49 protein-coding genes, 1 tRNA gene and 1 pseudogene (2 of these 51 running past the window's edge) are annotated in these 57,083 nt (G+C 71.1%); 19 read left to right on the top strand and 32 right to left on the bottom strand.

Going from position 1 to position 57,083, the window contains the following annotated elements:
- On the bottom strand, positions 1-976 hold the 5' portion of the coding sequence (locus tag AC0OLQ_RS13135) for a TldD/PmbA family protein (protein WP_484531528.1). The gene continues 512 nt to the left of window position 1, outside the view; the window shows 976 of its 1,488 coding nt (coding positions 1-976); it begins with the start codon at positions 974-976; its stop codon lies off the left edge, out of view.
- A 443-nt stretch (positions 977-1,419) separates the two neighbouring features.
- Between AC0OLQ_RS13135 and AC0OLQ_RS13130 the strand changes: the two genes are divergently transcribed.
- Positions 1,420-3,906, top strand: coding sequence for a M14 family zinc carboxypeptidase (locus AC0OLQ_RS13130; RefSeq protein ID WP_484531527.1), 2,487 nt, complete (start codon positions 1,420-1,422; stop codon positions 3,904-3,906).
- A 160-nt stretch (positions 3,907-4,066) separates the two neighbouring features.
- Here AC0OLQ_RS13130 and AC0OLQ_RS13125 read toward each other — a convergent pair whose 3' ends face one another.
- The 7 genes from AC0OLQ_RS13125 to AC0OLQ_RS13095 all read right to left on the bottom strand — a co-directional run bounded on the left by AC0OLQ_RS13125 (position 4,067) and on the right by AC0OLQ_RS13095 (position 10,501).
- The gene (locus AC0OLQ_RS13125) at positions 4,067-4,786 is read right to left on the bottom strand and encodes a GntR family transcriptional regulator (protein WP_484531526.1); all 720 of its coding nucleotides are present in this window, start codon (positions 4,784-4,786) and stop codon (positions 4,067-4,069) included.
- The gene (locus AC0OLQ_RS13120; RefSeq protein WP_484531525.1) at positions 4,783-5,793 is read right to left on the bottom strand and encodes a proline racemase family protein; all 1,011 of its coding nucleotides are present in this window, start codon (positions 5,791-5,793) and stop codon (positions 4,783-4,785) included. The genes AC0OLQ_RS13125 and AC0OLQ_RS13120 overlap by 4 nt, the downstream gene beginning before the upstream one ends.
- A 4-nt stretch (positions 5,794-5,797) precedes the next feature.
- On the bottom strand, positions 5,798-6,526 hold the full coding sequence (locus tag AC0OLQ_RS13115) for an ABC transporter ATP-binding protein (protein WP_357340915.1): 729 nt from the start codon (positions 6,524-6,526) through the stop codon (positions 5,798-5,800).
- Positions 6,519-7,337: an ABC transporter ATP-binding protein gene (locus AC0OLQ_RS13110; RefSeq protein WP_484531524.1), complete on the bottom strand. Its 819-nt coding sequence runs from the start codon at positions 7,335-7,337 to the stop codon at positions 6,519-6,521. Before AC0OLQ_RS13110 ends, AC0OLQ_RS13115 begins: the two co-directional genes overlap by 8 nt.
- The gene (locus AC0OLQ_RS13105) at positions 7,334-8,371 is read right to left on the bottom strand and encodes a branched-chain amino acid ABC transporter permease (protein ID WP_484531523.1); all 1,038 of its coding nucleotides are present in this window, start codon (positions 8,369-8,371) and stop codon (positions 7,334-7,336) included. Before AC0OLQ_RS13105 ends, AC0OLQ_RS13110 begins: the two co-directional genes overlap by 4 nt.
- Positions 8,371-9,264, bottom strand: coding sequence for a branched-chain amino acid ABC transporter permease (locus tag AC0OLQ_RS13100; RefSeq protein ID WP_484531522.1), 894 nt, complete (start codon positions 9,262-9,264; stop codon positions 8,371-8,373). The genes AC0OLQ_RS13105 and AC0OLQ_RS13100 overlap by 1 nt, the downstream gene beginning before the upstream one ends.
- Positions 9,265-9,328: 64 nt before the next feature.
- Positions 9,329-10,501, bottom strand: a complete 1,173-nt coding sequence (locus AC0OLQ_RS13095; RefSeq protein ID WP_484531521.1) for a branched-chain amino acid ABC transporter substrate-binding protein — start codon at positions 10,499-10,501, stop codon at positions 9,329-9,331.
- A gap of 202 nt (positions 10,502-10,703) precedes the next feature.
- Between AC0OLQ_RS13095 and AC0OLQ_RS13090 the strand changes: the two genes are divergently transcribed.
- From AC0OLQ_RS13090 to AC0OLQ_RS13050, 9 genes are read left to right on the top strand one after another with little or no spacing between them, the layout of a single operon-like run.
- Entirely contained in the window at positions 10,704-11,612 is a 909-nt protein-coding gene (locus tag AC0OLQ_RS13090) for a dihydrodipicolinate synthase family protein (RefSeq protein WP_484531520.1), read from the top strand.
- Positions 11,613-11,615: 3 nt separating this feature from the next.
- Positions 11,616-12,620 carry a proline racemase family protein gene (locus AC0OLQ_RS13085; RefSeq protein ID WP_484531519.1) on the top strand — a complete coding sequence of 335 codons (1,005 nt, stop codon included), beginning with the start codon at positions 11,616-11,618 and terminating at the stop codon, positions 12,618-12,620.
- Positions 12,621-12,669: 49 nt separating this feature from the next.
- Complete coding sequence (locus AC0OLQ_RS13080) at positions 12,670-14,043, top strand: aldehyde dehydrogenase family protein (RefSeq protein WP_484531518.1); 1,374 nt, start codon at positions 12,670-12,672, stop codon at positions 14,041-14,043.
- Positions 14,043-15,329: an aconitase X gene (locus AC0OLQ_RS13075; protein ID WP_484531517.1), complete on the top strand. Its 1,287-nt coding sequence runs from the start codon at positions 14,043-14,045 to the stop codon at positions 15,327-15,329. The genes AC0OLQ_RS13080 and AC0OLQ_RS13075 overlap by 1 nt, the downstream gene beginning before the upstream one ends.
- On the top strand, positions 15,310-15,762 hold the full coding sequence (locus AC0OLQ_RS13070) for an aconitase X swivel domain-containing protein (RefSeq protein WP_484531516.1): 453 nt from the start codon (positions 15,310-15,312) through the stop codon (positions 15,760-15,762). The genes AC0OLQ_RS13075 and AC0OLQ_RS13070 overlap by 20 nt, the downstream gene beginning before the upstream one ends.
- Positions 15,759-16,694 carry an ornithine cyclodeaminase family protein gene (locus AC0OLQ_RS13065; protein WP_484531515.1) on the top strand — a complete coding sequence of 312 codons (936 nt, stop codon included), beginning with the start codon at positions 15,759-15,761 and terminating at the stop codon, positions 16,692-16,694. Before AC0OLQ_RS13070 ends, AC0OLQ_RS13065 begins: the two co-directional genes overlap by 4 nt.
- Positions 16,687-17,838: an NAD(P)/FAD-dependent oxidoreductase gene (locus tag AC0OLQ_RS13060; RefSeq protein ID WP_484531514.1), complete on the top strand. Its 1,152-nt coding sequence runs from the start codon at positions 16,687-16,689 to the stop codon at positions 17,836-17,838. The genes AC0OLQ_RS13065 and AC0OLQ_RS13060 overlap by 8 nt, the downstream gene beginning before the upstream one ends.
- Positions 17,835-18,110: a (2Fe-2S)-binding protein gene (locus tag AC0OLQ_RS13055; RefSeq protein ID WP_484531513.1), complete on the top strand. Its 276-nt coding sequence runs from the start codon at positions 17,835-17,837 to the stop codon at positions 18,108-18,110. The genes AC0OLQ_RS13060 and AC0OLQ_RS13055 overlap by 4 nt, the downstream gene beginning before the upstream one ends.
- Positions 18,094-19,518: an FAD-dependent oxidoreductase gene (locus tag AC0OLQ_RS13050; RefSeq protein WP_484531512.1), complete on the top strand. Its 1,425-nt coding sequence runs from the start codon at positions 18,094-18,096 to the stop codon at positions 19,516-19,518. The genes AC0OLQ_RS13055 and AC0OLQ_RS13050 overlap by 17 nt, the downstream gene beginning before the upstream one ends.
- A gap of 77 nt (positions 19,519-19,595) precedes the next feature.
- Here the strand turns inward: AC0OLQ_RS13050 and AC0OLQ_RS13045 are convergent, their stop codons facing one another.
- The 6 genes from AC0OLQ_RS13045 to AC0OLQ_RS13020 all read right to left on the bottom strand — a co-directional run bounded on the left by AC0OLQ_RS13045 (position 19,596) and on the right by AC0OLQ_RS13020 (position 29,253).
- Positions 19,596-20,369, bottom strand: coding sequence for a hypothetical protein (locus AC0OLQ_RS13045; RefSeq protein ID WP_484531511.1), 774 nt, complete (start codon positions 20,367-20,369; stop codon positions 19,596-19,598).
- A gap of 131 nt (positions 20,370-20,500) precedes the next feature.
- On the bottom strand, positions 20,501-22,192 hold the full coding sequence (locus AC0OLQ_RS13040) for a family 43 glycosylhydrolase (RefSeq protein ID WP_484531510.1): 1,692 nt from the start codon (positions 22,190-22,192) through the stop codon (positions 20,501-20,503).
- 101 nt (positions 22,193-22,293) lie between these two features.
- On the bottom strand, positions 22,294-23,295 hold the full coding sequence (locus AC0OLQ_RS13035) for a substrate-binding domain-containing protein (protein WP_484531509.1): 1,002 nt from the start codon (positions 23,293-23,295) through the stop codon (positions 22,294-22,296).
- 23 nt (positions 23,296-23,318) lie between these two features.
- Positions 23,319-24,383, bottom strand: coding sequence for an ABC transporter permease (locus AC0OLQ_RS13030; RefSeq protein ID WP_357340850.1), 1,065 nt, complete (start codon positions 24,381-24,383; stop codon positions 23,319-23,321).
- Positions 24,380-25,918 (bottom strand): sugar ABC transporter ATP-binding protein, encoded by a 1,539-nt coding sequence (locus AC0OLQ_RS13025; protein ID WP_357340847.1) that lies wholly within the window; start codon positions 25,916-25,918, stop codon positions 24,380-24,382. The genes AC0OLQ_RS13030 and AC0OLQ_RS13025 overlap by 4 nt, the downstream gene beginning before the upstream one ends.
- An 83-nt stretch (positions 25,919-26,001) precedes the next feature.
- Positions 26,002-29,253, bottom strand: coding sequence for a DUF2961 domain-containing protein (locus AC0OLQ_RS13020; protein ID WP_484531508.1), 3,252 nt, complete (start codon positions 29,251-29,253; stop codon positions 26,002-26,004).
- Between the two features lie 257 nt (positions 29,254-29,510).
- On the opposite strand from AC0OLQ_RS13020, the gene AC0OLQ_RS13015 reads away from it, so the two are divergent.
- The 3 genes from AC0OLQ_RS13015 to AC0OLQ_RS13005 all read left to right on the top strand — a co-directional run bounded on the left by AC0OLQ_RS13015 (position 29,511) and on the right by AC0OLQ_RS13005 (position 35,455).
- The gene (locus AC0OLQ_RS13015) at positions 29,511-30,593 is read left to right on the top strand and encodes a GTP-binding protein (RefSeq protein ID WP_484531507.1); all 1,083 of its coding nucleotides are present in this window, start codon (positions 29,511-29,513) and stop codon (positions 30,591-30,593) included.
- A 15-nt stretch (positions 30,594-30,608) separates the two neighbouring features.
- Complete coding sequence (locus AC0OLQ_RS13010; protein WP_484531506.1) at positions 30,609-34,289, top strand: GH116 family glycosyl hydrolase; 3,681 nt, start codon at positions 30,609-30,611, stop codon at positions 34,287-34,289.
- 167 nt (positions 34,290-34,456) lie between these two features.
- Positions 34,457-35,455, top strand: a complete 999-nt coding sequence (locus tag AC0OLQ_RS13005) for a LacI family DNA-binding transcriptional regulator (protein WP_357340838.1) — start codon at positions 34,457-34,459, stop codon at positions 35,453-35,455.
- 160 nt (positions 35,456-35,615) lie between these two features.
- On the opposite strand, the gene AC0OLQ_RS13000 is transcribed toward AC0OLQ_RS13005, so the two are convergent.
- From AC0OLQ_RS13000 to AC0OLQ_RS12990, 3 genes are all read right to left on the bottom strand, one after another.
- On the bottom strand, positions 35,616-37,250 hold the full coding sequence (locus AC0OLQ_RS13000; protein WP_484531505.1) for a fucose isomerase: 1,635 nt from the start codon (positions 37,248-37,250) through the stop codon (positions 35,616-35,618).
- The gene (locus tag AC0OLQ_RS12995) at positions 37,247-38,785 is read right to left on the bottom strand and encodes an FGGY-family carbohydrate kinase (RefSeq protein ID WP_484531504.1); all 1,539 of its coding nucleotides are present in this window, start codon (positions 38,783-38,785) and stop codon (positions 37,247-37,249) included. Before AC0OLQ_RS12995 ends, AC0OLQ_RS13000 begins: the two co-directional genes overlap by 4 nt.
- Positions 38,786-39,222: 437 nt before the next feature.
- Positions 39,223-40,266, bottom strand: coding sequence for a fatty acid desaturase family protein (locus AC0OLQ_RS12990; RefSeq protein WP_357340827.1), 1,044 nt, complete (start codon positions 40,264-40,266; stop codon positions 39,223-39,225).
- A gap of 385 nt (positions 40,267-40,651) precedes the next feature.
- On the opposite strand from AC0OLQ_RS12990, the gene AC0OLQ_RS12985 reads away from it, so the two are divergent.
- The 3 genes from AC0OLQ_RS12985 (at position 40,652) to AC0OLQ_RS12975 (ending at position 41,943) form a co-directional block, all read left to right on the top strand.
- Positions 40,652-40,948 carry a hypothetical protein gene (locus AC0OLQ_RS12985; RefSeq protein WP_484531503.1) on the top strand — a complete coding sequence of 99 codons (297 nt, stop codon included), beginning with the start codon at positions 40,652-40,654 and terminating at the stop codon, positions 40,946-40,948.
- 90 nt (positions 40,949-41,038) lie between these two features.
- A complete protein-coding gene (locus AC0OLQ_RS12980) occupies positions 41,039-41,470 on the top strand; it encodes a phage holin family protein (RefSeq protein ID WP_357340825.1) in 432 nt (143 codons plus the stop codon).
- Complete coding sequence (locus AC0OLQ_RS12975; protein WP_484531502.1) at positions 41,467-41,943, top strand: DUF3618 domain-containing protein; 477 nt, start codon at positions 41,467-41,469, stop codon at positions 41,941-41,943. The genes AC0OLQ_RS12980 and AC0OLQ_RS12975 overlap by 4 nt, the downstream gene beginning before the upstream one ends.
- Positions 41,944-42,139: 196 nt before the next feature.
- On the opposite strand, the gene AC0OLQ_RS12970 is transcribed toward AC0OLQ_RS12975, so the two are convergent.
- Entirely contained in the window at positions 42,140-42,670 is a 531-nt protein-coding gene (locus AC0OLQ_RS12970; RefSeq protein WP_484531501.1) for a YybH family protein, read from the bottom strand.
- A 691-nt stretch (positions 42,671-43,361) separates the two neighbouring features.
- On the opposite strand from AC0OLQ_RS12970, the gene AC0OLQ_RS12965 reads away from it, so the two are divergent.
- Positions 43,362-44,135, top strand: coding sequence for a maleylpyruvate isomerase N-terminal domain-containing protein (locus tag AC0OLQ_RS12965; protein WP_357340810.1), 774 nt, complete (start codon positions 43,362-43,364; stop codon positions 44,133-44,135).
- 63 nt (positions 44,136-44,198) lie between these two features.
- Here the strand turns inward: AC0OLQ_RS12965 and AC0OLQ_RS12960 are convergent, their stop codons facing one another.
- On the bottom strand, positions 44,199-44,360 hold the full coding sequence (locus AC0OLQ_RS12960) for a hypothetical protein (protein WP_484532341.1): 162 nt from the start codon (positions 44,358-44,360) through the stop codon (positions 44,199-44,201).
- Entirely contained in the window at positions 44,347-44,622 is a 276-nt protein-coding gene (locus AC0OLQ_RS12955) for a helix-turn-helix domain-containing protein (RefSeq protein ID WP_484531500.1), read from the bottom strand. Before AC0OLQ_RS12955 ends, AC0OLQ_RS12960 begins: the two co-directional genes overlap by 14 nt.
- A gap of 50 nt (positions 44,623-44,672) precedes the next feature.
- Between AC0OLQ_RS12955 and AC0OLQ_RS12950 the strand changes: the two are divergent.
- Positions 44,673-44,831: pseudogene (locus tag AC0OLQ_RS12950) on the top strand (site-specific integrase); the annotation flags it as partial.
- A 75-nt stretch (positions 44,832-44,906) separates the two neighbouring features.
- On the opposite strand, the gene AC0OLQ_RS12945 reads toward AC0OLQ_RS12950, so the two are convergent.
- From AC0OLQ_RS12945 to ald, 9 genes are all read right to left on the bottom strand, one after another.
- Positions 44,907-44,980: transfer RNA gene (locus AC0OLQ_RS12945), tRNA-Pro, on the bottom strand.
- 159 nt (positions 44,981-45,139) lie between these two features.
- Complete coding sequence (gene der / locus AC0OLQ_RS12940; protein WP_357340805.1) at positions 45,140-46,546, bottom strand: ribosome biogenesis GTPase Der; 1,407 nt, start codon at positions 46,544-46,546, stop codon at positions 45,140-45,142.
- A complete protein-coding gene (gene cmk, locus AC0OLQ_RS12935) occupies positions 46,543-47,223 on the bottom strand; it encodes a (d)CMP kinase (RefSeq protein WP_357340801.1) in 681 nt (226 codons plus the stop codon). The genes der and cmk overlap by 4 nt, the downstream gene beginning before the upstream one ends.
- Before the next feature lie 192 nt (positions 47,224-47,415).
- Positions 47,416-48,186, bottom strand: a complete 771-nt coding sequence (locus tag AC0OLQ_RS12930; RefSeq protein WP_357340798.1) for a pseudouridine synthase — start codon at positions 48,184-48,186, stop codon at positions 47,416-47,418.
- Entirely contained in the window at positions 48,173-49,006 is an 834-nt protein-coding gene (scpB, locus tag AC0OLQ_RS12925) for an SMC-Scp complex subunit ScpB (RefSeq protein ID WP_484532340.1), read from the bottom strand. The genes AC0OLQ_RS12930 and scpB overlap by 14 nt, the downstream gene beginning before the upstream one ends.
- A 268-nt stretch (positions 49,007-49,274) precedes the next feature.
- Positions 49,275-50,306, bottom strand: coding sequence for a segregation and condensation protein A (locus AC0OLQ_RS12920; protein WP_484532339.1), 1,032 nt, complete (start codon positions 50,304-50,306; stop codon positions 49,275-49,277).
- Positions 50,307-50,407: 101 nt separating this feature from the next.
- Positions 50,408-51,331: a ParA family protein gene (locus tag AC0OLQ_RS12915; RefSeq protein ID WP_107078593.1), complete on the bottom strand. Its 924-nt coding sequence runs from the start codon at positions 51,329-51,331 to the stop codon at positions 50,408-50,410.
- A 231-nt stretch (positions 51,332-51,562) separates the two neighbouring features.
- On the bottom strand, positions 51,563-52,555 hold the full coding sequence (locus AC0OLQ_RS12910; protein ID WP_484532338.1) for a site-specific tyrosine recombinase XerD: 993 nt from the start codon (positions 52,553-52,555) through the stop codon (positions 51,563-51,565).
- Positions 52,556-52,581: 26 nt separating this feature from the next.
- The gene (gene ald, locus AC0OLQ_RS12905) at positions 52,582-53,697 is read right to left on the bottom strand and encodes an alanine dehydrogenase (protein WP_357340785.1); all 1,116 of its coding nucleotides are present in this window, start codon (positions 53,695-53,697) and stop codon (positions 52,582-52,584) included.
- 228 nt (positions 53,698-53,925) lie between these two features.
- Between ald and AC0OLQ_RS12900 the strand changes: the two genes are divergently transcribed.
- Entirely contained in the window at positions 53,926-54,243 is a 318-nt protein-coding gene (locus tag AC0OLQ_RS12900; RefSeq protein WP_357341173.1) for a TM2 domain-containing protein, read from the top strand.
- A gap of 68 nt (positions 54,244-54,311) precedes the next feature.
- On the opposite strand, the gene AC0OLQ_RS12895 is transcribed toward AC0OLQ_RS12900, so the two are convergent.
- The 3 genes from AC0OLQ_RS12895 to AC0OLQ_RS12885 all read right to left on the bottom strand — a co-directional run.
- A complete protein-coding gene (locus AC0OLQ_RS12895) occupies positions 54,312-54,917 on the bottom strand; it encodes an NUDIX domain-containing protein (protein ID WP_484531499.1) in 606 nt (201 codons plus the stop codon).
- Between the two features lie 76 nt (positions 54,918-54,993).
- On the bottom strand, positions 54,994-56,748 hold the full coding sequence (gene pyrG / locus AC0OLQ_RS12890; protein ID WP_357340781.1) for a CTP synthase: 1,755 nt from the start codon (positions 56,746-56,748) through the stop codon (positions 54,994-54,996).
- A 150-nt stretch (positions 56,749-56,898) separates the two neighbouring features.
- On the bottom strand, positions 56,899-57,083 hold the 3' portion of the coding sequence (locus AC0OLQ_RS12885; RefSeq protein WP_484531498.1) for a hypothetical protein. It continues 2,170 nt past the right edge of the window; 185 of the gene's 2,355 nt are visible here — the last part of the coding sequence; its start codon lies beyond the right edge, outside the window — the gene reads right to left on this strand; the stop codon is at positions 56,899-56,901.

Raw genomic sequence — 57,083 nt, 5'->3', positions numbered from 1 at the left:
CGTCGTCGTATCCGTACGAGCCGAGTGCCCCGGGGATCGTCGCGTCGGCGTAGACGGAGACGATCGGCGCACCGAACTGGAAGCTGCCCAGGCGCTCCGGGGATGCGTACGTGCCGCCGGCCAGGCTGGCCTCGGTGCCCAGCGCCCGATCGGCCTCCATCGGGTGCCCCGCACATTCGTGCAGCAGCAGGGCGAGCTGCGAACCGGAGACGACGAGCGTGGTGGTCTCGTCCGGGCACTCGGGTGCGGTCAGCAGCGCCACCGCCTCGGACGCCACCCGAGCCGCCTCGTCGGGCAACCGCAGCGTCGGGATGTGTTCGTAGCCCGCCGTGGCGAAGTCACCCCGCTGGCCACGGATGTTGCGCGGCACCGCCTGCGGGTAGGACCGTCGCTGCACGTCGTCGCCGTTGCTGGCGTACACCACGAGGCCGGCGCCGCTCTCCGTCACGGACTGTTCGATCAGCGCGCCCTCGGTGTTGGCGAACACCTTCTCATCGCGGAAGAAGTCCATCGACGCCTCGATCCGCTGGACCTGCGGACCCGCTGTCCGCGCCTCGTCGACCACCGACGACAACAGATCGAGCTTGTCCGACAGCGGCGCCCGGAACGGGTCCTGGATCATCGGCGAGGCCCACCGGGTGCGCGTGGTCACCGGTTCACCGAGCCGAACCGGTGGTCCGCTCCCCGCCGCCCGGGCTTGGCCGACGGCCTGACGCACCGCCTCCGAGAGGCCGTGCGAGTCCAACCGGTGGGTGGCGGCGAAGCCCCACTGGCCATCGACCAGCACCCGGACACCCAGGCCGACCGACTCCTCGTAAACCACGTCACCCGGGCCGGCGAGTTCGACCAACACCAGTTCGTGGGTCCGGTTCACGACCCGTACGTCTGCGTACTCGACCTCCGCCGGCAGCAACCCCAGCACGTGTAAGGCGGGGTCGCGCAGCGCCGGGCTGCCTCCGTAGGAATCGGCAGGCAAAGTCAACCTCCCAAGGTCCGCGCGGTAGTAACCACTGACGCCAATGTAGTAGACGCTACATGTACGGTCAACATCTGTCGTGGATCCTTCAGGCGGGAGTGCTCCATTGCCGACCGGGTCCGGCGCGGTGGTCGCGTCGCGCGGAGTGCAGCGAGGGGCTGCTCGTCCTCGCCGCCGAGGCAAGGCGACGTCATGCTCACCGTCGCGCGACGCCTCAAGTAATTCTCAAATCCAGGTCGGCCGATCCTTCGAAGCGAAGACCCTGCATACGCTCGACGCACCCAGCTCTCTCACGGTCCTCCCCGACTCCGTCACGACGGCGACCACCGTCGCGCACGGGCCGACCCTGCGCGAGCTCGGCATGACCGTCGCGGTGGTTCGACCCGCCCGCAGCCGGGCCGGCCACCACGTCAACCACATGTCGCAAGCAGAAGGAGGGGAGAATGCGGCGCATACAACGACGCATCGCGCTTCTCGCGCTGCCCACCCTGGTGGGAAGTGTCCTCATGGCAACCGGCCCCGCGGGTGCGGATCCCGCCGGATCGGCGGCCACGGCGGGCTCAGGACGATCCAGCCTCGAGGTTCCGGAGGCCGCACGCCTCGTACGCATCCACCTGACCGGCGCCGACATGCTGGACAAGGTGGTCGCCGCCGGCTTCGATCTCGAACACGGTCTCCGGCGCGTGCCGACCGGCATCGAAGGCGAGGCGGTGGCGACCGCCGAGCAGGTCGCCGAACTCGAGGCGCTGGGCGTCGAGATCCTCGCCGACGGCGAGGGCTTCGCCTGGAGCGAGGAGGCCGACGGCGGCCTCCAGGCCCAGGCCCTCCGCGCGGAGGCTGTGCAGCCGCTCGCTCACCAGGAGACGGTACGGATCGCCCGTGCCGACTGGTTCACGACGAAGGGCCAGGGCTTCCTCTACGTCGAGGCGCGGACCACCGAAGGGGCGCAGACGGACCCGATCGTCACGATGCAGCTCGAGAACGACTCGGGCCCGGACACCTCGTTCGGCTCCGCCCGGACAATGAGCCGGTTCGTCGATTCCGGGCAGTACATGTTCCACCGGAACCTGTTCAAGCTCGACGCCCGCCCGAGCCAGATCCGGGTCACCAGCTCGACGGGGGGCGTCGCCACCGGCTACGTCTCCAACTGGCTCGAGGACGGCGCGCCTCCGCTGACGGCGAACCCCTCCTACAAGTGGGACTTCGTCGACGGTTACCGGCACCCGCAGCAGCTCTTCAGCCGCGCCGAGGAGATCGCCCGCCAGTACCCGGACATCGCCGAGATCGTCTACCTGCCGAACAAGACGAACGGCTACCAGCGGAAGGCGCAGGCCACGATCGGCGGCACCGGGCAGAGCGCTGTCGTCGTCAGCTCGGCCGCATGGGGCCACGAGGGCGGCAACGACATCACCGTCGAGTTCGTGAACCGGCCGGGGGCGAACCTCCCGCTCGGGGTCGAGGTTGCGGGCAAGGCGATCCGCGTCCTCCTGGCGAAGGACGCCTCCGGTGGGCCGGCGAGTACGGCCGCACAGGTGGCGGCGGCGCTGGAGAGCCAGTCCCAGGGCCTGGTCGACCGGGCGCACCCGTATCGCACCAACGCGGGCACCGGCATCGTCGCGGCGACCTCCGGCCCGGTCGCGCTGACCGACTTCCTCGACCAGAAGCGCGTCGGCGCGCCGGAGGGCGAGGTGCCGCGCGGCCCCGCCACGATCCCCGTCCTGCGGATCGGCAAGCACCGCGACGGCAGGAACCCGGGTGTGCTGATCCAGGCGCAGGACCACGCCCGCGAATGGGTGCCCGCGACGACCAGCCTGGAGGCGGCCGAGCGTCTGGTGCACAACTACAAGGCCGACTGGGAGACGAAGAAGATCGTCGACAACACCGACATCTTCCTCATCCTGTCCAACAACCCCGACGGGGCGAACTACAGCTTCTACAACTTCGCCTCACAGCGTCGGAACATGACGAACCACTGCGCGGACGACAACGCCGATCCGGCCCGGCGCAACTCCTGGGGCGTCGACCTGAACCGGAACTACCGGGTCGGGTCGGCTCAGGACGGCTACTCGGGCGGGTCGAACAGCTGCGTCGGCGACACCTACCAGGGACCGGAGAAGCTGTCCGAGCCCGAGTCGAAGAACATCATCTGGCTGGTCGAGAAGTACTCGAACATCAAGTTCATGATGTCGGTGCACTCCAACGGCGGCCAGCTGTTCTGGCAGCCGGGCGCCTACATCGCGGACGGGCGGATCACCACGCCGCGTCCGCCGCTGGGTGACGAGGCGTTCTACTGGCAGTCGGCCGCCAGGATCCTGTCGCAGGTCAAGGCGAACCGGCAGACCGTCGTCACGCCGGAGAACGTCGGCGGCTCGTCGGACGTCCTCTACTCCTCCGCGGGCAACGTGCGCGAGGACCTCTACCACACCTACGGGATCTACGCCTTCGGCTGGGAGGTCGGCGGCTCGGTCTACAACCCGGCCACCGGCAACTGGCAGGGCGGTTCGTTCCAGCCGGCGTGGGTGGGAAACCCGGACCTCGTCAGCGGCCACTCCGAGACGATGGAGTACGCCAACGGCATCATGGAGATGTTCCGGATCGCGGCGGAGTGGGGCAAGGACAACCAGAAGCCGACGTCCCGGCTCGTTCCCGGCGACGGGACGTACTCCGGGCCCGTCGACGTGCGCTTCGAGACGAGCGAGCCGGCCACCATCTACTACACGACGGACGGCAGCCGGCCCACCCTCGAGTCGCCGCGCTACGCAGCGACCGAGTTCCGTGAGCCGGGGCAGGTGTTCCACGTGACCGAGACCACCACGTTCCGCTGGTTCTCGGTCGACAGCGCCGGCAACATCGAGCAGAACTACGACCCGTCGAACAACGACAAGCGCGACAACTACCGCACGGCGACGATCACGGTCGTCGAGCAGTAGTCAGGCGCCGCGACGCCCTCCCGTGATCATTGCCTCGTCAGTGCGGTTCCGCCCTCGCTGACGAGGCAATGGTCGCGTGCACGCCTTGCTGGTCCCAGCGACGATTCATGTGGCATCCCGCCGTTCGCCCGGTGGACCGGGCTTCGCGTGGTGCTGCCGGTCAGGGCTCGTGGTAGCCGGCCCAGGAGCCGCGAACGTGGCCGATGTGGCGTCGCATCAGCTCCGCCACCCCCTGCGCGTCCCCGGCCACCACCAGATCGACGATCTGCTCGTGCTCGGCGGCCGAACGCCCCAGCTCGCCGCGCTCGGCGAGCCCCTGCAGGCCGTACAGGCGGCTGCGGGCCCGGAGGTTCGCCACCACGTCGATGAGATGGCGGTTGCCGGCGAGGGCGAGCAACGACAGATGGAAACGCCGGTCGACCTCGACATAGCCGATGAGGTCGCCGGTTTCGGCGAGCCGCTCCACCTCCTTCGCCAGCGGACGCAGCTCCTCAACCGCCGCCCTGGTGGGCTCGTTGATGGCCCGGGCGATCTCGGCCACGGTGGGCACCTCGATCAGTGCGCGCAGCGACGTGATCTCGTCCAGGTCCCGGTCACTGAGCTCCTTGATCCGGAAGCCCTTGTTTCGAACGATCGTGACCAGTTCCTCGTTGGCGAGGTCGAGCATCGCTTCGCGCACCGGCGTGGCGGAGACACCGAACTGCTCGGCGAGGGTCGGCGCGGAGTAGAGCACGCCGGGTCGCATCTGTCCCGTGATGACCGCGCCCCGCAGGATGTGGGCGATCTCCTGCCGAAGGTTGGGCCGGCCGCCGAACTGAGGCAGAGAGAGGGCGTCCGGGGCCAGGCGCCCGGTCGCGGTGTCACCCCTTGTCTCCTTCATCGCAGCGCAAATCCCAGTCCGACGGGGTCGTTGGCCTCAAGAACGAAATGATGTTCACCAGTTCGGTAGGCCATCCCCCGCACCTCCGAAACGTAGGCCGGGCGGCCTTCTGCTTCCAACTCCTGCACGACGCGGCCCAGGAACCGTGTTCCGACCACCGAGTCGTGCGTTAGCACCTGGTCAGGGGCAAGTTGCCCCGATGATGCTAGCAGCGCGACCCGCGCCGAGGTGCCGGACCCACACGGCGACCGGTCCACTTCACCGTCGGCGAAGACGGTGATGTTGCGCTGGTGCGGGCCGTCGGACCGTCGGCCGAGATCCTCGAACAGAATGGTGCCGTAGATACCGTCGAGCCGCGGTTCGCTCGGATGCCGGGCCCATTCGGTGCCGTTGAGTTTCCATTTGATTTCGCGGCCGAGCGCCAGCAGATCACCGTAATGCTCGGGGTTGACCGACAGCCCGAGGACCGAGGCGTCGACGGAGGCGTAGATCGCTCCCCCGTAGCTGATGTCCGCGCGTACCGGGCCCCGGCTGGTGTTCACGGCGATGCCCTGACCGAGAACGTACGCGGGCACGTTGCGGAAGCTGACCTCCTGGACCTCGCCGGCCACGCAGGAGACCGTGGCCGTGACGCGGCCTGACGGTACGTCGATCACGACGTCGGTCTCCCCGTCCGGGGCGGCGTCCACGAGCCCGCTCCGGACGGCCCACGTACCCAGCGCGATGGTGCCGTGTCCGCACGCTGTGGAGTAGCCGTCCTTGTGCCAGAACAGCACCCCGAAGTGTGCTCCCTCGTCGTCGGGTGGCACGACGAAGCAGCCGTACATGTCGGCGTGGCCACGAGGTTCGTTGACCAGGAGCCGGCGCACCGCGTCGACCTGTTCATCGCGCTGGGCGTGTTCGCGCCGTTCCAGCACGGTGGCGCCGGGAATCTCCGGGACGCCTTCGGTGACGATGCGGAACGGCTCTCCCGCAGTGTGGTAGTCGGTGGCACGAATGTCCTGCATCGCCTCAGGCCCCCAGGTACGCCTCGACCACGCGGGAGTCGCGCGCGAGCTCGCGGGCCGCTCCCTGCAGGGTGATCACACCGTTCTCCACCACGTACGCGCGGTGGGCGATCTTGAGCGCGGCACGGGCGTTCTGCTCGACGAGCAACACCGAGGTGCCGTCGGCGTTGATGCGGCGGATCAGATCCATGATCTGGGCCACCACGAGTGGTGCGAGCCCCATCGAGGGCTCGTCCAGCATCAGCAGTTTGGGCCCGGCGACCAGCGCGCGACCGACGGCGAGCATCTGCTGCTCGCCGCCGGACAGGTTCCCGCCCTGCTGGCTGCGCCGCTCGGCGAGCCGGGGCAGCAAAGAGTAGACCTCGTCGATCCGGCGGCTGACCGCGGCCTTGTCGTTCACCAGGTAGCCGCCGAGTTGGAGGTTCTCGTGAACGGTCAGCCGGGAGAAGATGCGGCGCCCCTCCGGCACGTGCACCACCCCGGCGCCGACGATCTCCCAGGGCTTGGCCCGGGTGATGTCCGTGCCGAACGCACGCACGGTGCCGCCGGTGGACCGCACCACCCCGGAAACGGTGGCGAGGGTACTGGTCTTGCCCGCGCCGTTGTTGCCGAGCAGAGTGATGATCTCGCCCTCGCCGACGGTCAGGGTCAGGCCCCGGAGGGCGTGGACGCGGCCATAGTGGACGTCGAGGGCGTCGATTTCGAGTGCACAGCGGCCGGCGGCGTCACTCATGGCTCATCATCTCCTCGCTCGTGGCTTCCTCCTCGTCGTCCTTGCCGAGGTACGCCTCGATCACGGCCGGGTCGCGGCGTACCTCCTCGGGCGTGCCGTCGGCGATCTCCCGGCCGAAGTTCAGCACGACGATTCGGCGCGACACCTGCATGACGAGATCCATGTCGTGCTCGATGAGCACGATGGCGGTGCCCAGCCCACTGATGCGGTGCAGCAGATCGAGCAGCTCGCTCTTCTCTCCGTAGTTGAGGCCCGCGGCGGGCTCGTCCAGCAGGAGCACCTTGGGCTCGCGGGCGAGGGCGCGGGCGATCTCGACGCGCCGCTGCTCGCCGTACGGAAGGTTCCGCGCCAGGCCACCACGGTCACCGCGCAGGCCCACGAAGTCGAGCCAACGGTTCGCCTCGTCGGTCGCCTCCTGTTCCGAGCGCCGGAACCGCGGCGTGTGCAGAAGCGCGTCGAGGGCGTTCTGCCGCAGCCGGAGGTGCATCCCGGCGCGGACGTTGTCGAGCACCGTCAGCTCACCGAACAGGCGCAGGTTCTGGAACGTGCGCGACATCCCCCGGGCCGCGATCGCGGACGGCCGCAGGCCGGTGATGTCCGCGTCGTGCAGCGTGATCGAGCCGCCGGTGGGCTTGTAGAAGCCCGTGACGCAGTTGAACGCGCTGGTCTTGCCGGCGCCGTTGGGCCCGACGAGTGAGAGGAGGTCGCCTTCGTTGACCTGGAAGGTCAGCCCGTCGACGGCCTTCACGCCGCCGAAGTCCAGGTGCAGATCCTGCACCCGCAGGAGCGGTACGGTTCCTCGGGTGCTCACGGCACTACCTCCTTGGCCTTGCGCACGTCATGCTTCTCGGCCTTGCGCAGGTCACGCCGGGACTGCCGTTCCACGGCCCGCGCCGGCCACAGTCCCTGCCGACGGAAGATCATCACTACGATGAGCAGGATCCCGAACACGAAGTACCGGTAGTCCGCGGCCTCCCGGAGAAGCTCGGGCAGCACGCTGATGAAGATGGCGCCGAGCACGACCCCGGGCGTCGAGCCCATGCCACCGAGCACGACGGCCATCAGGATGAGGGCCGACCACAGGAAGGTGAAGCTCGGTGGGGAGATGGCGGACAGTTGGGCGCCGAAGAGGATGCCGGCGAGGCCACCCCAGATGGCGCCGCCGATGTAGGCGGCGAGCTTCACCCGGTACGTGTTGATGCCCATCGCCTCGGCGGCGTCCTCGTCCTCGCGGATGAACCGCCAGGCGCGTCCGAGCCGGCTGCGTCCGAGCCGCGCCGCGCCGAGGACGGCCAGGGCGACGACGACCACACAGGTGTAGTAGAGGCCGACCGGGCCGCTCAGGTCGATCCCGAGCAGCATGATGCCGGGGATCCCGTAGATGCCCGACGGCCCACCGGTGATGGTGAGGTTGTTCGCCGTGATCCGGATGATCTCCCCGAAGCCGAGCGTCACGATCGCCAGGTAGTCGCTGCGCAGCCGCAGGGTGGGCCCACCGATCACGATGCCCGCGACCACCGCCGCGACGATGACGACGGGCACCGTGGCCAGCAGCGGCCAGCCGTAGCGGGTGGCGAGGACTCCGCTGACGTAGGCGCCGATGGCGAAGAACGCGGCGTAACCGAGGTCGAGCAGGCCGCAGTAGCCGACGACGATGTTGAGGCCGACCGCGAGCATCACGAAGAGCAGCGCGGAGGTCATGACCGACAGGGCGTAGTTGGTCGCGGTGATGAACGGCGCCAACACCGCGACGGCCAGTCCGATCAGGCCGAGGTAGCGGTTCTGCTGGATTCGGTCGAAGAGCGCACTGGCGCGCGTGGGTGACGTGGCGGGGTTGGTGGTCATCAGACACGCTCCGTAACGCGCTCGCCGAGGATGCCGGTCGGGCGGAGCGTGAGGAAGATGATGAGGAAGCTGAAGGCGAAGACATCGCGCCACTGCCCGCCGATCCAGGCGGTGCCGATCGACTCGAGCAGGCCGAGCGCCAGGCCGCCGAGCATCGCGCCCTTGATGTTGCCGATGCCGCCGATGACGGCCGCGGTGAACGCCTTGAGGCCGATGATGAACCCCATCAGGAAGTCGATCTTCCCGTAGTAACCGCCGGCCATCACGCCAGCGGCGCCGGCGAGGGCGGAGCCGATGAAGAAGGTGCGCGCGATGACGGCGTCGACGTTGATGCCCATGTACAGGGCCGCCGTCGGGTCCTGGGCGATGGCGCGCATGGCCCGTCCGGTCCCGGTCCCCATGACGAGCCACTGGAGACCGGCCATCAGCAGGACCGCGATCAGGATGAGACTGGCCTGCTGGATGGTGATGCGGGCGCCGAGCAGATTGAGCGAGTCGCCCGCCAGCCGGACCGGGTAGACCTCCGGGTTGGGCCCGGCCACCAGGCGCATCCCGTACTCGATCGCGAACGAGGCGCCCACCGCGGTGATCAGTACGGAGAGCCGGGGCGCGCTGCGCAGGGGACGGTAGGCGATCCGCTCGAGCAGCAGGCCGGCCGTCCCGGTCACCAGCATCGCGATGATCAGGACGATGAGCAGCGCCACGAAGCCGAGGCCGGTCACCAGCCCGCCGGCGACGCTCAAGACGCCGAAACCGACGAACGCACCGAGCATGTACAGGTCGCCGTGGGCGAAATTGAGGAGCCTGATGATGCCGTACACCATGGTGTAGCCCAGGGCGACCAGGGCGTAGAACGATCCGACGAAGAGACCGTTCCAGAGGAGTTGGGTCATGGGAGCCCTCCGGGGAACGCCCCGGCGGCGCGCTCCTGGGAGGGCGCCGCCAGGAGCAGGCGATCTACTGCAGGGTGTCCTTGAGGACGATCTTGCCCTTCTCCACCGTGAGGATCTGGAAGCCACCGCTGGACAGCGTGTGGTCGGGCGTGAACTTCAGCGGCCCGGAGAACAGCTGGAAACCGTCGATCCCCTCGAGTGCCTTGATGACGGCGCTGCCGTCGGTCGAGCCGGCCTGCTTGACCGCCTCGGCGGCCACCCGGACGGCGTCGTAGGCCTGGGTGGAGTACGGACCGGGGGCGGCGCCGAACTTGCTCTTGTAGTCCGCGATCCACTTGTCGGCGCCCTGGATCGTCTCCGGGGTCTGCGTCATGGTGGCGAAGACGCCTTCGGCGGCCTCGGAGCCGGCGATGTCCACCAGCTTCTGGTCGACCGACCCGTCGGCCACCATGACCTTGCCGGTGTAGCCGGCCTGCCGCAGCTGACGGATGATGAGGCCACCCTCCTGGTAGTAGCCGGTCCAGTAGATGAAGTCCGGCCGGCCCTTCAGGATGGCGTTGACGTTGGCGCTGTAGTCGCTCTCACCCGCGGTGACCGACTCGCGTCCGGCGAGCGCCGGTGAGCCGGTCAGCAGCTTGGCGGTGGTGTCGGCGATGTCCTTGGAGTAGCTGGTGTTGTCGTCCATGAGGGCGACCTTGGTGGCACCCACCTTCTTCATGAACTTGAGCGCCGCATCGGACTGCTGTGCGCCGGTGCCGTTGATCAGGAAGACGTTCTTCTTGTTCTGCTTGACCAGTTCGTTGGAGTTGGCGGCCGGAATGAGCATGGGTACGTCGGCCTTCTCGAAGATCGGCAACGTCGGGAGCGTCGCACCCGAGCAGTAGCCGCCGACCGAGATCTTCACCCCCGCGGTGACCAGCTTGTTGGCGCCCGCCGTGGCGCTCTTGGCGTCGCAGGCCTCGTCCTCGACCTTGAGCTCGAGCTTGCGCCCGTTGACGCCGCCCTTGCCGTTGATCTCGTCGACGGCGAGTTGCGCCCCGTTCTTCATGTAGGGGCCTATGGCAGAGCTGCTGCCGGACAGCGGCGTCAGCATGCCGAGGACGATCGGCCCGTTGTCCGACTTCTCTCCCCCTCCGGAGGCGAGCCCGTTGCCGCAGGCGGAGAGCATCATGGCCGCCACCGCCGCGCCGCCCACGAGGGCGACTCGCGACAGCCGGCGGGTCAGGTGTGCCGTCATGTCCAAACCCACTTCCCTCAAGGACCGACACGTGGACGGCCCAAGTAGCGACAGGTAGCACTGCTGTGTGACGTAGCACTGCACTATGGCACAGGACACATCGTCGCTCTAGAGGCGCTCGTCAGGGTGTTACCGACGCGTGACTTGAGCCCATCGGACTGCTGTGTGATATTTTACTGACCGTCACGAAAGGGCTTCCGACATGACTGCTTCCCCCGCTGCCCGTACCCGCCCTTGGCAAGGTGTGCTCGTCGCGACCGCCCTGCCCTACCGCGACGACCTGTCCGTGGACTTCGACGCCTACGCCGACCACGTGCGGTGGCTGGCCGACAACGGCGCCCACGGCGTGACCCCGAACGGGTCCCTGGGCGAGTACCAGGTGCTGACCAAGGAGGAGCGCGCGAAGGTCGTCGAGGTGGCGGTCCAGGCCGCACCCGAGGGCTTCGTCGTCATGCCGGGCGTCGGCGCCTACGGCGCCCTCGAGTCGCGGCGCTGGGCCGAGCAGGCGGCCGAGGCCGGTGCGCAGGCCGTCATGGCGCTCCCCCCGAACGCGTACCGCACGGACGAGCGGGCCGTCCTGGAGCACTACCGCGAGATCGCCAAGGCCGGCCTGCCGGTGACGGCGTACAACAACCCGATCGACACCAAGACCGACCTGACGCCTCGGATCCTCGCCACGTTGCACAACGAGGGCCTCATCGTGGGCGTCAAGGAGTTCAGCGGGGACGTGCGCCGGGCCTACGAGATCTCGGAGCTCGCGCCCGGACTGGACCTCATGATCGGCACCGACGACGTCGTGCTCGAGGTCGGCATCGCAGGCGCCAAGGGGTGGGTCGCCGGATACACGAACGCCTTTCCCCGCTCGACCGTGGCGCTGTACGAGGCCTCCACGGCAGGGGACCTGGAGACCGCGCTGCCGCTGTACCGGCTGCTGCACCCCCTGCTGCGCTGGGACTCGAAGACCGAGTTCGTACAGGCGATCAAGCTCTCCATGGACATCGTCGGCCGTAAGGGCGGCGTCTGCCGGCCGCCGCGGCAGCCGCTGACCGCCGAGCAGGAGCAGTCGGTCCGCGGCGCGACCGAGGCGGCCCTCGAAGCCGGACTGGCCTGAGACATGCGCGGCCGCCGACTACTGCACGCCGTCGACTCGCACACCGAGGGCATGCCGACCAGGGTCATCACGGGCGGCGTGGCACCACTGCCCGGCGCCACCATGATGGAGCGCCGCCGCTGGTTCCTCGACAACAGCGATGACCTGCGCACCATGCTGATGTACGAGCCACGCGGGCATTCCGCCATGTCCGGAGCGATCCTGCAGCCGCCGACGCGGCCCGACGCCGACTGGGGCGTGCTCTACATCGAGGTGTCCGGCTGCCTGCCGATGTGCGGACACGGCACCATCGGGGTCGCCACCGTGCTGGTGGAGACCGGCATGGTGGAGGTGACCGAGCCGGTCACGACAATCCGCCTGGACACGCCCGCCGGCCTCGTGGTCGCGGAGGTCGCCGTCTCCGACGGCGCGGCCAAGGCGGTCACGATTCGCAACGTGCCGTCCTACTCGCAGCAGTTGGACGCGACGGTCGAGGTGCCCGGTTTCGGGACGGTCCGCTACGACCTCGCGTACGGCGGCAACTTCTACGCGATGGTCCACCTCGACGACCTCGGCCTGCCGTTCGACCGGGGACACAAGCAGGCACTGCTGGACGCCGGGCTGGCGATCATGGAAGCGATCAACGAACAGGACCGCCCGGTCCACGTCGACGACCCCGACATCAGCGGATGTCACCACGTACAGCTCATCGCTCCCGGCTCGGACGCCCGGCATTCGCGCCACGCGATGGCCATCCACCCGGGCTGGTTCGACCGGAGCCCGTGCGGTACGGGCACGAGCGCCCGCATGGCGCAGCTGCACGCGCGTGGCGAACTGCCGTTGGACGTCGACTTCGTCAACGAGTCCTTCATCGGCACGCGCTTCATCGGCCGGCTCGTCGAGGAGACCCGGCTCACCGGCGACGTCACCGCAGTGGTGCCGACCATCACCGGGCGTGCCTGGCTGACCGGCACGGCACAGTACTTCCTCGATCCGGACGACCCGTTCCCAGCGGGTTTCCTGCTTTGACGTGACCTCATCCCCACCCGGCCCACGTACCGACGCTGAGGGAGCCTTCGTGATCAAGAGCTACTCACCGCACGCACCCGAAGACCTCGTCGCCGAGGCGCCCGTGACCGGCGCCGACGACGTGGCGAAGGCGTTCGCCCGCGCTCGCGCGGCCCAGGCCCAGTGGGGGCGCGGCCCCGCGGCCGCCCGGGCGCAGGCACTGTCCGACGCTGCCGACGCGGTGGCGGCAGCATCCGACGAACTGACCCGACTGGTGGTTCGGGAGGTCGGCAAACCCCTCGGCGAAGCGCGCGGTGAGGTGGCTCGGGCGGTGGCCATCCTTCGCTACTACGCCCAGCAGGTGTACGACCCGGTGGGCGCGATGCACGAGCCGTCGGCCCTCGGTCTGCTCTTCACCCGGCGCCGGCCGCTCGGCGTCGCCGGGCTCGTCACCCCGTGGAACTTCCCCATCGCCATCCCGCTGTGGAAGGCCGCACCGGCATTGGCGTTCGGCAACGCCGTGGTGCTCAAGCCGTCGCCGGACGCCACGGCGACAGCGCTGCGGCTGGCCGCCCTGCTCGACGAGGTGCTGCCCGAGGGACTGTTCACGGTCCTTCCCGGTGACGGCGACACCGGCCGGGCGATCGTGGCCGAGGCCGACGTGGTGTCGTTCACCGGATCCACGGCGGTCGGTGGCGACGTGGTGCGCTCGGCCGCGGCCCGCGGGGTGCGGGTACAGGCGGAAATGGGCGGCCAGAACCCGGCGATCGTCCTGCCCGACGCCGACGTGGAGTCCACTGCCAGGCAGATCGCCGCGGCCGCGATGGGGTTCGCCGGCCAGAAGTGCACAGCGACCAAGCGGGTGATCGTCGTTGGGGACGCCGCGCCGATGCGGGACGCCCTCGTCGCGGCCATCGAGGCACTGGGGTTCGGCGACCCGGCGCAGGCGACGACCGCGGTGGGGCCGGTCATCAACGAAGCCGCCCGGGACCGGGTGCTGGCCGCCGCCGGCAGCGCGACCGCGGCCGGAGCCCGTCTCCTGACCGGCGGCGTGGCGACCGACGATCCCGGCTGGTTCGTCCGTCCGACCCTGCTCGAGGACGTCCCCGCCGACCACCCGCTCTCGTGCGACGAGGTGTTCGGGCCGATCGCCACGCTGCACGCGGTGCCTACGCTCCAGGAAGCGGTGGCGGTGGCCAACAATGTTCCACAGGGACTGGCCGCCGGCGTCTACACGCGTGATCTCACCGCCGCGCTCGCGACGGCGGACGCGTTGGCAGCCGGCCTCGTGAAGGTCAACGCACCGACCACCGGGGTCGACTTCTACCTGCCGTTCGGCGGCGAGAAGGCATCCAGCGTGGGCGGCCGCGAGCAGGGCAAGGCCGCGCAGGACTTCTTCACCTCGCTGCACACCGTGACGCTGGCCCCCGCCGAAGGAGCCTGATGCCCGGCGACGACGCCCTGGTCCTCACGGCCGAGGAACAGTCGATGCTGGCCGGAGAGCAGGGCCCGGCCACCGCGATGTGCATGCGTCTGATCGTCGGGGTCGCGCACGCGAACGGGGCCGAACGACTGGTGCCGATCGAGTCAGCCCACGCCGATGGCTGCCTCTACCACGGCCTGGCGGGACTGGAGTTCACCGAGCGGCTGGTCTCCCTCGGCGCCCGGGTGCGGGTGCGCACGACGCTCAACGTCGGCTCGCTCGATCTGCTGCATCCCGGACTGGTACGCGCCGACCCCGAGGTGGCCGAGAACGGCCGGCGCCTCATGGACGCGCACGTGGCCCTCGGCTGCGAGCCGATCTGGTCGTGCGCGCCGTACCAGTCCGGCCACCGCCCGGCAGAGGGCAGCCACGTGGCGTGGGCGGAGTCGAACGCCATCGCCTTCGTCAACTCGGTACTCGGGGCGCGCACGGACCGGTACGGCGACTTCATCGACATCGCCGCCGGCGTTGCCGGGCGGGTCCCCTACTCGGGCCTGCACCTGACGCGAAACCGCGCCGCCGCGCTGGTGCTCGACTTCTCAGCGGTGCCCGCTGCGCTGCTCGACGACGACGTCGCCTGGCCCGCGATCGGGGCGCTGCTCGGCGAACTCGCCGGAACCCGGGTCGCGGCGCTCACCGGCCTGCCGGGCGACCTGAACGACGGCGGGGTCACCGAGGACCGGGTCAAGGCGCTCGGCGCGACCGCCGCGTCCGCCGGCGGCGTAGCACTGTTCCACATCGTGGGAATGACCCCGGAGGCGCCGACGCTGGACGCGGTGCTCGGGCCCGCGGCCACCACCGTGCCGGTGACGGCACACGACCTCAGGCGAACGCGCGAGCGGCTGAGCACCGCCGCTACGAAATCACTCGACGCCGTCAGCCTCGGCACCCCGCACTTCTCGCTGCCCGAGTTCGCGGCCCTGGCGCGCGAGTTGCGGGGCGGCCCGTCGTTCAGCTCGTCGGTTGACGTGTTCGTGTCGACCAGCCGAGCCGTGCTGGCCGAGGCGGAGGCACGCGGGTACGCCGACACCGTGCGCGACGCGGGGGGCCGCATCCTCACCGACACCTGCACGTACGTGACGCCCGTGCTGCGCGACGGGATCCGCACCGTGATGACGAACTCGGGCAAGTGGGCCTGGTACGCGCCGGCCAACCTCGGGATCGACACCGTATTGGGAAGCCTGGCCGAGTGTGTCGCCTCGGCGAGAGCCGGGAGGGTGGTGCGCGATGAACGGCTGTGGGGATGACCCGGTGAGGCTGTCAGGCCGCTCCCTTCATCCGGGACAGGCGAACGGCGTCGTACTCGCGCTCGACGAACCGCTCTCGTTCTGGGGCGGGGTCGACCCTTGCGGAGTGATCGTCGACGCCCACCATCCGCAACGCGGCTCCACGGTCGCCGGGCAGGTCCTCGCGATGCAGGTCGGGCGCGGCTCCAGCTCCTCGACGGCCGTGCTCGCGGAGCTGATCCGGTCGGGGCACGCGCCGGCGGCCCTTCTCCTGGCCGAGTGCGACGCGATCCTGGTGATCGGGGCCCTTGTCGCCGCCGAGATCTACGACACCACGCTGCCCATCGTGCAGCTCGCCCCCCGCGATCTGGCACGACTGCACACCGGCGCCCGAGCCGCCGTCCTCGCCCACACCGCACCCCTCGCGGCGACCGTGACTGCGACAAGCCGATGACCGCGGCACTGCCGTACCTCGACGAGGCTGACATCTTCGGCCTGGTGCCGTTCGCCGACGCCGTCACCGCACTGGCGGAGGCCCTGTCCGACGGGCTCGATCCGCAGGCGTCCCTGCAGCGCTCCATCCACGACGTGGAGCACGGACAGCTGCTGCTGATGCCCGCCGAGACCCCGGCCGGCGTGGGAGTGAAGCTGAGCACGGTGGCTCCGGGCAACGCCGACCGTGGGATCCCACGCGTCCAGGCGCTGTACGTGCTCTACGACCGGGTCACGCTGACGCCGGTGGCGCTGCTGGACGGCACGGCCCTGACGACGTTGCGAACCCCTGCCGTCTCCGCGGTCGCGGTGGACCACCTCGCCGCGCCCGAGGCGCGACACCTGGTCGTGCTCGGCTCCGGCCCACAGGCGTGGGGGCATGTGGAGGCGCTGCGAGCCGTTCGCCCCCTCGGCAGCGTCACGGTGGCCGGCCGGGACCCCGACCGCGCGGCGGCCCTGGTGGCCAGGGTCCGGGACAGCGGTCTGGACGCGCGCGTGGGCAGCCACGACGACGTCGCGGATGCGGACGTGGTGGTGTGCGCCACCACAGCCCGCCAGCCGCTCTTCGACGGCCGCCGGTTGCGCCCGGGGACCTGTGTCGTCGCGGTGGGCTCACACGAGCCGGACGCCCGTGAACTCGACGACGCGACAATCGGCTCTGCCGAACGGGTGGTGGTCGAGTCCCACGGCGTCGCCCTGCGCGAAGCCGGCGACATCATCCAGGCCGTACGCGCCGGCGTCGTCCGCGAGGACAGCCTCATCGAGCTTCGCGATGCGGTACACCTGACACCCACCACCGGTTCATCGGTCTTCAAGAGCGTCGGCATGGGCTGGCAGGACCTCGTGGTGGCCGATCTGGCCCACCAGCGCTGGACGGAGAACGGGCATGCCTGACGTGGTCATCGTCGGCGCGGGCATCGTGGGGGCCGCCTGCGCCTACTATGCCGCGCGCGAGGGGCTGTCGGTGACCGTCCTCGAACGGGGAAAGCTGGCCGGCGGCACCACCAGCCGCGGTGAGGGCAACATCCTCGTCTCGGACAAGGAACCCGGCCCCGAACTGAACCTGGCTCTGGCATCCCGTACGCGCTGGCTGGAACTGGCCGCCGAGTTCGGCCCCGACCCGTTCGAACTCGACGAGAAGGGTGGCCTGGTCGTGGCCACCTCGGATCCGGGTGCCGCAGCCCTGACCCGGTTCGCCGAGGGGCAACGGGCCACCGGCGTGGAGACGGTCGCGGTGAGCGCGGACCAGCTCCACGACCACGAGCCGAACCTCGCCCCGGACCTGCCCGCCGGAGTCCTCTACCCCCAGGACATGCAGGTACAGCCGGTGCTCGCGGCGGTGTCACTCCTCGCGGCGGCCCGGGCCCTCGGCGCCACGGTCGCCTGCGGCGAGGAGGTCGTGTCGGTCGAACGGGGTCCGGACGGGCGCGTCACGGCGGTCCGGACGCGCACCGGCCGCTATCCCACCGACGCGGTCGTCAACGCCGCCGGAACCTGGGGTGGTCAGGTCGGCGAGCGGCTCGGCGCGCCGGTCCCGATCCTCCCCCGCCGCGGGTTCATCCTGGTGACCGAGCCGCTGCCCCGGGTGGTCCGGCACAAGGTCTACTCCGCCGACTACGTCGAGAACGTCGCGTCCGACGTCGCCGGGCTGGAGACGTCCACGGTCGTCGAAGGTACCCGGGGTGGAACGGTCCTCATCGGCGCGAGCCGGGAGCGGGTGGGGTTCGACGACACCATGTCCGTGGAGGCGCTGCGGCGGCTGGCCGCGCTGGCGGTACGCATCTTCCCCTTCCTCGCCGACGTCCGGTTGATGCGCACCTATCACGGGTTTCGCCCGTACTGCCCGGACCACCTGCCGGTCATCGGTCCGGACCCCCGGGTTCCCGGGGTGTTCCACGCCTGCGGGCACGAGGGCGCCGGCATCGGTCTCGCCCCGGCGACCGGCAGGCTGATCAGCCAGATGCTGACCAACGGTCAGCCGGACATCGACCCCTCGGCGTTCGCGCCATCGAGGTTCGCGCAGGTGACCGCAGGATGAGCCAGCCACACTTCTCCTTCGACGGCAGCCAGATCCCCTTCCGCCCCGGGCAGAGCGTGGGCGCCGCGCTGACCGCGGCCGGGGTGCGGTCGTGGAGCAGCACCCGACGCGCCGGCCGGCCGCGAGGCTTGTTCTGCGGTATCGGCGTCTGCTTCGACTGTCTCCTCGTCGTCGACGGGCGCCCGAACGAACGCGCCTGCCTCCGGCTCGCCGAGCCGGGCATGGAGGTCAGCACGCAGGAAGGAACCGGTCACGGTGACCTCGAAGTCTGAGCGGAGGTTCGACGTGCTCGTGGTCGGCGCCGGGCCGGCCGGGCTGGCCGCCGCGACCAGCGCCACCCGCGCCGGCGCGCGCACGGCCATCGTGGACGCCGGCGTGGCGCCCGGTGGCCAGTACTGGCGCCACCCGGCACCCAGCGAGCACGGTGTGTCCGCCGCCGAGGTGGCCCACCTTCATCACGACCTGGCGACATACCACCGTCTCGTGGCCGGGCTCCCGGCCGTTGCCCAGTTCTTCCAGCACCACGTGTGGACCGTCACCCAAGACCGGCGGGAATTCGTCGTGCACGTGGTCGACCGGACCGGTGGAGGCGAACAAGCCGCCGAGCTCCGCAGCCGTCGGCTCATCCTGGCCCCGGGGGCGTACGACCGTCAGATCCCGTTCCCCGGATGGGATCTTCCGGGCGTGATGACGGCGGGGGGTGTGCAGGCTCTGCTCAAGGGGCACGGCGTCGTTGCCGGACAGCGGGTGCTGGTGGCCGGAACCGGCCCCTTCCTGCTTCCGGTCGCGGCCGGCCTGGCCCAGTCGGGAGCGACCGTCGTGGGCGTTCACGAGGCCGCCTCCCCGTTGGCGTGGCTGAGTGAGTTCGGCGCCGTGATCCGTAACGTCAGCAAGCTCGGTGAGGGCGCCGGCTACGCCCGGGTGCTGGCGCGGCACCGCATTCCGGTCCTCACCCGGTCCGTCGTGGTCTCCGCCCACGGCACGGACGCCGTGGAACGGGTCACCACCATGCGATCGGACCGCAGGGGCCGGGTGCTACCCGGCAGTGAGCGCACGATCGCAGTGGACGTGCTGGCCGTGGGGTGGGGCTTCACCCCGCAACTGGAGCTGCCGCTGGCGCTCGGCTGCGCGACGCGCGTGGATGTCGACGGGTCGCTGGTGTGCGAGGTCGACGACGAACAGCGCTCATCGGTCGAGGGCGTCTTCGTCGCCGGCGAAGCCTGCGGTGTGGGCGGCGCCGCGCTTGCGACGGTGGAAGGCGAGATCGCCGGTACCGTCGCGGCGGGCGCCTCGTCGGTCGCACCTCGGCTGCGCCGCTCGCGGGCGGCGCTCCGCCGCTTCGCGCAGGCGATGCACCGGTCCCACCCGGTGTCCCCTGGATGGGTGGACCGGTTGTCCGACGACACGACCGTCTGCCGCTGCGAGGAGGTTCCCTTCGGGGCACTGCGGTCCATGCGGCAGGACCTCGTCGGGCACGACGGCCGGTCGGCGAAGATGCTCACCCGAGCCGGCATGGGTTACTGCCAGGCACGCACCTGCGGCTACGCCGTCGGCTGCATCCTCGGTCAAGAGGCCTCCCGCACCTCCGGCTTCGCCGCACGCCCCGTCTCGTCTCCCCTCACCCTCGGCGCGTTGGCAACGTCCTCCCCGACGGAGAACGATCCACCGCCAGCTGAGTGAGGAGGACGGGACGCACCACACCGATGACCTGCGGAAAGTGAAGACGGCAGGGGTGGCCGCAGGGCCTGTTCATATGGTCAGGCGAACCGTTCGGTGGTCATGGGTACCAGCCCTTGCCGCCGCATGACGACGGTCAGATTCTGCAGCATCGGCCCTACCTCGTCGTCGGCTCTGGTCGCCAGCAGCACAGTCACATCGAGCGCCCAGGCGATGCCCCGGCCGACCCGTCGAACATTCCACGTGAAGAGATCGTTCCCTGCCTTCCGGCGGCCGGCGGGCATCCCTGACACCAGCTGATCGGCATCCTCCCTGTCGGGCATCGTCTGCCAGGACGCGCTCAGGGCCGCCAGCTGATCGGCGCGAAGGTCCTTGGCGAACAGGACCCGGTAGACCCGCTTCTCACAGAACCCGTCCGGCGGGTGCGTCGTTCCCAGCCGTAACGGGGCTGCAGTCGCGAACGGTTCGTAGTCGAGGAAACCGGCCCGCAGCGCCGCCTCGGCCGGCATCGGTCCACCGCCGAGCCGCTGGTATGCAGCCTCGGCGCCGCTCCGGTCGGTCGGCACCACGCGCGCGAGCAGATCCGGGTCCGTGCGCAGGGCACGACTGAACGACGCGGCACTCAACCAACGAGACTCCGTACGCGTCCAGACTGTGCCGTGCAGACCCACCGTCGAGTGATCGTGGTCCCGGACGAACTCCTCGGCCAGGACGCCTTCCACCTCAGCACCTGGGTTTGCGCCTTCGGTCCGAGCCAGAAGCAGGTAGTAGTCCAGCCCCGCCTGCCGTCCGGCAACGTGCACGACCGCCGCCGCCTGCCCCACATGACACCGATCATCGATCACAAATGGCACTCCCGCTTCTCCGCACGGAAACCTCGACGATCCGACCCTAGGGGAGGCGAACCGGTCAGCTCGCCCCACGCGCCCTTCACGGCCCCTCATGCGCCGACGGCCCCGGGGCCCGACGGCCCCGGGGCCGGAGGTTATGCCGCGCCGTTCAGTGAGGCGGCCAGCGCCTCTGCGAACCCGGTGTCGGCGGGCGCCCCGCTCACGCCGATGCGCCAGGTTCCGCCCGCGAGGTCGCCCACCGGCAGCGACCGCCCGCCCGGCTGCCACAGCGGCTGCCAGGCGATCGAGCCGCTCGGACGGTTGAACCACCGGTTGTCCTCGCTCCAGGCCGACCCGTCCCGGTACGCGACCGCCAGTGTGGTCGTGTCGTCCGTGGCGAGCGTCCACGGCGTGAAGCCCGCCGCGTCCCCGTCGCGATCGGCGCCGGCGGGGTCCGCGAGCCGGGGCAGGGCTGAGTCGATGTTCCAGGCGGCCTCCCAGACCGGCGCGCTGGTCGGGCCGGTCACGTGCCAGACGAGGTCGACGTCCACCGTGGTCGCTGCGAACCGGAAGCGCCAGTCGACGGTCACCGGCTCGTCGCCGAGCGGGATGCCGGCCAGGAGCGTGTCCGTGCCGTCGGCCGACACGGTAACCGTTCGGGCGGCGCCCGCCGTGTCGGTGGGCCCGAAGGTCCCGACGGCCAGGTAGGGCGCCGTGGAACGGAACGACGAGTCCGTCACGGGCCGGTACGCGCCTCGGCCGGTCGGGTCGGCCTCGTAGGAGACCAGCCGGGACTCGGGCGCGGTCTGCACGACGGCCCGGTAGTAGGGCGTGCTGACGAGCCGCCCCTTCGTCACCACCGGCGTACGCCAGTTCAGCGACGCCAGCCAGAGCCCGCCCTGACCCCACCCGGCGCCCGTGACGTACCACTGGCCGGTGCCGGAGTCGTCCTTGACCACCTCGGCGGCGTGCGCCTCGATCCGGCCGGCGAGCTGGTCGATGGTGAAGTGGAACGGGTCTTCGCTGCGGTACACACGGGTGTCCTGGTAGCCGCTCTCGCAGCAGACGAAGAGATACCACGAGCCGTTGTGGTGCACCACGAACGGCGACTCGGTCGGCCCGCCGAAGGTGCCGGTGGCCGGGTGTTCGAAGGCCGTCCTCCGGTCGCTCCAGTGCACGAGGTCATCGCTCGTGCGGTAGGCGACGATGTGGTGGCCACCGGCCGGGGTGCTGTTGGCGGTGTAGTACATGACCCACTGGTTGCCGACCCGGGTCACCATCGGGTCCCGACCGTCGAAGCCGTCGGTGAAGAGCGGGTTGCCCGGGTGCCGCGTCCAGGTCGTCAGGTCCTTCGACGTGGCGAGGTGCATGCGGTACGCCTCGTGGTCGGCGGTGCCGCCCGCGTAGAACATGTAGTAGGTGCCGCCGTTGAACAGCACGTACGGCGCCCAGATGTGCGTCTCCCCCGCGCTCGGGTCGGCCTCCAGGGCGAACGGCTGCTTCGTCCAGGGGCCACGGGGCGACGGCGCCGTGGCATGGCCGAAGAACTTTTCGTCCAACGGGTTGGCCGGCTCGGCGTGCGTGATGGCGAAGACGTGCCACAGGCCGGTCGCGCGGTCACGCACCATGGTGTGGTCGTTGTAGTACCAGCGCTCGTTCTCGCCGACGCTGGGGTCGTACACGTTGACGAACTCGCCGGCGGTGACCTGGACGGACCGGTTCTCATACGGCTGGTTGCTCGGCTCGGCGGGATCGGCGGCCCGGGCCGGCGCCGGGGCCACGATCAGTCCCAGGGCGAGGGCGAGCAGCGCGGACAGCCGGCCGACGTGGGACGGTGGGCGGGGCATGCGTTCCTCCAGAGCTCGACGGGTGGCGTGCTGGTGACCCGGACGTGTGCGCGGCCGCGCGGGTCCGCCGCCTGCCTCGGCGGCGGACCCGGGCCGAAGCTCTACTGCTTGCCGCCGAGCGTGGTGTAGACCTCCGCGGCGTTCTCCTTGGTGATCTGCTGGGTGCCGAGGGTGGTCGTCTTCGGGACGTCCTTGGCGCAGTCGACGAGGATCTTCTTGGCCAGGTCGATCGCCTCACGGCCGCCGGTGGGGTACTGGAACGTCGCCTGGAGGCGGCCCTGCTCGACGGCCTTGATCCCGCCGGAGGGGACGGGCAGGGCGTCGATCCCGGTGAACTTGATCGCGGTCTCCTTGCCGGCCGCCTTCGCCGCCAGATAGGCACCCTCGGCCATCGGGTCGTTGTGCGCGTACACCGCGTCGATCTGGGGATTCGCCTTGAGCATCGCGTCCATGACGCTCTGGCCCTTCTCCCGCAACCACTCGGCGGTCTGGCTCGCCACGATCTCGATCTTCGGGTTGCTCGCGATGCCCTCCCGGAAGCCCTGGGCGCGCTCGGCGGCCGGGGTGGAGCCCGGCAGGCCGGAGATCTCCACGACCTTGCCGCCCTGCGGCAGCAGCGTCTTCGCGTAGTACTCCCCCGCCGCCCGGCCGATCGCGACGTTGTCGCCGCCGATGAAGGCCGTGTACGCGTCACCCTCGACCTTGCGGTCCAGCACGATGACCGGGATGCCCTGGTCGTACGCCTTCTTGACCACCGCGGTCAGCGGCTTCGCCTCGTTCGGCGAGATGATCAGCAGGTTGATGCCCTGGGAGAGGAAGTTCTCCACGTCGGCCACCTGCTTGCTGTTGTCCTGCGCCGCGTCCGAGACGACCACCTTGAAACCGGGCACGGACTTCGCGGCGTTGCTCACGTCGTCGTTCATGACCTGCCGGTACGGCTCGGCGTTGTTGGCCTGGGACATGCCGATCAAGAATTCCTTGCCGCTGCCGCACTTCGCCGAGGCGTCGGAGCTCTTGCCGGGGTCGTCCTCGACGCTGCACGCCGAGGTGGCGACGAGCGCGGCCAGCGCCAGGACCGTGGCGGCTCTTCGGGTGTAACGCATGGTTTCCTCCGTTGGGTGGTGGGTCAGGCGATGCGGGGACGTAGCTTCTGCAGCGCGGCGGCAGCCACGATGACCAGGCCCTTGACGACCAGCTGCACGTTCGCGTCGATGTTGTTGAGAGCGAGGATGTTGTTGAGGATCCCGAGCAGCAGCGCGCCGGCGATGGTGCCGCCCATCGATCCACTGCCACCGGCGAGGCTCGTCCCGCCGATGACCACGGCCGCGATCGCGTCCAGCTCGTAGCCGGCGCCGTCGTTCGGGCTGCCCTGGTTGAGCTGCCCGGCGTGGATGATCCCGGCCAGCGCGGCGAGCAGGCCGGAGATCGCGAAGACGGTGATGCGGATGCGGCGCACCGGCACGCCGGAGAGCCGGGCGGCCTTCTCGTTGCCGCCGATGGCGTACACGTGCCGGGCGAAGGCCGTGCTGCGCAGCACCAGCAGCGCGCCGACGCCGATGGCGAGGAACAGCAGGGCCGGCACCGGGAGGATCCCGTTGATCGACCCGCTCAGCATCGAAAACGCCTCCGGGGCCTCCTGCGGCCCGTCGCCGTAGGCGATGGGGATGCCCAGCCCGCCGGACCACATCCGGGCGATACCCCGGGCCGCCTGCAGGCCGGCGAGGGTGACGATGAACGACTGGATGCCGAGCCGGGCGACGATCGCGCCCTGGGTCGCGCCGAACGCGGCGCCGATGAACAGCACGATCAGGACCGTCGGCAGGATGCCCATGCCGCTGTCGACCATCAGGGTGGCCGACCCGACCGCGGCGAGCCCGAGCACCGCCCCGACGGAGAGGTCGATCCCGCCGATCAGGATCACGAACGTCATCCCGACCGCGATGATGCCGATCTCCGAGACCGCCCGGACGATGTTGGCGAGGTTCCCGGAACTGAGGAAGACGTTCTCGCCGTTGCGGACGGGCGACACGGCGATCGCGATGACGAAGACGGCGACCAGGCCGAACAGGCTCTGGAACCGGAAGAAGCTGTCGACGATCGCGTGCCGGTCCCGCGGCAGCCGGATCGGCCGGCGGCGGGGCGGTGTCTCGGGCGGCGCTTCGGCGACGGCGGTGGGGCTGGGCGGGTTCATCGGGCCTCCTTGGCATCGTCCCCGTTGGCCGCGGCGAGGATCGCTTGTTGGGTGGCGGACGCGCGGGGCAGCGCGGCCACGGTGCGACCGCGGTGCAGGACGACCACCCGGTCACAGAGGCTGAGCAGCTCCGGCAGTTCGGACGAGGCCAGCAGGATCGCCATGCCGGTGTCGGCGAGTTGGTGCAGCAACCGGTAGATCTCGGCCTTGGCCCCGATGTCGACGCCTCTGGTCGGCTCGTCGAGCAGCAGCAGCCGCGGTCGCGTCAGCAGTTGCTTGGCGAACACGACCTTCTGCTGGTTGCCGCCGGAGAGCGTGGCGGCGGCGACCGCTGGCGAGGCCGCCTTCACCGCCAGGGCCCTGAGCTGCCCGGCCACCGTCTGCTTCACCGCCTGCCGGCGTACGAGGCCGAGCGTCGTCAGCGACGACAACGCGGAGAGCACGACGTTGTCGGTCACCGAGTGCTCGAGCATCAGTCCGGCGCCACGCCGGTCCTCGGGGACGAACGCCACCCCGCGCGCCAGGGCCGACCGTGGGCCGTGCGGGCGGTACCGGCGGCCGTCGATCGTCACCTGGCCGTCCCGGGGGCCGGAGGCCCCGGCACCGAAGAGCGTCTCGAGAAGTTCGGTACGGCCCGCGCCCATCAGACCGGCGAGTCCGACGATCTCGCCGGAGCGCACCGTGAGGTCCACCCCGGCCGGCTCGGTCCGCCCGGGTGTCGGCCGGCGTGGCGTCACGGCGAGTCCGCGTACGTCGAGCAGCACGTCCCCGGGTTCGTTGCGCCCCTCTCCGTAGAGCGCGTCGACCGACCGGCCGACCATCAGCTGGATGATGTCGTCGCGGGAGGCGGTCTTCGGGTCGACGCTGCCCGCGACGCTGCCGTTGCGCAGCACGGTGACCCGGTCCGCGACGACCTCGATCTCCGCCATCCGGTGCGAGATGTAGACGATGCCGACGCCGGCCCGGCGCAGCTCCGCGATCGTCGCGAAGAGGCGTTCGACCTCGGCGTCCGCCAGCGCGGCGGTCGGCTCGTCCATGATCAGCACCCGCGCGTCCAGCGACAGCGCCCGGCCGATCTCGACCAGCTGCTGCTCGCCGACGCGCAACGACCCGACGAGCCGCCGCGGGTCGAGGTCGGCGCCGAGCGTACGCAGGTGGTCCGTGGCCTGCCGGCGCATCCGCCGGAGGTCGACGGTGCCCACCCGGGTGCGCGGCTCGCGCCCGAGGAACATGTTCTCCGCGATGGACAGCCCGGCCACCAGGTCGAGCTCCTGGTGGATCGTGGCGATGCCGGCGCGTTGGGCGCCGGCCGGGCCGCCGAAGCTCACCGGCTGCCCCTCGACCTCAATGGTGCCGTCGTACTCGGTGATCACGCCGGAGAGGATGTTGATCAGTGTCGACTTGCCGGCGCCGTTCTCGCCGAGCAGCGCGTGCACCTCACCCGCGCGGACGGTGAGGTCGATGTCGCGGCAGGCGTGCACACCGCCGAACCGCTTGCCGATGCCGGTCATCCGGACCAGCGGGCTTTCTGTCATGCGGCACCTCGTGGGTCGTTGCGGGTCAGCTGCGGGTCGGGCCGGAGCCGCCGGGCCCGGGTGGACCCGGCGGCTCCGGTCGGTCACGAGACGAGCCGCGCCTCGACGTAGTCGAGCCCAGCGAGGTAGCCGACCGAGGCGGCGGCCTTGCCGGTCACGGTGAGCGTGAGCGTGTGCCGGCCCGCCGTCAGCTCCCTCCGGCCGTAGTCGAGCGGGTCGCTCACGACCACCTCCGGCGAGTGGTACGCGTCGAAGGCCGGCCCGATCCGGGCGCCGTCGATGGCCACCGTGTTGGTGCCGTAGTCCCGGGCCAGCGTCTGCACGAGGCGCAGGTCGTAGGTCCCGGTGGTGGGCACGGTGAAGTTGACGGTGACGCTCTGGTTCGGCCCGTTCGCGTGGAACCACAGCTGCGCGCTCTGCGACCAGTGGATGCCGCAGCAGTCGCCCTGCGGGTCCGCCGGCGCGTCGGCGCTGACCGCGGGCAGGAGCGATTCACCCTCGATCCGCAGTGTGTCGCCGGTGGTGGCCGAGGCGGTCGGCGAGTACGGCCCCGCGTTGCCGGCCGCGTCCACCGCGCGCACCCGGTAGTACCAGGTCTCGCGCAGCCCCAGACCCGCGTGCTCGAAGCTGGGGCGGGTCGTGGTGCCGACGCGGTTGTCCGGCCCCGGCGTGAAGTCCGCCTGGCGGGAGGCGAACACCTCGTACCGGGGGGCGTAGACGTCGTCGGGGGCCGGCTGCCAGGCCACGGTCACGGCGTTGGTCGTGCCGCTGGTGGCGGTGAGCCCGCTGACCGCGCCCGGCGGCTGGTCGTCGGTGAACGGGGTGACCAGGCTGAGCACCGCGTACCGGGCGGCGGACCAGGCCGGAGCACCGGCGGTCGGCGTCAGGGTGACGGTCACCGCGTCCCGGCCCCGGGTGAGCGCGGCCGGGAGCCGGTACTCGTCCTCCAGCCACCGGTGCGACGTGTTGGCCAGCGGCTGCGACCAGGTGCCGGCGTCACGCCCGTCGACCTGGACGGCCACCGACTGGTACCCGGCCGACTGGTCGCCGACGCGGCGCAGGACCGCGCCCGCGTTGTCCTCGTCGAGGGCCACCCGGAACCGGATCGGGTCGCTGGAGGCACGGACGTCGTCGGTCGCCGGTCGGGGCGCGCCGTCGTCGCCCTCGAAGGTCGCCGTGAGCACCGTCCGGTCACCGCCGGAGGCGTACTGGTGGGCCACCTCGCTGGCGGTGTCGCCCACATCGACCGTGTCCGTCCAGCGCTGCCCGACGGTGTCCTGGCCGTACCAGTAGGCGGTGGAGCCGTACCGGGCCGGGTCCTGGTCGCCCGGGCCGTGCTCGATGCCGAACCGCAGTCCGGTCGAGAACGCCACCGACTCCGCGAGCGTGAGCCGGTACGCCCCGGTGCAGTCGTACTGGCAGCCGTAGTTGGCGACCTCGTGGGCCGGGTTGCCGTTCATCGGCGCGGAGAACGTGCCGTGGTTGAAGTACCAGCCGCTCTCGTAGAAGTCCTCGGTGCCGGTGCCGTGGATGCTCGGGCTCTGTGCGCCGTCCACGTAGACGCGCTCGTCACCCTCCAGGTAGTTCCGCTGGTTGCCGGCGGGGATGTGCCCCTCCATGGTGTGGGTGACGCCCACGAACTTCCCCCGCCCCGCGACGTCGAGAAAGAGGTGGTCCGCTCCCGGCGTGGTGTCGGCGCTGGTCGCGGTCGCCCGGAAGTAGCCGGTGTCGCTGGTCGGTCGCAGGGCCGCGGCCCAGCGGGCGGACGCCGCGGTGGTCACGGTGGCCACCGACGGTTTGATCGCCACGTCGGACCCGTTGCGCAGCTCGATCGACCAGCGCGACCGGTACGGCATCGGCCACCAGGCCGACAGCGTCGCGGTCGCCGGGTCGACGCCGAACATCAGGGACCGGACGGAGTGCAGCCCGAGGCCGGTGCCGAAGAACTCGCCGAGCGGGGCGTCGACGGTGGTCTTCCCGTCGAACGAGATGCGCAGCCGGGTGCCACGCAGTACCGCGTCGGACGCGGCGACGGCCGCCTTGCGCTCGTCGTCGGCCGGGTAGGAGGAGGTGTTGCTGCCCTGCCAGGTCTGCGCCGTGATCCGGTAGGCGTGCGCCGCCTCGACGTCGGTGTGCGCCGGGCCCAGGTCGACGGTGTCGGTGCGCTTCGCGACGCCGGAGACGAGGCTGTCCACCCAGTACGTGAACTCGTTGACGTCGAGGTCGGACGAGACGAACTCGTTGCGGATGGTCAACTTCGCCTTGCCGGCCGTGGCGCTCGCCGGCAGCTCGACGGTCTGGTCCAGCCAGGTGCCGAACGGCACCGGGTCGTTGGCGGGCCACTCAGCGACCGGTACGCCGTCGACCAGGATCCGCGCCCGCTGGTGCCCGATGTGCGGGTCGAGCCGGCGGGTGAGCCGTACGCCGGTGTTGGCCGGGTCGACGGCGACGGTGAACTCGCTGCCCCCGCCGGGGCCGAAGGCGCGGCCGTCGTCGGCGATCGGCTGGGGCGCGCCGACGAGCTGCGGGATCTTCAGCTGGAGTGCGGTGATCGCGCCGGGGCCCACGCCACTGGCGAGGGTCGCCCGGCCGCCCGCGGGGACGGCGAAGGCGCGCTCGGTCGCCGTGGCGCCCGGCTGGGCGGGCTTGGGGTCGCGGGTGCCGGCGGCCTTGAGCTGCGCGATGACGTCCTCGGCTCGGTCGCTGGGGTCGAAGGTGCTAACGCCGTCCGGGGTGGTGAACTTCCGGTAGGAGACGTGGTGGAAGATCGGGTTCTTCTCGGTGGTGACCAGCATCGAGCTGCGGTAGGTCATGGGCGCCTTGATGTAGACGCCGCCGGAGCTCTGCGCCGCGTTGGCGACCACCGGGTAGACGAAGGGGGCACCGAGCTTGCCGTCCACGACATCCTGGAGCTTGGCGTCGAGCACGGTCTTTCCGTCGAGGACGACCTTGATGGTGCCCGTCGCGGAGACGTTGCCCTCGTCGCGGGTGAACCAGATGGAGTCGATCTCGCCGGCGCCGGTCGCCTCGGCGATGACGCAGCCGTCGGCGCTGGTGCGCAGGCACGAGTACCGGCCGGAGAAGCCGTCGTCGTTGCCGCCGCTGCGGTCGAAGCTGGAGAACTGGTAGGCCCGGGCTCCGTCGGTGAGTTCCGGGAGCCGGTCGAGTCGGCGGTAGACGTCCCAGCCGACGGGGCCGTTCGTGGTCGGGCCGGTGGAGGCCGAGGCCGGCGCGGTGAGACCGACGACGGCCGAGCCGGCGATGAGCGTCGCCGCGGCGGCGGCGCCGAGCAGCCGCCTGGGCGAGGTACGTGGTGCGCGGGTGGTGGGTGTCATGAGTCGCCTTCCACATCGGTGGGTGGGGCGGGCCGTGAGGTGCGGCAGACAAGGAATCGATTTCTCGCTGCAGTTGCGATCAGGTTAGGCAGCCGTCGCGCGGCGGTCAATCCTCCAGTGCTGACGGCGAGGTCGGCGGCGGTTCGACGTTGACAGCCCCACCCGCCGCTCCTATGGTCCTCGATCAGAACCGAGCAAACGATTTCTCGCTCACGAAAGCGCACCGCGACCTCGCGGAGCGCTGGGAGGGGGCAGCCGTGCCCCGACTCGTCGTCCTCACCGGATTCCTCGGCGCTGGCAAGACCACCACCATGCTGGCCGCCGGACGGCTGCTCACCGCACGCGGCGGCCGGGTCGCGGTCATCACCAACGACCAGGGCAGCGACCTGGTCGATACCCAACTGGCCCGGGACGCCGTGCCCGACGTCGGCGAGGTGACCGGCGGCTGCTTCTGCTGCCGCTTCGAGGACCTCGCCGACCTGGTGACGGACCTGCTCGACACCGGGCGGGCCGACACCATCCTGACCGAGGCCGTCGGCAGCTGCACCGACCTGCAGGCGACGGTCGTCCGCCCCCTGCGGGCCCGCTACGGCGACCGCCTCACGCTGGCTCCCCTCACCACGATCGTCGATCCGGCCCGCATCGGCGCGCTCGACGGCGACCTCGGCTACCTGTTCGACCGCCAGCTCGCCGAGGCGAACCTCATCGCGGTCAACAAGTCCGACGCCCTGCCCCGCGCCGAGTTCAACGCGCTGCTCGACCAGATCCGGCGCGGCTACCCCGACGCCGACGTCCTCGGCTACAGCGCAAGCCGCGGCGAGCACGTCGATGAGCTCGTCGCGCGGTGGACCGGCGACCCACCGCGCGGCCGGGACGTGGACCTGGACGTCGACTACGACCGGTACGCCGCGGCGGAGGCGCGGCTGAGCTGGCTCAACCAGGTGTGGCACGTCTCGGCCGACGGCGGGTTCTCCGCGCGACGCTGGGCACACGTCGCCCTCGAATCGCTCTCCGCCGCCTGCGCCCGGCGGGGAGACGTCATCGGTCACGCCAAACTCGCCGTCCAGTCGCCCGCCGGACTGATCCGCATGAGCGTCGTGGCCGCCGGGGACCCACCGCGGCAGGAGCCCGCCAGGCGTGACGAGCCGCCGGTGGCCCGCGCCACCGTGCTGGTCAACGTCCGCGCCACCTGCCCACCGGCGGACCTCGAATCACTGGTACGGGCCGCCGCCTACGACGCCGACCTCGCGGCCGGCGCCGCCGCCCGGCCCGGCCCGGCGAACGCCTTCGCGCCGTCCTACCCCCGCCCCGTGCACCGTCTCCCGGCCACACCGGCCTGACCGTCAGGAGCACCCATGGCAGACCACTCGTACGACCAGTGCTGTCCCGGCAACGCCTGCAGCCCGAACCGCCGACAGTTCCTCACCCTCTCCCTCGGCCTCACCGCCGGCACCGTGCTCGCCGGCTCCCGGGCCGAAGCCGCCGCCGCCCTCGGCGTACCCGAGGATCGGCTGATCGCCGTACCGGTCGACAAGGCGTTGCCACCCGACTGGTCCACGGCGCTGTACGGCCGGGGCGAGCCGACCAGCTACGAGGGCACCGACCTCCGCTGGCTCGGCATGCCGGTCGGCGGTGGCGCCACCGGCCAGCTGTACCTCGGCGGCGACGGGCGGCTGTGGAACTGGGACATCTTCAACCGACCGGCGGCCGGCACCACCGACGTCGGGTACGCGAGCCCTCGCCAGCCCGCCTCGCCCCTCCGGCACGGCTTCGCGCTGCGGACCCGGTCGGGCGGACGGGTCGAGACCCGCGCAATCGACGCCACCGGCTTTGATCAGGTGCGTTTCACCGGGCAGTACCCCATCGGCACGGTCCGGTACCGGGCCGCCGACGCCCCGGTCGAGGTGACCCTGGAGGCGTTCTCGCCGTTCGTGCCGCTGTCGGTCGCGGACTCGACGCTGCCGGCGACCGTGCTGGCGTACACGCTGCGCAACACGTCGGACCGGACGGTGGACGCCACCCTGCTCGGCTACGTCGAGAATCCCGCCTGTCTGGACACCAGGACGCAGCGCGGGATCATCCTGCGGTCGATGGCGTTCGGCGACCGGTCGCTGCGCGGAGTCCGGTTCTCAGCCGCCGAGCAGACCGAGACGGCCGACCGCCCCGACGTCGTCTTCGAGGACTGGGAGCGGGACACCTACGACGGCTGGACCGTCGAGGGCGACGCTTTCGGCGCCGGCCCGGTGCTGGTCTCCGAGATCCCGGACTACATGAAGGGCGGCGGGCCGCTCAACGCGACCGGACAGCGATTCGTCACCTCGCACGACTTCCGTGGGGCCAACGGCGACATCGGCCGGGCCGACGCGCCGACCGGCAAGCTCACCAGCGCCCCGTTCACGGTCTCGCGCAAGTCGATCCGGCTGTCCATCGGCGGCGGCAGCCACCCCGGCCAGACCTGCGTCAACGTCCTCGTCGACGGCGCGGTGGTCGCCACGGCGACCGCCCGCAATGCCGAGGCGATGCACAGCGTCTACCTGGACGTCTCCGCACACGAGGGGAAGTCCGCGGTCATCGAGGTCGTCGACGCCCACACCGGCGGGTGGGGCCACGTCAACGTCGACCGGATCGTGTTCACCGACGTGGCGCCCCGCCCGGAGATCGTGTTCGAGGACTGGGAGCGCGACACCTACGACGGCTGGACCGTCGAGGGCACCGCGTTCGGCGCCGGCCCGGTGCTGGTCTCGTCGGTGCCGGACTACATGAAGCGCTTCGGCGATCTCGGCGCGTCGGGGCAGCGGTTCGTGACGTCGCACGACTTCCGCGGCTCCGGCGGCGACTCGGGCCGGGCCGACGCCGCCACCGGAAAGCTGACCAGCCGGCCGTTCACCGTCGAGCGCCGCTACGTCAACGTGGCCGTGGGCGGCGGGAGCCACCGCGACAGCACGTGCGTGAACCTGCTGGTGGACGGCGCGCTGGTGGCCAGCGTGGCCGGCCGCGACGCGGAGCCGGTCAGCGTGGCGACGATGAACCTGTCCGCGTACCAGGGCCGCACGGCGGTCATCGAGATCGTGGACGCGGACACCGGCGGGTGGGGGCACGTCAACGTCGACCGCATCGTGTTCAGCGACGTGCCGACGGACACCCGGCCGCTGGACCAGGTGCCCGACAACGGCACGCTCGTCCTCGCCGCGCTCGACGGCCGGGCGGTGACCCGCCCGTCGCTCGCCGGGTGGGACACCCTCGACGAGGTGTTCGCGGCGGAGGCCGGCCCCGCGGAGGTGGACGGCTCGCTGGCCGGGCAGGCCGGATCGGTGAGCGTGGCGGTCCGCCTCGCGCCCGGCCAGAGCCGCAGCGTGCGATTCGTGCTCGGCTGGCACTTCCCCGTGCCGGACCGCGTCTCGCTCGGCTTCCTGCGCGGCTCGGACAGCCTGCGCCGGCACTACGCGACCCGGTTCGCCGACGCCCGGGCGGTGGTGGAACACGTCGCCCACGACCTCGAGCGGCTGGAGGCCGACACCCGCACCTGGGTGAAGACCTGGTACACCGACGCCACCCTGCCGCACTGGTTCCTGGAGCGCACCCTGGCTCCCGCGTCGACGCTCGCCACCAACACCTGCTACCTGTTCGACGACGGACGGTTCTACGGCTGGGAGGGGGTGTACTGCTGCCCGGGCACCTGTGAGCACGTGTGGAACTACGCCCAGTCCATCGCCCGGCTCTTCCCCCAGCTGGAACGCGACACCCGCAGCAGGGTGGATCTCGGCATCGGATTCCACCCGGACACGGGCCAGATCGGCAACCGCGCCGAGGCCGACATGGGCTGGGCCACCGACGGCCAGTGCGGCACGATCCTGCGCTGCTACCGGGAGCACCTGACCGCGCCGGACGACACCTACCTGCGGCTGAACTGGTCCCGGCTACGGCGCGCGCTGGAATGGATCATGGAACACGACGCGGGCCCGGACGGCACGCTCGACGGCCCGCAGCCGAACACGCTCGACACCACCTGGTACGGCCAGATCGCCTGGATCACCGGCATGTACGTCGCGGCCCTGCGAGCGGGCGCGGCGATGGCCGACGAGGTGGGCCAGGCCGAGTTCGCCGACCGGTGCCGGGCCCTCGCCGATTCCGGCAGCCGGCACCTGTCCGCGGAACTCTTCAACGGCGAGTACTTCATCCAGGAGGTCGACCCGGCCCACGCCGACGTGATCAACAGCAATCGGGGATGCCACATCGACCAGCTCTTCGGGCAGAGCCTCGCCGGTCAGCTCGGGCTCCCCCGTGTCGTGCCCGCGGAGCAGGCCGTCAGCGCCCTGAAGAGCCTCTACCGGTACAACTTCACACCCGACCACGCCGCCTACCGGGAGGGCAGCGTCATCCCGGGCGGACGCTGGTTCGCGATGGACCACGAGTACGGCATGCTGATGACCACCTGGCCGCACGGTGGCGCCGACACCGCGGCCGGGACCCCGGCGAGCTGGGCCGCCATGTACTTCAACGAGGTGTGGACCGGCCAGGAGTACCAGGTCGCGGCGCACATGCTCCAGGAGGGCCTGGTCGAGGAAGGGCTCACCCTCACCCGGGCCGTGCACGAGCGGTACGCCGCCGGCAAGCGCAACCCGTACAACGAGATCGAGTGCGGCGACCACTACGCCCGGGCCATGGCCAGCCACGGTGTCTACCTGGCGGCCTGCGGATTCGAACACCACGGCCCCCGCGGCCACATCGGGTTCGCGCCCCGGATCAGCCCCGACAGGTTCGCCGCCGCGTTCACGACGGCGGAGGGGTGGGGCCTGTTCCGGCAGGAGCGCCACGGCGGGCACCTCACCGGTACGGTCGAGGTCCGCTACGGCCGCCTCCGGGTGTCCAGCGTCGCTCTCGCGGTGACCCGTTCCCCGGCACACGTGACCGTACGTCTGGGCAATCGCACGCTGCCGCATGACTGGTCGTGCCGGGACGGGCGCATTCTCGTTACCTTGGACGCCGAGGTCGTGGTCGGTCGGGGCGACGCCCTCCAGGTGATGCTCGACGGCTGAACGTGTCGGCGCTCGGCACGGCGTGTGTCGAGCGCCGGTGCGGAAAGCCCGTGACTATTCCGTCATTTTCCGCCCGTAAGATGCCCAGTCCCCGCACCGGCGACGGTGCGGGGAGCGGGCACTCGTTCTGGGGCTTGTCAGCGTAGGAATCCATCGGATGGAGGCGAATGGCGACGATCTACGACGTGGCGCGGCAGGCTCAGGTCTCGCCCGCGACGGTCTCGCGGGTGCTGAACGGCCGTACCACCGTCGATCCAGTCATGGCCGCTCGCGTACACCAGGCGATGCAGGACCTCGACTACCGTCCCAACGCGGTCGCCCGCAACCTGCGCCTGAGCCAGACCAGCCTCTGGGCGGTCATCATCTCCGACATCGGCAACCCCTTCTTCACCTCGATGGTGCGCGGGGTCGAGGACGTCGCGCAGAGCGCCGGCTACTCCGTGGTCCTGTGCAACACCGACGAGGACCCGGAGAAGGAGTCCCGGTACATCGCGGCGGTCCTCGCCGAACGGATGGCCGGCGTCATCATCTCCACGTCGGGCCGTTCGACGGTGATCAACCGGCTTGTCGAGGCCCGCATCCCGGTCGTGGCGATCGACCGTCAGCTGCGCGGCGTCACCATCGACACGGTGCTCGTCGACAACGTGCACGGGGCGGAGCTGGCGACCACGCACCTGCTCGACAACGGCTACCAGCGGGTCGCCTGCATCACCGGCCCCCGCCGGATCTCCACGGCCGCCGAGCGACTCCGGGGCTACCAGCGCGCGCTGCGGGCGCGCGGGCGAGAGGCGACCGACGCCCTCGTGCGGTACGCGGACTTCCGCGAGGAGGGCGGCTACCGGGCGATGGCCTCGCTGCTCGACGGCGACAACCCGCCCGACAGCGTCTTCGCCACGAACAACCTGATGACCGTGGGCGCCGTCGAATGCCTCGTCGACCGCGGCATCCGGGTGCCGGACGAGGTCGGGGTGGTCGGATTCGACGACATCCCCTGGGCCCACCTGGTCCGGCCGTCGCTGAGCACCGTCTCCCAGCCGACCTACGACCTCGGACGCGCCGCCGCCGGGCTGCTGACCGAGCGCATCGCCAACCCGTCGCGGCCGCCGTCGACCGTCACGCTCAGCACCGGGCTCCAGGTGCGCGACAGCTCCACCCGCCCGAGCTGACCGTTCGCCGGCACGCAGACGCGGGGAGACCGGGAGCCTGCACCAACCTCAGGCTCCCCGGACCCCTCATCACCACCCCAGCGCCTCGGCCGGAGGCGGCCGCGCTCGGGCCCGGCGACCCGGCCGGGCCCCACCACCGGCCGGGTCGTCGAGCGGGTACTCAGAGGTTGACGTCGCCGCAGAGGTGCACCTGGACGCCGAGCTCGGCGAACATCGCGGCCTTCACCCGCAGCGCCCGGTCGGCGGTCTCCGCGTCCGGGGCGTAGGCGACGTTCACGTGGTTGGCCTTGTGGCGGGCCATCAGCTGATCGCGGCCGACCCCGTGCAGCACGGCATGCATGATCGGCCACTGCGGGTTCGTGGCCTCCAGCCGGCGCCGGGTCTCCTCCTCCGGAAGCTCGACGACGGTCGCGCGACCGAGGTCGACGTGCAGCCCGCCGTCCATGATGAACACCCGCGACCAGACGATCTCGCCCGGCTTGGAGACCCCGCTCAGCGTGCCGCCGCCGAGCGGGAAGAACATCGGCGGCTGCCGCATGCTGTAGGACTTGTCGTACCCACCGTTGTGGGACGCCGGCACCGAGCCGGAGATCTCGAACACCCAGACGAAGTCGTCGCCGTAGGTCTCCCCCCACCGGATGTCGTGCAGGGTGGTGGCCGGGTCGAGGCCCATGGCGGTCCAGATGCGGTTGGTGACCAGCGAGTCGACGGCCACCCCCTCGTCGACCTCGTTGAAGTGCGGCAGCGGCGCGCCCGCGTAGAGCTCCCGGCTGCCGTCGCGGCTGCGCACCGGTGGCCGCTGGACGTTGTTGAGCAGCCCCTCGGCGAGGTCGCTGGCCGGGACGGTGTCCTTCAGCCCCTGCTGGTACTGGATGCCGACCGCGTCCAGGCCGAAGTCGTCCGCGATGCGCAGGGCCGCGATGTACATCTTGAACTGGCTCGTCAGCTGGGCGTCGGTGAGCTCGGTCGCCTCGTCGGTGCCGGTGTGGAAGGTCATCCCGGCCTCGTCCAGCCACCGGCGGACCGTGTGGGCCTCCTCGTCGGAGACCCGTGCCATCTCGGCGACCAGCGCGCTCTGCGACAGCCGCTCCTTGTAAATGCCCAGTGGGTTGATCAGCTCGTCGTCGAAGATCGCGTTGTACATCCCCATGCAACCCTCGTCGAAGACGCCGATGATGGCCTTCTCCCGGGCCAGCTGCGCGGCCAGGGCGCGACCGAGCTCGACCTCCCGGTCGTCCGGCAGGGCCGGCAGCTCGCGGACGTGACTGGTGTCGTGGCGCAGCTCGCCGGTCTCCAGCCAGGTGCGCAGCCCGTTGACCGCCCAGTCGTCGGTGAAGTCCCGGCTCCACAGCGCGGAGTGCCGCACGTCCGCCTTGGTGAGGCTCGCGGTGAGGTTGAGCAGGCCGACCAGGCCCGGGAACTCGCCGCTCCAGTTGGCCACGATGAGGATCGGCCCCCGGTGGCTGCGCAGGCCGGCCAGGACGTGGTGGCTGTACTGCCAGACCGCCTCGACCAGGATGAGCGGCGCGTCGACCGGGATGCGCTTGAAGACCTCGATGCCGGCCCGCTGGCTGTCGATGAAACCGTGGCCCTTGTCCGGATCGAACGCGTGGCCACGCTCGACCTTCCAGCCGAGCGCGTTGACCGCTGCCGTGAGGTCGGCCTCCAGTTGCTGCTGCGTGGGCCAGCACGTGACGTTCGCGCGGGGCCGGAGATCGCCACTGGCCACCGTGTAGACGGTGCCGGGCGCCGCGACGGGCGGCTCGGCCAGCACGGGCAGCGGGTAACTGGTCATGGGGCGACTCCTTCGGTGCGTGGGGTGGCGCTGGCCGCCGGCGGGCCGGCGGCCATGAGACGGTCCTGACGTGCAGCGAGCGCGTGCGCGACCCGCTTGGAACTCGTGTAGAGCTCCCGGTAGAGCCCGTAGAGCTCGTCGTAGTCGGCGGCCAGCTCCGCCCGGGGCTGCCGGATCTCCTTGACGGGGTTCCACGCCTCGATCGAGATGGGCCACCCGATCTGCGCGGCGAGGAACGCCGCTCCGTAGCTCGCGCCGATGGTCTGCGACGGGATGACCTGGGGACGTCCGGTGACGTCCGAGACGATCTGGGTCCACAACCCGCCCTGGGTGCCGCCGCCGACCGCCACGACCCGCCGGATGTCACCACCGCTCGCCTCGATCGTCTCGATGTTGTGACGTACGCCGAGAGCGGTCGCCTCGAGCGCGGCGCGGTACAGGTCACCGCGGGTGTGCGAGACGGTGAGACCGGCGACGACGCCCCGGGCCCGCGGATCCAGGATGGGGGTGCGCTCGCCCGCGAAGTACGGGAGCATGAGCAGCCCCTTCGCGCCCGGGCCGGAGGCCTCGGCCAGCCGGAGCAGCTCGGGATAGTTGGTCGAGCCGAACAGCTCCCGCAGCCAGGCCGTGATCGCGCCCGAGGTGGCCAGGCCGCCGGCGAGGTTCCGCGTCCCCGGCAGGGCGCCGACCGTGCCCCACAGCGACGGGTTCGTGAGGCGGGCGGTCACCGTGTGGACGAGGAACATCGTGGTGCCGTACATCAGCATCAGGTCGCCGACGCCCTGGGCGCCCACGCTGATCGCCTCCGACCAGGCGTCGATGGTGCCGGTGACCACCGGGACGCCCGCCGGCAGCCCCGCCTCTGCCGCCGCGCGCGACGTCACCGTCCCGGCCACCTCGCCGGGCCAGCGCAGCGGCGGCAGGGCCAGGTCGGGTGCGATCTCGTCGGCCCACGGCGCGTACCAGTCCTGGCTCTCGGTGTCGTAGAGCGGTGTGCACTGGCTGGCGGAGTGCTGATCGAGCACGTAGTGGTCTGTGAGTTTCCACGCGAGCCACGAGCTGGGCATGAAGAGCCGCCGGGCCCGGGCGAAGAGCTCCGGTTCGTTGTCGGCCACCCAGGCCACCTTGGCGCCCGCCGCCTGGCTGGACAGTGCCGAGCCGCACCGCCGGAGGATCTCCTCCGCGCCGAACCGCTCGGTGAGGCGCGCGATCTGCCGGGTCGAGCGGGTGTCGACGCCGTAGAGGATGGCCGGGCGCAACGGGGCGTTCGCGGCGTCCGTGAGCAGCACGCACGGACCCATGCCGCTCACCCCGACGGCGACGACGTCGGCGTCGCCGGGTGCGAGGAGCTCACGGCTGAGTGCGACGAACTCCTGCCACCAGACGTCCGCGTCCATCTCCACCCAGCCCGGTCGGGGGCGGCTCACCTCGTGTGCGCGGGTCGCGGAGCGGAGAACCCGGCCGTCGGCGTCGACGAGGACACCCTTGCTGCTCGATGTGCCGATGTCGACGCCCAGGACGGCCGCAACCTTCATGGCGCCACTGTTCCAGCAATCGATTTCCGAATCAAGACCGATCAGTCGGCGTCCTCCCCTACCGGGTCGGAGCACGCACGCTGGCATGCTGGCGTAACGCCTGATGAGGGCGGGTGTCGGCACGGCCAGGAGGAGCCGGCGGCGACGAGAAATCGTTAACTCACTTCGGGTCCTGGCGCGATCGAGCGCCGATCCCTCGGGATGGCGGCCGGGATCTCATGTGTGCGGGCTTAGCGGATGCCACCGCACTCGGGGGAACCTGGATGGGGCGCGGGAGATTCTGCCGGCGTGGATCCAGGCACGCCCCCATGTGGTCGCGGAACTTCGTGAAGTGGGCAGGCCGGATAGCCACCGGATCCGGATGTGCCATGGCGACGGGCTGGACGATGTTGGAGGGCCTGGCAGGGGCCGTTCGAGCGGCGACAGTAGGTCCAGGTTCAGCTTCTGCCGGTTGACGGTCGGGTCTGTCGCCTGCCGACTGTCCGCAGGTGCCGCAGCGCCTGCGCCCACGACTGGAGCAGCGTGGTCTCGTGGTAGGAGACGCCACGCTCAAGGCAGAACTGGCGGATCAGGGGCTGGGCGCGGCGCAGGTTCGGTCGGGGCATGCTGGGGAAGAGGTGGTGCTCGATCTGGTAGTTGAGCCCGCCCAGCAGGCCGTCGACGAGCCATCCACCACGTACGTTGCGAGAGGTCAGCACCTGCCGCCGCAGATAGTCGAGGCTGTCGGCTCGGTCAAGGATGGGCATGCCCTTGTGGTTGGGTGCGAACGAGCAACCCAGGTACAAGCCGAACAGGCCCTGGTTGACCAGAACGAACACGATCGCCTGCGAGGTGTCCAGGAGCAGGAACACGGCCGTGAGATAGCCGCCGATGTGCAGGGCGAGCAGGCTGGCCTCGACCCGGCGGTGCTTGACCCGGCCTCGGCGGAACACCGCCTTGACGCCGCTGGCGTGTAGGTGCAGACCCTCCAGCAGCAGCAGCGGGAAGAACAGCGTGGCCTGGTGCCGGACGAACACCGCGCCAAGACCGCGCCGCGCTTCGGCCTGCCCGGAAGTGAACGACAAGGCCGCCACCGCGATGTCCGGATCCTGGCCCTCAGTGTTGGGATGGGCGTGATGCCGGTTGTGCTTGTCCACCCACCCGCCGTAACTGAGACCGATCAGCAGGTTACCGAACAACAGGCCAACCACGTCGTTCGCGCGGCGGGAGCGGAAGATCTGCCGATGCCCGGCGTCGTGGCCGATGAACCCCGCCTGAGCAAAGATCACCGCAAGAAACACCGCGACCACGGTCTGCCACCACGACTGGCCGAGCCGGACCGACACCACGCCCGTGACGCCGAGACAACCGAGCACCAACCCCATGCGCCACGCGTAGTAGCCGGGCCGCCGGTGGAGGAGCCCAGCACCCCGCACCAGGCGGGACAGGTCAGCGTACTCACTGCCCCGCTCACTGCGGGCGTCAAGACTTGTGTCGCTCACCTGTTACTCCTGAAAGCCACGATCGACGTGTCCGGTGCGGCGATGTCGACCGCAACCGCCAGGCACGGGTCCCACCAGGCGGGCCCACCGTCCGCGGCTGGCCCACGGCCATCAATGCTGGATCCCGAGCCAGCGAACTCCACCGCAGGCTGTGACTCTGCTGCACTCTGCGCTCGGTTACTGAACCGTCCGACTCGTCATCCCACCGGCGGTGGAACGACGTGATCGTAATCGCTCTGCGGTCCCGAGTCCCCTTGGCGGCCACCGCCAGGCCGCAACTCCAGTCTCACTCATGGTCGCCCCTCATAGGGCTCAAACGGCGGCTCACATGGCGGCCGGAATTGTGGTGGCCCGCGGCTGCCATATAAGTCTGCCGATTAGGTGCATGACCTTGGGGGTCGAGTCGGACAATCAAGGCCATGCGGACACGTTGGGTTCAGGGAGCGATCATGTCGCGCAGGAGCCACTCAAGCATTCGGCGAACGTGATCCTTGCGTTCGGGGTGGGGGCGCTGACCGGGGCGGCGGGCGCGCTGACACTGCGACGTCGCAAGCAGGTGGGTGAGATGCCGACGGGTGATGTCGCCGGCCATCTGGGAGACACCGCCTTGCCGCCGCCGGACGGGCGACCCGACGAACCCTCGCCGGTCTCAGTGAAAACGCCGGCGGTGCAGCGAGTCTGACCCGGTGCAGCATCAGTCGGACTCGGCCAACCACATCACCGTCGTTGGCGTCTGCGGCACTCAGGTACGCGAGAACTAGTGAGGGCACGTATGCCAGAAGATTCCAGCGGCAGCTCTGGCGCTGCCTCTGCCGACACGCCGGTCGCTGAACTGGTGCAGCGCGCCACCGAACAGATCACTCGGCTGGTCCGGGACGAGCTGACGATGGCCCGTGCGGAAATGACCGCCAAGGGCAAGCGGGCAGGCATGGGCGCTGGGCTGCTCGGCGGCGGCGCCATGCTCGGTTTCTACGGCGTCGGTGCCGTCGTCGCCGCAGTGGTGCTCCTCCTGGGCGCGTTCATGCCGGACGCGCTGGCCGCCCTCATCGTCGCCGTCATCCTGTTCATCGCCGCTGCGATAGCGGCGCGACGCGGAAAGAAGCAGGTCACCAAAGCCATGCCAGCCACGCCGACAGCGACCAGGGACAGCGTGCAAGCAGACATCGAGACGATACGCGGCGCGGCAGGTCGGAGGCGGCCATGAGCACGGCAAGCCCAGGCAGCGATCCGGACAAGGTACGGCAGGACATCCAGCACACGCGGGCAGAGCTGGGGGAAACCGTCGCCGCCCTGGCAGCCAAGACCGACGTCAAGACCCGCCTCGGCGGCAAGGCCACCTCAGCGGCCGGTGGACTCCGGCAGCGCTTGACCACGGCCAGCCAATCGGCGAAGACCTCGGCAACGCAGATGTTCCGCACAGGGAGCCAGAAGGCCTCCCAGCGCGCCACGACCGCCAAACAGAAGACCCGTGAGGCCATGACCAAGGCACGCGGCTCGGCCTCAGCCAGCACCCAGACCACCGGCAAGACCGAGTCCACCGAGGTAACCTCCGCCCGTGCCCTGACGGCGAAGGTCGGCACCGCCGTACGCGCCAGACCCGTGGTGCCGGTGCTCGCGGCCGCCGGCGCCGCAGCCGCCCTCACGATCGTGGCCTACCGACGTAGCCGGATGAGATGACCAACGCGGTGCCGCATCGCTGCAACTGAGCTCGCCGGCCGCGGTCGGCGGGCGCCCTGTCGCGTCGCCGGCGCCACCCGCCACCAGCGGCTACAAGAGCGTGCGGATCAGGAGCTCCGCCGGCACCCGTACGAGTGTGCCGGTGACCGCCGGCGTCCAGCCGGGACACCGATGCCGCCGGCCTACTGGAGTGCCATCATCCGTTCTCGGAGAGGAAGACGTAGGCCCGCAGGTGGGCGACCGACCATTCCCGACCGTGCTTGACGCACACCCCGGTGAACTTCGCCCGCAGCGGCGGCCACGCCTCGCCGTCCGGGCCGGTCATGTTGCTGATCTCGGCGTCGCCGTCGACCACCGCCGTACCAGGTTGGGGCCAGTAGACGGCACCAACCTCGAGCCGGTGTTGGCTGCCCTTCAGCGGCCCGGCCAGGCTGTCGGCGATGTCAGCCTGAATGCTCGCGCGGCCTTCGAAAAGCACGCCGAACGGGTTGACGTTGGTGCCGTCCTCCGTCCAGTTCGCCCCGAACTCGACCGCGTCTGCCGCGTTCCACGCCGCATCGATCCGTGCGAGGAGCGCTCGGATTTCCTGTTCGTTCGCCACCTTGGTGAGAGCCCCGGATGGTGCGGCCACTGCGCCGGCTCCATCCGCCAAGGCAACCGTTCCGAGGACCAGGCCGCCAGCCGCGACCAACGCCGCTCGCCTGGGAACACTCTGTCGGTTCGTCATGAACTGACAGGCTATCAAGACGTTCCAACACAACCTCTGCTGCGTGGGCTTTCACCGCGGGGCTGCCATAGTGCTGACCAGGGGTCTTTGGAGATGGCCGGCAGCTCTCATTCGCGCATCATCGAATGCGCGGCGGTGAACAAAGCAACGTTGCGCAACATGACCGGCTTTACCTGCAGCTCGATGAGACCGAGGCTGTCGTGCCAGGGCCCGCGGCTGCCGTCCGGCCGGCAGTGGCGGCGCACAACGCAATCGCTTCCTCGACGCTGGCGAGCCGGTCGCCCCCCTCCCCCATCGTTCACCGACAGCCCATACATTGGTAGTCTTCTATTGGATCGGGTGGGGTCGCCCCTGGCCCGCATCCTCGGAATTTCAGCACCCGGCCCGCACACGGAGGTACAGCTGGCGCTGGCGCCGCCGGGCCGCACACTACTCAGGCCGCTGACATCGGCCAGGGGTGCGGATTGCTGGGAGTGACTTCGTAGGTCAAGCAGCGAGTTGGTAGCGGGCCTGGTGGCTGCGCTGGTGCTCTTGGCCCAGATGGCAGGTCCAGTAGCGGTCGAAGTCGCCGTTGGCGAGCAGTGCGCGGAGTTTCAGGACGACTTCGGCGCCGGCGCTCCGCCCGGCTGTCGACGCGTTCGTCCGACAAATTCGCTACCCGGCGGCCGGAGCGCAGTGATACACAACCGAGGTGCAAAACATTTTGGAGTTCCCCGAGGTCCTGCGGCTGATCGAAGACCGCTCGGCCGCGTTCCGCGCCGCGATCGCGTCCGCCCCCGACCTTGACGTCCAGGTCCCGACCTGCCCGGACTGGACGCTGCGCGAACTGGCGCAGCACCTCGGCGACGGCCGCCGCCGCCAGGCCGCCATCATCGCGGCTGGCCCGGGCGCTGAGCCCCCGGCGAGGACGGACCCGAAGGGCGCCCCGACCGCGCCCCGCGACCGCGAAGCCCTGGACGCCTGGCTCGCCGAGTCGACCGAGCTCATGCTCGACGCGATGCGCGAGGCGGGCCCGGACCGCGGCTGCTGGACCTGGTGGGGCCGCTCGCAGGCCCCGGAGACCAGCGGAGCCGTGGCCCGGCACCAGATCCAGGAGATCGCCGTCCACACCTACGACGCCCAGCTCACCCAGGGGGCCGCACAGCCGCTGCCGACGGACGTCGCGGTCGAGGGCGTCGACGAGTTCCTGACGACCGTCTCGGCGACGACCGTCCCCTGGCCGTTCAAGCCGGCGACCATCGACCTGCACACGACCGAGGGCCGCTCCTGGCGCCTGACCCTCAACGCCGACGGCGTCCGCTGCGACGACCTCGCCGCCGACGCGGAGCCGGGCGACATGGCGATGCGAGGCGCAGCGAGCGAACTGGTCCTCTACTTCTACGACCGCGTCCCGCTCGACGGCCTGGAGACCACCGGCGACACCGAGCCGATGGAGCAGCTCGCAGACTGGGACCCGAACGCGTAAAACGCGCACTTGTGACGCATCTGTCGGTTGCGCGCGCTCCTGCGGGCGCCACTGGGCCCGGGGTTAGCGCAGGGCCTCGCCGCCGATGCGGATCACCCGGCCGTGCACCTTGCGCAGGTAGGCGAGCAGTTTGCGGATGGACCAGCGGGTGAAGGGCTGGCTGAGCTTGGTCGGGCGGGTGGTGGCCGTCTGGACGACGAAGTCCTCGTCGTCAGGGCTGAGCAGGCGGGGACGGCCTCCCGCCCACCGAGGGTCCAGGCAGGCCGGGGCCGATCTGGTTGAACCGGTGGATCACGTCCCGCACCGTGTCCTCGTCGGCCTGCACCAACTGGGCGATCATTGAAACTCGGTTGCCGCCGGCCGAGGCCAGCAGCATCATCGCCCGTCGATAGCGCACTGTGTTGGTGCTGCCCCGGCGCACGATCCGTTGTAACTGCTGACCCTCCTGGTCGGTCAGCCTCCTGATCTTGACCAGCTCCGCCACCACGCCCCCAAACCCGTCTCATCCAACCGGTTCCGGCCCCGCCGCCAACTTGGTGCGGTTCCCTGCTGGTCGACCTAAACGTGCATCCCCGGGTCGCCATGGCGATCCTCAGACACGTCGACTTCTCGATCACGATGGAGATCTACAGCCAGGTCTCGTCCAAGGCCACCCGGGAGGCCCTGCGGAAGCTCGGCGAGAGCCTCGATCAATGAGCCGTTGCAGTACTTCGCTGCTGTACAGGATCAGAAAAGGCCACCCGGAAGATTCCGAATGGCCTCTGACCTGCGTCGGGACGGCCGGATTCGAACCGACGACCCCTTGACCCCCAGTCAAGTGCGCTACCAAACTGCGCCACGTCCCGATGCCCCCGCGCGGTGTTCCCCGCGGCAGCCGGTACAGCTTAGCGCAAGATCCTCCTACCCGCGCACAGGCCCCACCGGTGCCGCGAGCCACTCCCCCTAGACCGTCCTAGGAAAGAAGCCGCCGGGGATGGGACCCCGGCGGCTTCTCGAAGGGTGGGTCAGCCGTGGGCCTTGCCGCGGCCGCCCGGGCCGAGCTTCTTGCGGGGGCGGACCGAGATGTCGATCGGGGTGCCCTCGTAGCCGAACTCCTCGCGCAGCTTGCGCTCGACGAACCGCTGGTAGCCGGCGTCGAGCGGGCCGGTGGTGAAGAGCACGAAGCGCGGCGGGGCCACGCCGGCCTGGGTGGCGAAGAGGATGCGCGGGGCCCGGCCGCCACGCACCGGGTGCGGGGTTGCCTGCACCAGGGCGGTGAGCCACTGGTTGAGCTGCGCGGTCGGGATGCGGGTCTCCCAGCTCGCCAGCGCCTTGTGCAGCGCCGGGGCGAGCTTGTCGACCGCGCGGCCGGTCTTCGCCGACAGGTTCAGCCGGATCGCCCAGGGGATGCGGCGCAGCTCCCGGTCGATCTCCTTGTCCAGGTAGTAGCGGCGGTCGCCGTCGACCAGGTCCCATTTGTTGAACGCGATGACCAGCGCCCGGCCGGCCTCCACCACCATGGTGAGGATGCGCTGGTCCTGCTCGCTGATCACCTCGCTGGCGTCGAGCAGCACCACGGCCACCTCGGCCGCCTCGATCGCCGAGGCGGTGCGCAGGCTGGCGTAGTACTCGGTGCCGCTGGCCTTGCCGACCCGCTTGCGCAGGCCCGCGGTGTCGATCAGCTGCCAGGTCTCCCCGCCGATCTCCACCAGGCTGTCCACCGGGTCGACGGTGGTGCCGGCGACCGCGTCGACCACCGCCCGCTCCTCGCCGGAGAAGCGGTTGAGCAGGCTGGACTTGCCGACGTTGGGGCGACCGACCAGGGCCACGCGGCGCGGGCCGCGCGGGCGGTTCTCCACGATCTTCGGCGCCTCGGGCAGTGCCGCCATGATGGCGTCGAGCAGGTCGCCGGAGCCGCGGCCGTGCAGTGCGGAGACCGGGAACGGCTCACCGAGGCCGAGCGACCAGAGCGCGGTCGACTCCATCTCGATGGCGGTGTTGTCGGCCTTGTTGGCGATCAGGATCACCGGCTTGGCGCTGCGCCGCAGCATCTTCACCGCGGCCTCGTCCACGTCGGTCGAGCCGACCATGGCGTCGACCACGAAGAGCACCACGTCCGCGGTGGCGACGGCCGTCTCGGCCTGGGCAGCGATGGCCGCGGCCCGGTCCTTGGCGTCCGGCTCCCAGCCGCCGGTGTCCACCACGGTGAACGCCCGGCCGTTCCACTGGGCGTCGTACGGCACCCGGTCCCGGGTCACCCCGGGGATGTCCTCGACGACCGCCTGCCGGCGGCCGATGATCCTGTTGACCAGCGTCGACTTGCCCACGTTGGGGCGGCCGACGACGGCCACCACCGGCTGCGGGCCGGTCGGCTCGCCGGCCTCGAGCTCCGGCTCGCGCAGCTCCACCCAGCCCCCGAAGTCCTCGCTCATGCCACACCCCGCTCGGTGAGCAGTGCGCGCAGCCGGGCGACGACCTCGTCGATGCCCAGCTCGGTGGTGTCCAGCACGACCGCGTCGGTGGCCTGCTGGAGCGGGTTGACCTTGCGGGTCGAGTCGAGCTTGTCCCGGCGGGCCAGGTCGGCGGCGGTCGCCGCGACGTCGGCGGCGTCCTCGGCGCTGCGCCGCTGGGCGCGGGCCGCCTCGGAGGCGGTCAGGTAGACCTTCAGGTCGGCGTCGGGTGCCACGACCGAGCCGATGTCGCGGCCCTCGACCACGATCCGGCCGGCGTCGGCGATCATCTGCCGCTGCCGGGCGACCAGCAGCTCGCGTACGGCGCCCACGGCGGCCACCGCGGAGACCGCGCCGGTCACCTCGGGACCGCGGATCGCCTTGGCCACGTCGACGCCGTCGGCGGTCACGCCGTACCCCCGGGGGTCGGTGCCGAGACGCAGGTCGACCTCGCCGGCGACCTTGGCCACCGACTCGGTGTCGGTCAGGTCGACCCCGGAGCGCAGGACCGCCCAGGTCAGCGCCCGGTACATGGCGCCCGTGTCGAGGTAGCGGGCCCCGAGGCTGACCGCGAGCCGCCGCGACACGGTGGACTTACCCGAACCGGACGGCCCGTCCACAGCGACCACGCATCGCCCGGCCGGTACGTTTTCCTCCACCGTTGTCCTCCTCAGCCCGTACCTCGCGGGTCGCCGGTTCCTCCGGCGCCGTTGAGCGGTTGTTCCTCATCGTCAATCATCCCGCGCCGCGCGGGTTCGGCCGCGCGGTACGCCGCCGGGGGCGACCCACGCCACCCGCCGGCCCGCGGGCCGCGTCGAAGCCTACCGGGAGCCGTACCCCGAACGACGGGGTCAGTCACCCACCGCCTTGAACAAGGCGGCGACCTCCGCGTTGGTCAGCCGCCGCAGCCGCCCGGTGCGCAGGTCGCCGAGCCTGATCGGACCGATCGAGGTACGGATCAGTCGGGACACCGGGTGTCCCACCTCGGCCATCAGGCGCCGGACGATGTGCTTGCGCCCCTCGTGCAGGGTCAGCTCCACCTGGGCGGTCTTGCCCAGGGTGCCCACCACCTTGAAGGAGTCGACCTTCACCGGCCCGTCCTCCAGCTCGACGCCGGCCGTCAGCCGCTTGCCCAGGTTGCGCGGGATCGGCCCGGCCACCTCGGCGAGGTAGGTCTTGAGCACCTCGTACGACGGGTGCATGAGCTTGTGGGCGAGAGTGCCGTCGTTGGTGAGCAGGAGCAGACCTTCGCTGTCGGCGTCGAGCCGCCCGACGTGGTAGACCCGCTGCTCCAGCCGCGCGCCGATGAAGTCGGCGAGCTCGGTGCGGCCCTTCTCGTCGGCCATGGTGGTGACCACCCCGCGCGGCTTGTTCATGGCCACGTAGACCAGGCGGACGTCGGCCTGGAGCCGTTCGCCGTCGACATGGATGACGTCCCGCGCCGGGTCGGCCTTGTCACCGAGCTGGGCCACGCGGCCGTTGACGGTGACCCGGCGCCGGAAGATCAGGTCCTCGCAGGCGCGCCGCGAGCCCACCCCCGCGGCGGCGAGCACCTTCTGCAGGCGCTCGGCGCCCTCGTACACAGGGGCGTCGGGTTTCGGGGCACGGTCATCGCGTCGCATCGGCAAGCTCTTCTACGTCGTCGGGGAGGAAAGGGGCCAGGGGCGGCAGGTCGTCCACCGAGTTCAGCCCCAGCTTCTCCAGGAACATCGTGGTGGTGCGGTAGAGGTAGGCCCCGCTGTCCGCTTCGGTGCCGCACTCCTCGATCAGGCCCCGGGACACCAGCGTACGGATCACGCCGTCGCAGTTGACACCCCGGATGGCGGAGATCCGCGACCGGGTCACCGGCTGCTTGTAGGCGATCACCGCGAGGGTCTCCAGCGCGGCCTGGGTCAGCCGCACCGACTGGCCCTCCAGCACGAACCGCTCGACGTAGGTCGCGTATTCCGGGCGGGTGTAGAGACGCCAGCCACCCGCGGCCCGGCGCAGCTCGAATCCGTGCCCGGCGGCGGTGTAGCCGGCCGCGATCTCGTCGAGCATCGGGCCGATCCGCTCCGGGGACTGTTCGAGGACCTGGGCCAGGGTCAGCTCGCTGACCGGCTGGTCCACCACCAGCAGGATGGCCTCCAGCGCGCCGCGCAGCTCGGCGTCGTCCAGCACCGGCGCGGGCTCCGGAGCGGGCGTCGCCCGCCGCCCCCGCTTCCCGGGTACGCCAGTCGCGCCGCTTTCGCCCGCCCGCCGCTCGCCGACGAGGGCGTCGCGGCCGGCCGGCTCCCCAGCGGTGGAGATCAGCTCGGCTGGCTCCCCCGCTTCGCCGGCTGCGGCCGCCTCGCCCGGAACGGAGACCGGCTCGGCCGGCTCGCCGGGGACGGCCTCGACCGGCTCGCCGGCAGCGGGGACGGCCTCGGCCGGCTCCCCCGGCGTGGCGGCGCCCTCCCCCAGCGGATCTTGGACAGTTTCCGTTTCAGGCGAACCGGAAGTGTCCAAGATCGCCGGGCGGACACCCTCTGCGGGCGCCTCGGCGGTGGTGGGCGTCGGTGCCGAGTCGGCGGGGGGTTCCGGCGGCGAGCCGGTGGGGGGTTCCGCCGCCGGGGCAGTGAGCTGCTCGGCGGTGCCCTCGGGCTTCGGCGGGGCGGGGCGCTCCCACGGGGGGATCCAGGCGGCGGCCTGGTCGGCCAGCGAGTCGCGGCGTTCCTCGTCGCTCATCGGGTCACTCCTGCGTCGGCGCGGCGTCGTCCGCCACGGCGGAAGATGTCGGCGCGGCATCGTCCGCCGCCACGGCGAGAGGCGTCGGCGCGGCGTCATCCGCCTGCGGGGCGGAAGATGTCTGCGCGGCGTCAGCCGGCGGGGTGGACAAGGCGTCCGCTGCCGCCGCGGAAAGGTCGTCCGCGGGTGGGGTGGCCGGCTCCGGGGAGCCGGCGTACTCGTCGATGGTCAGCTCGGTGCCGCCGTCGGCGGAGCCGGTCCAACGCACGGTCAACTCCTCCAGCGCCTGCTCCTGGACGAAGGCGACCAGCCCCTGCCGGTAGAGCTCCAGCAGCGCCAGGAAGCGGGCCACCACCTCCAGGGTGATCTCGCAGTCGGCGCACAGCAACGAGAAGCTGGCGGTGCCGGCGCGGCGCAGCCGCTCGGAGATGATCTCGGCGTGCTCCCGGACGCTGACCCGGACCATGTGCACGTGCGCGATGGACACCTCGGGCACCGGCTTCGGGGTCATCGCCTTGAGCGCCAGCTTGAGCAGCCGCTCCGGGCCGATGCCGAGCACCAGGTCGGGCAGCGCCTCGGCGTAGCGGGGTTCCAGGGTGACCGCCCGCGGGTAGCGCCGCCCGCCGACCGACTCCAGCTCGGCGATGTGCGCCGCCGCCTCCTTGTACGCCTTGTACTGCAGCAGCCGGGCGAAGAGCAGGTCGCGGGCCTCCAGCAGGGCCAGGTCCTCCTCGTCCTCCACCTCGGCGGCGGGCAGCAGGCGGGCCGCCTTCAGGTCCAGCAGCGTGGCGGCGACGAGCAGGAACTCGCTGGTCTCGTCCAGGTCCCACTGGTCGCCCATGGCCCGGAGGTAGGCGATGAACTCGTCGGTGACCTTGTGCAGGGCGACCTCGGTGACGTCCAGCTTGTGCTTGCTGATCAGCTGGAGCAGCAGGTCGAACGGGCCGGTGAAGTTGTCCAGCCGGACGGTGAAGCCGCTGGTCTCCTCGACGGTGGCCGGGTCGGCCGGCAGCACGCCGTCGATCTCGGCGGCCAGCCCGGCGGCGGCCACCGGGTCGGCGGCGCCGGTCGGCGGGTCGAGGGGCGGTGCGGTCACCGGCAAACCGTAGTCCACGACCTGGACACCCGGCGGACGGCCTACCGCTCCGACTGGGCGGCGATCACCTCGCGGGCGAGCTGGCGGTAGTTGCGCGCGCCCGAGGAGGCGGGGTCGAGGGTGGTGATCGGGGCACCGGCCACCGTCGACTCGGGGAACTTCACGGTCTTGGTGATCACCGTCTGGTAGACCTTGTCGCCGAACGCCTCCACCACCCGCTGGAGCACCTGGCGGCAGTGGGTGGTGCGGCTGTCGTACATGGTGGCGAGGATGCCCTCGAGCTCCAGGTCGAAGTTGAGCCGCTCGCGCACCTTGTCGATGGTGTCCAGCAGCAGCGCGACACCGCGCAGGCTGAAGAACTCGCACTCCAGCGGAATGAGCACGCCGTGCGCCACGGTCAGCGCGTTGATCGCCAGCAGGCCCAGCGAGGGCTGGCAGTCGATCAGGATGAAGTCGTACTCCTTGCGGACCGTGCGGAGCACCCGCGCCAGGGCCATCTCCCGGGCGACCTCGTTGACCAGCTGGATCTCGGCGGCGGAGAGGTCGATGTTGGCCGGCAGCAGGTGCAGCCCGGCCACGTCGGTCTTGATCAGGACGTCCTCGGCGGTGACGTCGTCCTGCATGAGCAGGTTGTAGACCGACAGGTCGAGGTTGTGCGGGTTGACGCCGAGGCCGACGGAGAGGGCGCCCTGCGGGTCGAAGTCGACCAGCAGCACCTTGCGGCCGTACTCGGCGAGCGCGGCGCCCAGGTTGATGGTGGTCGTGGTCTTGCCGACGCCACCCTTCTGGTTGGCCATCGCGATGATCCGCGCCGGGCCGTGCCGGTCGGTCGGCATCGGCTCGGGGATCGGCTTGCGCATGGTGTAGGCGGCCGGGTCGGCGGGGCCGAGGTCGGCGCCGAGCGTCGCCTGCTGCTCACGGAGCTCCGACGTCCAGGTCTCGGCACGGTCACCGTTTCCTGCCATGTCCTCGTTGCCCCCTCCCGACGACCACCCGGCGTCGGAGCCGTCCGACGTCCCTCGCGGCGCCGCTGCGCACCCCCGGTCCGTCACCCCTGGAGGCCCGCGCCGAAGCCGACTGTACGCCACGGGCCAGCAGCGCGTTCGGTAGCGGGTCGGCGTGTCGGAGCCGGTGGTCAGCCGGGAGCTGTTTCGTTCGCGACTGCGGGGCTCGCAACCCCGGCTCACTCCTCGCGCTCACCCGCGGGCGCGCGGGTGGGCGGTCGCGTAGACCTCCCGCAGCCGTTCCACGGTGACCAACGTGTACACCTGGGTGGTGGTCACCGAGGCGTGGCCGAGCAGTTCCTGCACGACCCGCACGTCGGCGCCGCCGTCGAGCAGGTGGGTGGCGTACGAGTGGCGCAGGGTGTGCGGCGAGACCGCGTCGGGCCCGTCGACCGGCAGGCCGGCCCGTTCGGCGGCGGCGCGCAGCACGGTCCAGGCGCCCTGCCGGGTCAGCGGGCCGCCGCGGGCGTTGACGAAGACCGCCGGGGTGCCCCGGCCGGCGGCCAGCAGCGCCGGGCGTCCCCGGACCAGCCAGGCGCGCAGCGACTCGGCCGCGTACCCGCCGACCGGCACGAGCCGGGTCTTCCCGCCCTTGCCGTGCAGCAGCACGGTCCCGGCGTCGAGGTCGAGGTCGTCCACAACGGCGCCGACCGCCTCGGAGATGCGCGCCCCGGTGCCGTACAGGAACTCCAGCAGCGCCCGGTCGCGCAGCGCGCGGGGCGCCTCGTCGCCGGTGGCGGTGACCGGGCCGGCAGTCTCCAGCAGCCGGACCACGGCGTCGACCGGCAGCGCCCGGGGCAGCCGGCGCGGCGGGGCGGGCGGGCGGACGTCACGGCTGGGGTCGGCGCCGGCCATCCCCTCGCGCAACGCGAAGCGGTGCAGGCCACGCACGGCGCTGGCCGCGCGGGCGGCCGAGGAGACCGCGAGCGGCGGGTGGTCGGCGTCGCCGGCGCGCAGCCGGGCCAGGTGCGCCTCGACCTCGGCCGCACCCACCGCGGCCAGGTCGGTCACCCCGGCGGCGGCCAGGCTGGACAGGTAGCGGTCCAGGTCCCGGCGGTAGGAGGCGAGGGTGTTCGCGGACAGTCCCCGCTCGACGGTGAGGTGGTCCAGGTAGCCCCGGACGGCACGGCTCAGGGCCGGCGCGGGCTCGACGCCCGCACCGGCCCTGGCCGCAGTGGCGGTCAGACTGTCCTCCCTCAGGCCGTCGTCCCTCAGGCAAGCACCTCGGCCAGCGGCAGCGCCGCCATGCCGTGCGCCTCGGCGACCGGGCCGTAGACGACCTGGCCGGCGTGGGTGTTCAGGCCGAGGGCGAGCGCCGGGTCGTTGCGCAGCGCCCCGCGCCAGCCCTGGTTGGCCAGCTCGAGGGCGTACGGCAGGGTGACGTTGGTCAGCGCGTAGGTGCTGGTGTTCGGCACCGCGCCGGGCATGTTCGCCACGCAGTAGAAGATCGAGTCGTGCACCTTGTAGACCGGGTCGGCGTGCGTGGTCGGACGCGAGTCCTCGAAGCAGCCGCCCTGGTCGATGGCGATGTCGACGAGCACGCTGCCCGGCTTCATCCGGGAGACCAGCTCGTTGGAGATGAGCTTCGGGGCCTTCGCACCGGGCACCAGCACCGCGCCGATGACCAGGTCGGCGTCGACCACGGCCCGCTCGATCTCGTAGGCGTTGGAGGCGACGGTCTGCAGGTGACCGCGGTAGATGGCGTCGGCCTGGCGCAGCCGGGCGACGTTCTTGTCCAGCAGCAGCACCTCGGACTGCAGGCCCAGCGCGATGGCGGCCGCGTTCAGGCCGGAGACGCCGGCGCCGATGACCACGGTCTTGGCCGCGTACACGCCGGAGACGCCGCCGGGCAGCACGCCCCGGCCGCCGCCGGTGCGCATCATGTAGAACGCGCCCACCTGCGGGGCGAGCCGGCCGGCCACCTCGGACATCGGGGCGAGCAGCGGCAGCGAGCGGTCGGGCAGCTCGACGGTCTCGTACGCGATGCCGGTGACCTTCCGGTCCAGCAGCGCGTCGGTGCACTCCTTGGAGGCGGCCAGGTGCAGGTAGGTGAAGAGCACCTGTCCCTCGCGCATCCGGTGGTACTCCTCGGCGATCGGCTCCTTGACCTTGAGCACCAGCTCGGCGGTGTCCCAGACCTCGTCGGCGGTGGCGAGGATCTTCGCACCGGCGGCGGCGAACTCGTCGTCGGTGATGCTGGAGCCGACGCCCGCGCCGGACTCGACGAAGACCTCATGGCCGTGGCGGGTGAACTCGTTGACGCCCGCGGGCGTGATCGCCACGCGGTACTCGTGGTTCTTGACCTCGCGTGGGATTCCGACCTTCACGATGCAGACACCTTCCTCCGGGGAAGCTCACCCCCGACTGCTCGGCGCCGCGACGGCCCCTTTGCCGACACGGTCCACCGGTCCCGCCGGCGGCAGTCTAGGCGCGTGGGAACCCCACGGAGGCCAACACTGTGACATCCGGTGCCCGGTCGTGCTGACGGTGTGTCAGGGATCGACCGGGCTGAGCGGTGGAGACCGCCTCAGCCGTCAGGACAATGTTCGGTAAACATCCTCCCACCGTCGGGGCGGCGGTGCGGACAGGACGCCAGTGGATCACTAGGGTGTCCGCTCATGACCACTCCTCCTTATCAGCAGTACCCGCAGGGCGTCTCGGACAAGAGCAAGGTCGTCGCGGGCATCCTCGGCATCCTGCTCGGCTTCTTCGGCGCCGGGCGCTTCTACATGGGTGACACCAAGACCGGCGTGCTCCAGCTCGTGGTGAGCGTCGTGACCTGCGGCTTCGGCGCCCTGTGGGGCACCATCGACGGCATCCTGATCCTCGTCAACGGTGGCGTCGACGGACAGGGCCGCCCGCTGCGCGACTGAGCGCCCACATAGCGGAAAGGGGCCGCGCGGTGTACGCACCGCGCGGCCCCTTCGTCGTCTGGTCCGGCTCAGCGGGGCAGCGGCGCCTCGGGGCGGCGTAGCTCGGCGAAGCCGGTCTCCCGGGCCCGGGCCGCGGCGAGCAGCCCGGCCACGCAGGAGGCGTTGGTGATCTCGCCGGCGAGGACCATCCGCACCGCCTCGTCCAGGTCGACCCGGACCACCTGGAGGTCGGCCTCCTCGTCGCGCCGGTCGTGGCGCTGCTCGGCGGGCACGTCGCCCAGGTCCCGGGCCAGGAAGACCCGGACCACCTCGTTGCTGAACCCGGGCGAGCTGTGCAGGTCGACCAGGACGTCGATGGTGCCCGCGGTGAGGTCGGCCTCCTCGGCCAGCTCCCGGGCCGCCGCCGCGGCCAGGTCCTCGCCGCGCACGTCCATCAGCCCGGCCGGCAGCTCCCACAGGTGCCGGCCCACCGGGTGCCGGTACTGCCGGATCAGCACCACCTGGCCGGCGTCGTCGAGGGCCACCACGGCCACCGCGCCGACGTGCCGCACGTAGTCGCGGGTGGCGGCGCCCCCGCCGGGCATGGTGACGTCGTCGCTGACCACCGAGAAGATCCGGCCGGACCAGATCTCCCGGTGCCCGGTCACCTCGTACCGGTGCTCCACGGCACTCACGCCACCGCCTCGCTTCGCTCGACGGCGGCGCGAGGCGCCGCACTGCTGAGCCGAATGGTTCGCTCGCTCCGCTCGCTCACGACGCGGCCGCCGCCTTCGCCGCCGCGCCGCCGTTGCGGCCCGCCTTCTTCGCCGCCGCCGCCTCCGCCGGGGCGTCCAGGTCGACCGGGAGCTGGTCGGCCTCGGAGTACGCCACGGCGGCCTTCACGAACGCGGCGAAGAGCGGGTGCGGCCGGGTCGGCCGGCTCTTCAGCTCCGGGTGCGCCTGGGTGGCCACGAAGAACGGGTGCAGGTTCCGGTCCAGCTCGACGAACTCGACCAGCCGGCCGTCCGGCGAGGTGCCGGAGATGGTCAGGCCGGCCTTGGTGAGCTGGTCGCGGTAGGCGTTGTTCACCTCGTACCGGTGCCGGTGCCGCTCGCTGACCTCGGTGCTGCCGTACGCCTCGGCGACCAGCGAGCCCTCGGCCAGCTTCGCCGGGTACGCGCCGAGCCGCATGGTGCCGCCCAGGTCGCCCTTGCCGGCGACGATGTCCTCCTGGTCGGCCATGGTGGCGATGACCGGGTGGCCGGCCTGCTCGTCGAACTCCAGCGAGTTCGCCCCGTCGAGGCCGGCCAGGTGGCGGGCCACCTCGATGGTCATGCACTGCAGGCCGAGGCAGAGGCCGAGCAGCGGGATGCCGTTCTCCCGGGCGTACCGGGCGGTGCCGATCTTGCCCTCGATGCCGCGGACGCCGAAGCCCCCGGGGATCACGATGCCGTCGACGCCGGCCAGGGCCGCCGCCGCGCCGGCCGGGGTGACGCAGTCGTCGCTGGGCACCCAGCGCAGCTGCACCCGGGCCCGGTGGCCGAAGCCGGCGGCCCGGATCGCCTCGCTCACCGACAGGTAGGCGTCGGGCAGGTCGACGTACTTGCCGACCAGCGCCACGGTCACCGTGTGGCGGGGCTGGTGCACCCGGTCGAGCAGGTCGTCCCAGCTGGCCCAGTCCACGTCGCGGAAGGAGAGGCCGAGCCGGCGCACCACGTACGCGTCGAGGCCCTCACGGTGCAGCACCTTCGGGATGTCGTAGATGCTCGGCGCGTCCGGGGCGGCGGTGACCGCCTCCCGGTCGACGTCGCAGTAGAGCGAGAGCTTCTCCTTGACCTTGTCCGGGATCTCCCGGTCGCAGCGCAGCACCAGGGCGTCCGGCTGGATGCCGATGCTGCGCAGCTGCGCCACCGAGTGCTGGGTCGGCTTGGTCTTCAGCTCGCCCGACGGCGCCAGGTAGGGCACCAGCGACACGTGCAGGTAGAAGCAGTTGTCCCGGCCCAGGTCGTGCCGGACCTGACGGATCGCCTCCAGGAACGGCAGCGACTCGATGTCGCCGACCGTGCCGCCCACCTCGGTGATCACCACGTCGGGGACCTGGCCGTCGGCGTCCGGGTCGGCCATGCCGAGGATCCGCGCCTTGATCTCGTTGGTGATGTGCGGGATGACCTGGACGGTGTCGCCCAGGTATTCGCCGCGCCGCTCCTTGGCGATCACCGCCGAGTAGATCTGCCCGGTGGTGACGTTCGCCTTGCCGGACAGATCGCGGTCGAGGAACCGCTCGTAGTGGCCGACGTCGAGGTCGGTCTCGGCGCCGTCCTCGGTGACGAAGACCTCACCGTGCTGGAACGGGTTCATCGTCCCGGGGTCGACGTTGAGGTACGGGTCGAGCTTCTGCATCACCACGCGCAGCCCGCGCGCGCTGAGCAGGTTGCCGAGGCTGGAGGCGGTGAGGCCCTTACCCAGCGAGGAGGCGACGCCCCCGGTGACGAAAATATGCCTGGTCGTCCGTGCTGAAGGGGCCAAGGCCTGCTCCCGTGTCGTCCGTAGCGGTCGTGCGAACCGCCGTGCCGATCAGCCAAGTGATCACGCGATCCACGGGATTCCACGGTAACACCTCCCCGGCCCCGCGGCGCCGTCGCACCCGCCGTCGACGCACGTGAAGGCGGGTTCGCCTCAGCCGGTGGGCACCTCGGTCGATGCCGGGCCCGGCTGGACCGGCACCCGGGGCGCCCGGTCGGCGGCGGCGTCCGGCACCGGCGTACCCCGGTCGCGCTCCGCCGGCACACCCTCCCCGGCGGCGGCCGGGTCGGGGTCGGGCAGCGCGGCGCCGCCGGTGCCGGTGGCCTCCGCCGCGCGCC

The organism is Micromonospora sp. Utrum1 (genome assembly GCF_057197805.1).
Note: the sequence above shows the minus strand (reverse complement) of the source record. Positions and strands in the feature narration are given on the sequence as shown.

What these genes read in the sequence shown, in the direction of transcription:
- AC0OLQ_RS13030 (WP_357340850.1), bottom strand. Translation starts at nt 24,383, where the DNA reads ATGAACCCGCCCAGCCCCACCGCCGTCGCCGAAGCGCCGCCCGAGACA.
- AC0OLQ_RS13120 (WP_484531525.1), bottom strand. Translation starts at nt 5,793, where the DNA reads ATGCAGGACATTCGTGCCACCGACTACCACACTGCGGGAGAGCCGTTC.
- AC0OLQ_RS13070 (WP_484531516.1), top strand. Translation starts at nt 15,310, where the DNA reads ATGAACGGCTGTGGGGATGACCCGGTGAGGCTGTCAGGCCGCTCCCTT.
- AC0OLQ_RS13125 (WP_484531526.1), bottom strand. Translation starts at nt 4,786, where the DNA reads ATGAAGGAGACAAGGGGTGACACCGCGACCGGGCGCCTGGCCCCGGAC.
- AC0OLQ_RS13005 (WP_357340838.1), top strand. Translation starts at nt 34,457, where the DNA reads ATGGCGACGATCTACGACGTGGCGCGGCAGGCTCAGGTCTCGCCCGCG.
- AC0OLQ_RS13100 (WP_484531522.1), bottom strand. Translation starts at nt 9,264, where the DNA reads ATGACCCAACTCCTCTGGAACGGTCTCTTCGTCGGATCGTTCTACGCC.
- AC0OLQ_RS13115 (WP_357340915.1), bottom strand. Translation starts at nt 6,526, where the DNA reads ATGAGTGACGCCGCCGGCCGCTGTGCACTCGAAATCGACGCCCTCGAC.
- AC0OLQ_RS12995 (WP_484531504.1), bottom strand. Translation starts at nt 38,785, where the DNA reads ATGAAGGTTGCGGCCGTCCTGGGCGTCGACATCGGCACATCGAGCAGC.
- AC0OLQ_RS13035 (WP_484531509.1), bottom strand. Translation starts at nt 23,295, where the DNA reads ATGCGTTACACCCGAAGAGCCGCCACGGTCCTGGCGCTGGCCGCGCTC.
- AC0OLQ_RS12980 (WP_357340825.1), top strand. Translation starts at nt 41,039, where the DNA reads ATGCCAGAAGATTCCAGCGGCAGCTCTGGCGCTGCCTCTGCCGACACG.
- AC0OLQ_RS13020 (WP_484531508.1), bottom strand. Translation starts at nt 29,253, where the DNA reads ATGACACCCACCACCCGCGCACCACGTACCTCGCCCAGGCGGCTGCTC.
- AC0OLQ_RS12975 (WP_484531502.1), top strand. Translation starts at nt 41,467, where the DNA reads ATGAGCACGGCAAGCCCAGGCAGCGATCCGGACAAGGTACGGCAGGAC.
- AC0OLQ_RS12970 (WP_484531501.1), bottom strand. Translation starts at nt 42,670, where the DNA reads ATGACGAACCGACAGAGTGTTCCCAGGCGAGCGGCGTTGGTCGCGGCT.
- AC0OLQ_RS12915 (WP_107078593.1), bottom strand. Translation starts at nt 51,331, where the DNA reads ATGGCAGGAAACGGTGACCGTGCCGAGACCTGGACGTCGGAGCTCCGT.
- AC0OLQ_RS13130 (WP_484531527.1), top strand. Translation starts at nt 1,420, where the DNA reads ATGCGGCGCATACAACGACGCATCGCGCTTCTCGCGCTGCCCACCCTG.
- AC0OLQ_RS13075 (WP_484531517.1), top strand. Translation starts at nt 14,043, where the DNA reads ATGCCCGGCGACGACGCCCTGGTCCTCACGGCCGAGGAACAGTCGATG.
- AC0OLQ_RS13010 (WP_484531506.1), top strand. Translation starts at nt 30,609, where the DNA reads ATGGCAGACCACTCGTACGACCAGTGCTGTCCCGGCAACGCCTGCAGC.
- AC0OLQ_RS13095 (WP_484531521.1), bottom strand. Translation starts at nt 10,501, where the DNA reads ATGACGGCACACCTGACCCGCCGGCTGTCGCGAGTCGCCCTCGTGGGC.
- AC0OLQ_RS12930 (WP_357340798.1), bottom strand. Translation starts at nt 48,186, where the DNA reads ATGCGACGCGATGACCGTGCCCCGAAACCCGACGCCCCTGTGTACGAG.
- AC0OLQ_RS13105 (WP_484531523.1), bottom strand. Translation starts at nt 8,371, where the DNA reads ATGACCACCAACCCCGCCACGTCACCCACGCGCGCCAGTGCGCTCTTC.
- der (WP_357340805.1), bottom strand. Translation starts at nt 46,546, where the DNA reads ATGAGCGAGGACTTCGGGGGCTGGGTGGAGCTGCGCGAGCCGGAGCTC.
- AC0OLQ_RS13000 (WP_484531505.1), bottom strand. Translation starts at nt 37,250, where the DNA reads ATGACCAGTTACCCGCTGCCCGTGCTGGCCGAGCCGCCCGTCGCGGCG.
- AC0OLQ_RS13065 (WP_484531515.1), top strand. Translation starts at nt 15,759, where the DNA reads ATGACCGCGGCACTGCCGTACCTCGACGAGGCTGACATCTTCGGCCTG.
- AC0OLQ_RS13085 (WP_484531519.1), top strand. Translation starts at nt 11,616, where the DNA reads ATGCGCGGCCGCCGACTACTGCACGCCGTCGACTCGCACACCGAGGGC.
- AC0OLQ_RS13025 (WP_357340847.1), bottom strand. Translation starts at nt 25,918, where the DNA reads ATGACAGAAAGCCCGCTGGTCCGGATGACCGGCATCGGCAAGCGGTTC.
- AC0OLQ_RS13055 (WP_484531513.1), top strand. Translation starts at nt 17,835, where the DNA reads ATGAGCCAGCCACACTTCTCCTTCGACGGCAGCCAGATCCCCTTCCGC.
- AC0OLQ_RS13090 (WP_484531520.1), top strand. Translation starts at nt 10,704, where the DNA reads ATGACTGCTTCCCCCGCTGCCCGTACCCGCCCTTGGCAAGGTGTGCTC.
- AC0OLQ_RS12985 (WP_484531503.1), top strand. Translation starts at nt 40,652, where the DNA reads ATGACCTTGGGGGTCGAGTCGGACAATCAAGGCCATGCGGACACGTTG.
- AC0OLQ_RS13060 (WP_484531514.1), top strand. Translation starts at nt 16,687, where the DNA reads ATGCCTGACGTGGTCATCGTCGGCGCGGGCATCGTGGGGGCCGCCTGC.
- AC0OLQ_RS13040 (WP_484531510.1), bottom strand. Translation starts at nt 22,192, where the DNA reads ATGCCCCGCCCACCGTCCCACGTCGGCCGGCTGTCCGCGCTGCTCGCC.